Source organism: Amaricoccus sp., from assembly GCF_017993425.1.
Lineage (GTDB): Bacteria > Pseudomonadota > Alphaproteobacteria > Rhodobacterales > Rhodobacteraceae > Amaricoccus.
This window is the reverse complement of record NZ_JAGOMQ010000019.1, coordinates 1-54,978: the sequence shown is the minus strand read 5'-3', so window position 1 is coordinate 54,978 and position 54,978 is coordinate 1. Positions and strand designations below refer to the sequence as shown.

The window sequence follows — 54,978 nt, the reverse complement described above, 5'->3', positions numbered from 1 at the left end:
GGCCGCCGCCGGCCGCGCCGCCGAGCCGGCTGCGCTCCGCCGCTTCGACCTCGCGCTTCCCGGCATCCACTGCGCCGCCTGCATCGACGGGGTGGAGACCACCCTCGCCGCCGAGCCCGGCGTCGCCGCCGCCCGCGTCCATCTCGGGCTGAGGCGCGTCGCCGTCACCGCCGAGGATCTGCCCGGAACCGAGGCCCGCCTGATCGCCGCCCTCGCCCGCCGCGGCTTCCCCGCCCGCTCCCTCGACCCCGCCGCCCTCGACGCCACCCGCATCGACGCCGAGGGCCGCGACCTCCTCGCCCGCATCGGCGTCGCCGGCTTCGCCTCGATGAACGTCATGCTGCTCTCGATCGCCGTCTGGTCCGGAGCCGCCGACTCGACGCGCGACCTGATGCACTGGGTCTCCGCCGCCATCGCCCTCCCGGCGGTCCTCTTCTCCGCCTGGCCGTTCTTCGCCTCCGCGGCCCGCAGCCTCGCCGCCCGGCGCATGGACATGGACGTGCCGATCTCCACCGCCATCCTCATGGCGGCGGCCGTCTCGCTCTGGGAGACCATCCTCGGCGGCCGGCAGGCATTCTTCGAGGCGGCGATCATGCTGACCTTCTTCCTGCTGGTCGGCCGCTACCTCGCCCACCGCACCCGCGCCGCCGCCCGCTCGGCCGCCGCCGAGATCGCCGCGCTCGAGGTGCGCCTCGCCACCCGCATCCGCCCCGACGGCGGCCGCGAGACCGTGCCCGTCGACGCGCTCCGCCCCGGCGACCTGATCGCCGTCCCAGTCGGCGCCCGCGTGCCCGTCGACGGCACGATCGTCGCCGGCCGCTCCGACGTCGACGCCTCGATGCTGACCGGCGAGACCATGCCCGCCGCCGTCGGCCCCGGCGCCGAGGTGCGCGCCGGCATGACCAACCTCGCCGGCCCGATCGAGGTCCGCGCCGACGCGCTCGGCGAGGACACGCTCCTCCGCCGCATCGGCCGCCTCGTCGAGGCCGCCGAGCGCTCGCGCACCCGCTACGCCACGCTCGCCTTCCGCGCCGCCCGCATCTACGGGCCGATGGTCTACGCCCTCGCCATCCTCGCCTTCCTCGTCTGGGGCCTCGGCTCCCACGACTGGCGCCTCGCCGCCAACGTCGCCGCCGCCGTCCTGATCATCACCTGCCCCTGCGGCCTCGGCCTCGCCGTGCCGGCCGTGCTCACCACCGCCTCCGGCCGGCTCTACCGCGAGGGCGTGCTCCTCAAGGACGGGGCCGCCCTCGAGCGCCTCGCCGAGATCGACATGGTGGTCTTCGACAAGACCGGCACGCTCACCACCGGCCGCCCCGTCCTCGTCAACGCCGAGGCGCTCTCCCGCCGCGACCTCGCCCTCGCCGCCGCGCTCGCCGAGGACAGCGCCCACCCCATCGCCCGCGCCGTCGCCTCCGCCGCCGCGGCCGCCTGCCTCGACGTGCCTCGCGCAACCGACGTGACCGAGCAGGCCGGCCTCGGCGCCGCTGGCGTCGTCGACGGCGCGCCGGTCCGGCTCGGCCGCGCCGAATGGATCGGCGCGCCCTCCGGCGGCGCGCACACCGTCGCCTGGCTCCGCGTCGGCGACGCCGCCCCGGTCGCCTTCCTCTTCGCCGACGAGCCGCGCGGCGACGCCGCCGCCGCCGTCGCCGCCTTCCGCGCCGCGGGCCTGCCGATCACGCTGCTCTCCGGCGACGCGCCCGGCCCGGTGGCCGCGCTCGCCGCCGAGGTCGGCATCGCCGACTGGATCGCCGGCGCGACGCCGCAGGAGAAGGTCGCCCATCTCGACGCGCTGCGGGCCGAGGGCCGCCGGGTGCTGATGGTCGGCGACGGCCTCAACGACGCCGCCGCCCTCGCGGCGGCCCACGTCTCCATCTCGCCCGCCTCCGCCGTCGACGCGAGCCGCAGCGCCGCCGACATGATCGTGGTCGGCTCGCGCCTCTCGCCCGTCGCCGAGGCCTGGCGCGTCGCCGTCGCGGCCCGCCGCCGCATCGTCCAGAACATCGTCTTCGCGTTCGCCTACAACGTCATCACCGTCCCCGTCGCCTTCGCCGGGCTGGTGACGCCGCTCTTCGCCGCGCTCGCCATGTCGGGCAGCTCGCTCGCCGTCTGCCTCAACGCCTTCCGCCTCGGCGGAGGCCGGCGGTGAACGTCCTCGTCATCCTGATCCCGGCGTCGCTCCTCCTCGGCGGCGTCGGCCTCGCCGGCTTCCTCTGGCTGCTGCGCAGGAACCAGTACGACGACCCCGAGGGCCAGGCCACCCGCGTCCTCTCCGGCCGCTACGACGACCACCCCGCTCCCGACCCGACCCCCGCCCGCAGCACAGCATCCGACCGCCCCGACACCGGCTCCCGGTGATCGCCCCGGATCAGCCCCGGGATCGGCCGCCGGCGACGTCCTCGGCCTCCATGGCGATGTTGATGTGGCGGCGCTGGCGCCCTTGCCGCGCCGGGCGAGCGTGATCCCGTCCGGCCCGAGGCGCCGGGCCGGGTGGCCGCCGCGGCCGGGGGCGGCGCAGACGGCGAGGATGCAGTCGGTCTCGGCGGCGGTCCAGTCCGTGCCGTTCGGCAGGCACAGGGCGGCCCCTCAGCCGTCCGTCCGCGCCCGGACCGCGGCGACGAAGGCGCGGCCGCGGTGCTCGAAGCTCGCGTACTGGTCGAAGCTGGCGCAGGCCGGGGCGAGCAGCACGACGTCGCCCGGCTCCGCCTCGGCCAGCGCCGCGGCGACGGCGGCGTCGAGCGTGCCGGAGATCTCGTGCGGGGTGTCGCCGAGGGTGGCGGCGAAATCCTCGGCCGCCTCGCCGATCAGGTAGGCCTTGGCCACCCGGTCGAACCACGGCCGCAGGCTCTCGATGCCGCCCTCCTTTGGCCGTCCGCCGGCGATCCAGCGGACGCGCTCGAAGCTGCCGAGCGCCTTCTCGGCCGCGTCGGCGTTGGTGGCCTTGCTGTCGTTGACCACCCGCACGCCGCGCCACTCGGCGACCAGCTCGGAGCGGTGCGCGAGGCCGGGGTAGCTCGCCAGCGCCGCCTCGATCGCCTTCGGCGCCATGCCGAGGTGGCGCGCGGCGGCGTAGGCGGCGCAGGCGTTCTGGTGGTTGTGGGCGCCCGGCAGCCGGGCGATCCCGCGGAGGTCGAAGGCGGCGACCTGGCGGCCGCCGCGCCATTCGGCGAGGAAGCCCTTGCGGGCGACGACGTTCCAGCCCGTCCCCGGCAGCTTGCGGGTCACCGAGACCTGGACGACCGGGTCGCCGGAGCCGCGGTCCTCGCGCATGACGTTGGCGAGGTGGCGGCCCTCGTTCTCGTCGACGCCGATGATCGCCCGCGCCGGGCCGCCCTCGGTGAAGAGCCGGCGCTTCGCCGCGAAGTAGCCGCCGCGGCCGCCGTGGCGGTCGAGGTGGTCGTCGGAGAGGTTGAGGAAGATGGCGACGTCGGGCTGCAGGGCGCGGGCGAGGTCGATCTGGTAGGAGGAGAGCTCCAGCACCACGACCATGCCGTCCCCGGCCGGGTCGAGGTCGAGGACGCCGCGGCCGAAGTTGCCGCCGACCTGCACCGGCCGGCCGGTGGTCTCGATCACGTGGGCGACGAGCGCGGTGGTGGTGGACTTGCCGTTCGAGCCGGTGACGCAGACCACCTGCGGCGTGCGGTCGAAGGCGTCCCAGGCCGGCGTGGCGAAGGAGCGGAAGAAGAGGCCGATGTCGTTGTCGACGGCGACGCCCGCCTCCCAGGCGGCGACGATCGCCGGGTGCGGGGCCGGGTAGAGATGGGCGATCCCCGGCGAGACGGCCAGCACCTTCACGGCGTCGAAGGCTCCCGGGCGGCGCAGGTCGGCGAGGGCGAAGCCCTCGGCCTCGGCCGTCGCGCGGGCCAAGGGGCCGTCGTCCCAGGCGACGACCTCGGCGCCTCCGGCCCGCAGCGCCCGCGCCGTGGGCAGGCCCGAGCGGCCGAGCCCCAGAACCGCGACCTTGTGGCCCTGGTATCCGCGCACAGGTATCATGGAAGCCCTCAGCCGTCCTCGCGCGCAGGTGTCGCAGAGCCTGTTGGCCGGCGCAAGCCGGCCCCTCCGGCGTGCGCCGGCGGGGCGGCGGTTGGTGCCGCGGATCGGCGGGAGGAAAGATGAAGTGCGTTCCTGTCTTGAAAATGCACGTTTGATTTCGGATAGTTTCTGATTTGCGCGCAAACATATTTCGAAATATTTTGAATATGAACGGTGAAAATCATTGCACAGTTATCAGCGCCGCATTTCGCGACGCCGTTCGACTCACTTCGAGGTTCCGCCGTCCCCGCCGCTACCGCTCCGCGTCGAGCCGGGTGACATGCGCATGTCACCCGGCGGGCGCCGTCGTGGGACCAACGTCGCCGCCGGGAAAACGCCGCAGGCGCCCGGAGACGCGGGAGTCGCATTGATCGGTCCCGGTCAGCCCTTGCGGGAGGCCTCCGGGGGCGGGGTGAGCAGGGGGCGGAGGAGGGCCATCGGGTGGGCCCGCAGCGTCAGGCGGAGCGCGGCGTAGTCGGCGATGATCTCCTCGCCGAGGGTGGTCGGCGGCAGGCGGACCGCCCCCTCCGGGCCCTCGCCGTCGAGCCCCTCGAAGAGCGGCAGCGGGGTGCGGGAGCGGATGGCGCGGGCCGCCCACAGCGCCTCGCGCCGGCCGAGGCCGAGGCTCGCGAAGGCGTCCGCCTCGGCCAGCGCGGCAAGGAGCCGCGGCTCGGTCCCGGCGCGGCGCCAGAGCGCCTCGACGTCGGGATAGCCGTTGCCGCGGGCGGCGGCGATCCAGAGCCCGTCCTCCTCGCGCATCGCCTTGATCTGACGGAAGCCGAGCCGCAGCGCCGTCCCGCCCTGGCCGTCGGGCTCGAGCGTGTTGTCCCAGAAGCTGGCGTTGACGCAGACCGGGCGCACCTCCACCCCGTGGGCGCGGGCGTCGCGCACGATCTGGGCCGGGGCGTAGAACCCCATCGGCTGGGCGTTGAGGAGCGCGCAGGCGAAGGCGGCCGGATAGTGGCGCTTGATCCAGGCCGAGGCGTAGACGAGGAGCGCGAAGGAGGCGGCGTGGCTCTCGGGGAAGCCGTAGCTGCCGAAGCCCTCGATCTGCGAGAAGCAGCGCGCGGCGAAGTCGGGGTCGTGGCCGTTGCGGGCCATGCCCTCGAGGAAGCGCTCGCGGAACCGGTAGACCGTGCCGTCGCCCTTGAAGGTGCCGAGCGAGCGCCGCAGCCTGTCGGCCTCGTCGGGGGTGAAGCCGGCGCCGACGATGGCGATCTGCATCGCCTGCTCCTGGAAGAGCGGCACGCCGTAGGTGCGCCTCAACACGTCGTGCAGGGGGCCGTCGGGATAGTCGGGCGCCTCCTCGCCGCGGCGGCGGCGCAGGTAGGGATGCACCATGCCGCCCTGGATCGGGCCGGGCCGGACGATCGCCACCTCGATGACGAGGTCGTAGAAGATCTTCGGCTTCATCCGCGGCAGGAAGGAGAGCTGCGCGCGGCTCTCCACCTGGAAGACCCCGATGGCGTCGGCGCGGCCGAGCATCTCGTAGACCTCCGGGTCGCCCTCCGGCAGGGTGTCGAGGCTGTGCCGCACGCCGTGGTGGTCGGCGATCAACCCCAGCGCCTTGCGGATGCAGGTGAGCATGCCGAGGCCGAGCACGTCGACCTTGAGGATGCCGAGCGTGTCGATGTCGTCCTTGTCCCAGCAGATGACCTGGCGGTTCTCCATCGCCGCGTTCTCGATCGGCACGAGCTCGCCGAGCGGGCCCTCGGTGATGACGAAGCCGCCGACATGCTGGCTGAGGTGGCGGGGAAAGCCGATGATCTCGTCGACGAGCTGCATGGTCAGCGCCAGCCGCGGCTCGTCGGGGTCGAGCCCGAGCTCGACCAGCCGCTCCCGCGGCATTCCCGTGCCGCCCCAGCCCCAGATCTGGCTCGACAGCGCCGCCACGGTGTCGCGGGAGAGCCCCATCGCCGCGCCCACCTCGCGGATCGCCCGCTTGCCGCGGTAGTGGATGACCGTGGCGCAGATCCCGGCGCGGTGGCGGCCGAAATGGTCGTAGACGTACTGGATCACCTCCTCGCGGCGCTCGTGCTCGAAGTCGACGTCGATGTCGGGCGGCTCGTCGCGGGCCTCGGAGACGAAGCGCTCGAACACCATGTTGCCGATCTCGGGCGAGATGGCGGTGATGCCGAGGGCGTAGCAGACGATCGAGTTGGCCGCCGAGCCGCGGCCCTGGCAGAGGATGTCGCGCGAGCGGGCGAAGGCGACGATGTGATGCACGGTCAGGAAGAACGGCGCGTAGTCCTTGCGGGCGATCAGCTCCAGCTCGCGGTCGGCCTGGGCGCGCCAGGCCTGCGGCACGCCGGCGGGGTAGCGCCCGGCGAGCCCCTCGGCGGTCAGGCGGACGAGGCGGGCCTGCGGGTCCTCGCCGTCCCGGATCTCGCGGGGGTATTCGTAGCGCAGCTCGTCGAGGGAGAAGCGGCAGCCCTCGGCGATCTCGCCGGCGCGATGCACCGCCGCCGCGTGCGGCCCGAAGATCGCCAGCATCTCCGCCTCGGAGCGCAGGCGTCGCTCGGCGTTGGCGAGCGCCGCCCGGCCGAGGTCGTCGATGCGCAGGCCGTCGCGGATGCAGGTCAGCACGTCGACCAGCCGCCGGCGGCCGCCGTGATGCATCACCGGCTCGGCGGAGGCGACAAGCGGCAGGCCGAGCTGGCGGGCGAGCCCGGCCAGCCGGTCGAGCCGCGCCGCGTCCTGTCCGTCGTAGCGGGGCGCGGCGACGAGATGGGCGTGGCCATGCGCCCGGGCGAAGCGGCGCGCCAGGGGCAGCCAGGCGCGGAGGTCTCGGCCAAGCGCCGGCGGGTGCAGCAGGAGGTGGAGCGCCTCGAGGTCGGTCAGGTCGGCGAGGTGGAGCAGGCATTGCCCCTTTTTCGCCCGCCGCGCGCCGAGGGTCAGGAGCCGGCAGAGCCGCGCCCAGCCGCTGCGGTCGCGGGCAAGCGCGGTGACCTCGATCCCCTCGGCCAGCGCCAGCCGCGCGCCGGGGACGAGGCGCGGAGGGGCGAGGCCGTCGCGGGCAGCGCCCCGGAGCGCCCGGTGCGCGCGCACCAGCCCGGCGACGGAGTTGCGGTCGGCGATGGCGAGGGCGGATAGGCCGAGCTCGATGGCGCGCTCGGCGTATTCCTGCGGATGGCTGCCGCCGGTGAGGAAGGTGAAGTTCGAGGTGGCGCAGAGCTCGGAGAAGGCCATGGTCGCGGGTCGGTAACGGCTGCGTCATCGCGGCGCCGTTCAGCGGCGCCATGAGGTGCGAATCGTGTTAGGGTACCACCCCGACCGACCGTGGGGGAGGATAAATCGTGAACATCCCGGTTCAGATCGACGACTACGCCCGCCGGCTCTATGCGGCGAGCGGCGACAGGGCCGAATACGAGGCCGCCCAGAAGGCGCGCGACTGCGAGGCCCGGGGCGCTGGGGACGAGGCCGAGCAGTGGCGCAAGGTGCGCGAGAAGATCCGCATCCTGCGCGGCCCCAACGCCAGCTGATCCTCACGGCCCGGGCGCGCGGCGCGCCGCCTCGCCCGGGCCGAAACCCTTGACGCGACTCCCGTGCCGGCGCCGGTCCCGTCGTGACGCGGCCGCCGATTCGTGACAGGCTCCGTAGCGCTCGCGATGACGGAGAGAGTCGCCTTGATCCCCCATCCCGAAGGCCCGTCCCCCCCCCGGGTCCGGCAAGGCTCCGCTAAACCAGAATTCTGTCTTTATTGAATGATATAAACGGCATGACCTCTTCGCACGTGGGCGAATTCCGGACCTCCCTGTCGCGCCGGGCCGCCCTCGCCGCGGCGGCCGCGACCGTGGCGGGCGCGGCCGTGGCCGAGAGCCTGCCCGCTGCGGCGGACCCGACCGCGCCGGCCGGGGGCCGGATCGTCCCGGCGCGGCCGTTGCCGACGCCCACGGACGTCAGCCCGGAGCTGCAGGCGGTGATCGCCCGCCCGCTCGCGCCCGGATGGGACGCGATCCCGGCCGACGCCGCCGGCTGGCGCGCCATGGCCGCCGCCTCGGCCGAGGCCGCCGCGCCGGACATCGCCCGGCTGAAATCGAGCTATGGCCTCGCCGTCGCCGCCGACACGATCGCCGGCGTCCCGGTCTTCCGCATCCGCCCGCCGGCCGTCGCCCCCGCCTGGGCCGGCCGGCTGCTCCTGCACCTGCATGGCGGCGGCTACGTGCTCTTCCCCGGCGAGGCCGGGGCGGGCGAGGCCATGCTGATGGCGGGCCTCGCGGGCGCGGAGGTCGTCTCGGTCGACTACCGCATGGCCCCCGACCATCCCTTCCCCGCCGCGCTCGACGACGCGGCGGCGGTCTGGCGCGCGCTCGCCGGGGAACGCGATCCCCGGACGATGGCGGTCTTCGGATCGTCCGCCGGCGGCGGGCTGACGCTGGCGCTGATGCTGCGGATGAAGGCCGAGGGCGGCCCCCTCCCCGCCGCCATCGCCGCCGGGACGCCCTGGGCCGACCTGACCGGCGCGGGCGACAGCCTCGCCGCCAACGCCTTCGTCGACAACGTGCTCGTCGCCGCCACCGGCTGGGTCGGCGCGGCCGCGCCCCTCTACGCCGGGGGCCGGAGCCTCGCGGATCCGCTGATCTCGCCGCTCTTCGGCGACCTCGTCGGGCTGCCGCCGGCGATCGTCACCAGCGGGACGCGCGACCTCCTGCTCAGCGACGCCGTCCGCGTCCATCGCCGGCTGCGCGCCGCCGGCGTCGACGCGGCGCTGCAGGTCCTCGAGGGCCAGAGCCACGCCCAGTTTCTCGAGCCCTTCGTGCCCGAGACGGCCGAGGCCTTCGCCGAGATCGCCGCCTTCCTCGACGCGCGGCTCGCGGGATGACCCGCCCGCCCCCGCCGCCCGGAAGCTACCGGCGCGAGGGCCCCGGCCTCGAGTTCGACCGGGTCTCGTTCTTCTCGGACGCGGTCTACGCCATCGCCATGACGCTGCTCGTGGTCGAGCTCTCGCCGCCCGAGATCGAGACCGCCGATCCCCGGGCGCTCCTCGCCGCGATCCTCGCGTCCTGGCCGCACATCTTCGGCTTCTTCCTCGGCTTCCTGCTGCTCGGGCGCTACTGGCTCGCGCACCACGACTTCTTCGCCAGCCTGCGCAGCATCGACCGCACGCTCATCTCCATCAACCTGCTCTATCTCGCCTTCGTCGCCTTCATGCCCTACGCGGTGGCGATGATCAGCGAGCACGAGGACAACCCGGTGGGCTTCGTGGTCTTCGCCGTCTGCATGGCGATCATCAGCGGGCTGGAGGTGGCGCTCTACGCCGTGGCGGTGCGGGGCGGGCATACCCGCGTCGGCTTCTCGCCCGAGGCCGTGCGCTTCGGCTACGTCGCCGCGGGAATGCCGGTCGTCGTCATGCTGGCGTCGCTGCCGCTCGCCTTCGTCGATCCGACGCTGGCGCTCCTGTCGTGGCTGGTCACCATCCCGCTCGGCGCCTGGATCCACCGCCGCATTCCGCCGGAGTTCGCCCGTGGCGGCGGCGACGAGACGAATTGACCTCAGGCTGCGGCCTGCTAGCTCATGCGTCAGCGAGACCCCACGGAGGCCCCGAGACATGGCGGCACGAGCCCGAGCCGAAGACACCGAAGCCACTGAGACGACCAAAACGACCAGCGAAGGAGGAGACGCCTTGTCCGAGGAGCTTGCGGCCCTGAAATCCGAGGTGCGCGCGCTGGGCGAGCGGCTGAAGTCGACCGAGGCCGCCGCCGTCGAGCGCGCGAGGAGCCTCGCCGGCGATCTCGGCGCGGAGCTGAAGCGCTACGAGGAGGACATCGCCGCGGAGGCCCGCGCCAACCCGTGGCGGAGCCTCGGCTTCGCGGCGCTCGCGGGGTTCGTCCTCGGCCTGATCCTCCGGCGCTGATGCTCCTCCAGGCGTTGCGCCTCCTGCAGGCGGCGGCGGCCCGCCGCCTGCATCTCTATGGCGACCATGCGCGGCTCCGGGCGACCCATGTCGTCCTGCTCGCCGTGTTCGCGTTGATGACGCTGGTGTTTCTGCTGGCGCTCGCCACGGTCGCGCTGGCGCAGCGCCTCGGCACGCTGCCGGCGCTCGGGATCATGGCCGGCGTCTCCGCCCTCGGGGTCGTCGTCGTCCTGGTCCTCATGCGGGCCGAGGCGCGCCGGCACGCCGCGCGGCTTGCGCGGCAGCAGCAGCAGGACCAGCGCATGGTGCAGGCGGCGCTGCTCAGCGCGGCGCCGATCGCGATCCGCGGGGGCGGAGGGCTCGTCGCGGCCGCGGCCGGGCTGCTGACCGCGGTCACGATGTTCCGCCGGAGCCGCCGCAACCGCCGGCGGCGGCGCGACGAGGACTACGAGCGCGACGACTACGACCCGCCGCCCCGCCGCCGCCGGCCGCGGGACTGAGGCGCTCGCCCCGGCCGGCCGACCCTTCGCGGTGGCGGTTGCGCCGGACCAGTGCGCCCGACCTCGGGGCGAGGCGAGCAGCCGGCGGATGAGGCGGCCGTCAGCCCTTTCCGTCCGGCGGGCCGTCGGCGTCGTCGTCCGCGGCCAGCCGGAAGAGGGCGCCGATCCGCGGGTAGGTCCCGGCGACCGAGCGCGTCATCGTCCGCAGCACCGGCCGGTGGCGGGAGACGTTCGGCCGCTCCTCGCGCAGCACGACATAGAGGCCGGAGGCGATGATGATCGCGGCGCCGATCGCGGTGTGGCGGTCGGGGGTCTCGCCGAAGAACAGCGCCCCGTAGAGCGCCGCCCACAGGATCTGCGAGTATTGCATCGGCGCCACCACCACGGCGCGGCCGCGGCGATAGGCGGCGATGTGGCACATCGCGCCGCAGAACCCCAGCGCCGCGATCGTCGCCATGCCGCCGAGGTGCAGCGCCGGCATCGGCCGGTAGACGAGGGGCATGGCGCAGGCCATGACCAGGAAGTTCGCCATCATCGGGTAGAGGAGCAGCACGGCGCTGCGCTCCTCGCCGCCGATCTTGCGGATGATGACCGCGGCGACGGCGGAGAAGATCGCCGCGGCCAGAGCGGCGAGGTGCCCGGGCGAGAAGGCGGTCGTGCCCGGTTGCAGCACGACGACGACGCCGACGAGCCCCACGGCCACGGCGAGCCCGCGCCGCCAGCCGACGCTCTCGCCGAGGATCGGGATCGCCAGGATGGTGATCAGGAGCGGCGCGGCGAAGATGATCGCATAGGTCTGCGCCATCGGCAGCACCGAGAAGGCGTAGAAGGCGCAGGAGGTGGTGATCATCGCCGAGGCGGTGCGCATCCCGGTCCAGAGCGGCCGCCGCGGCCGCAGGTTCGCCTCCTCGCGGTCGCGCATCAGCATGACGGTGACGATGGGGAAACCGAAGAGCGTCGAGAAGAACACCAGCTGGAACGGCGAGTAGGTCCCGCCGAGCGTCTTCACCACCACGTCGTGGGTCGAGTAGATCGCGAAGGCGGCGAGCGCGAACAGCGCCCCCCGGGTGTTGGCGCTGCGCGGGGCCGCGGGCGCCCTCATCGCGCCACGGTCACAGGCTGGCGTCGAGGGCTGCGAGGATGGCGTCGCCCATCTGGATGGTCGTGGCCGGCGTGCCGCCGCTGTCGCCCATGATGTCGGGGGTGCGCACGCCGTCGGCCAGCACCCTCTCGACCGCCGCCTCGAGGAGGTCCGCCTCGGCGCCGGCGTCGAAGGAGTAGCGGAGCGCCATGGCGAAGGAGAGGATGCAGGCGATCGGGTTGGCCTTCCTCTGGCCGGCGATGTCGGGGGCGGAGCCGTGGACCGGCTCGTACATGGCGCGGCGGCGGCCCGTCTTGGGGTCGGGCGCGCCGAGCGACGCGGAGGGCAGCATCCCGAGCGAGCCGGTCAGCATGGCGGCGACGTCGGAGAGCATGTCGCCGAAGAGGTTGTCGGTGACGATCACGTCGAATTGCTTCGGCGCGCGCACCAGCTGCATGCCGCCGGCGTCGGCGAGCATGTGGCTGAGCTCGACGTCGGCGAAGCGCGCCTTGTGGGTGGCGGTGACGACCTCGTTCCAGAGGACGCCCGACTTCATCACGTTGCGCTTCTCCATGGAGCAGACGCGGTTCTGCCGCACGCGGGCCAGCTCGAAGGCGACGGCGGCGATGCGCTCGATCTCGAAGGTGTCGTAGACCTGCGTGTCGATGGCGCGCTTCTGGCCGTTGCCGAGGTCGGTGATCGTCTTCGGCTCGCCGAAGTAGACGCCCCCGGTCAGCTCGCGCACGATCAGGATGTCGAGACCCTCGACCAGCTCGCGCTTCAGCGAGGAGAAGTCGGCCAGCGCGTCGAAGCACTTGGCCGGGCGGAGGTTCGCGAAGAGCTCCATGTCCTTGCGCAGGCGCAGGAGCCCCGCCTCGGGACGGACGTCGTAGGGCACGCCGTCCCACTTCGGCCCGCCGACGGCGCCGAGCATCACCGCGTCGACCTCGAGCGCGCGCGCCATGGTGGCGTCGGAGATCGCCGCGCCGTGGGCGTCGTAGGCGCAGCCGCCGACGAGGTCCTCCTCGACGTCGAAGCCGAGGCCGCGCCTCTCGCCCATCCAGTCGACGATGCGGCGCACCTCGCGCATCACCTCGGGGCCGATCCCGTCGCCGGGCAGGATGAGAAGGCTGCGGTTGGTCACGGGAGGGTCCTCGCGGTTTTCGACCGCGGCCTAGCCGCGGCGGGCGTCCCGGTCAAGCCGCCCCCGGGCGGGCGCAGGGCGGGCGCGTCGAAAGCGGCTGGTCGGCCGCGGCGGGATATGCGACGGAGCGGCACGACTTCTTTCGGGAGGCGAAGGATGACGAAGGGCGTGATCGCAGGGGCCGCGCTGCTGCTCGTGACGGCGGGACTCGCGCCGGCCCAGACGACGCCGCAGGCGGGAGCCGGGACGGAGACGCAACCCGCCGCCGCCGCGCGTCCGGGCGCCGTGGCGAAGCCGGCCCCCGCGCCGGAGCGGCTCACCCCGGCGGACGCCGTCCCGCAGCTTCCGCCGGCCGCGGCCGCGCCCGGCGCGCCGCTCTTCGCCGGGATCCGCGCTGGCGGCATGGACTGGACGCTGGGCGAGAGCACGCTCGCCGAGGTGGCGCGCGCCTTCGGCGGGAAGCTCGACCAGGGCGGGCCGGAGGGCGCGCCCGCGGCCTGGCTCTGCTTCGCTGGCGCGGCCGGCGGCAGGCCCGCGATCTTCTGGTTCATCGCCGACGGCGCCACCGACGCCCAGCCCCTCACCCGCATCGCCGTCGAGCCGCAGGACGAGCGCGGCGCGGGGACCTGCCCGCCGGCGCCCGCGGCGCTCGACGGCGTCGAGGCCGGCATTCCCGGCCCGGGCGCGCGCCTCGCCGAGCTGCGCGCCTCGCTCGGCGAGGCGAAACCCGGGCCCCGCGGCCACGTCCATTACGCGGTCGGCGTTCCGGACGCGGCCGGCGGCGCGAAGGCGCAGACGGCGATCTACACCGGCGCGGGCGGCCGCGTCGTCGGCCTCGCGCTCGGCCTTTCCGCGGCCAACTGATCCCGGAGATCGTTGCGCGAGCAACCTCGTCCCTTGACAGGCGGGGGGGCGCTCAATACCTAGCGCGCACGTTGGCACTCATCGGCGGCGAGTGCTAACGACACCCGCGCCGCCGACAGGTTTGGAACGCCAGAACCCGAGGAGGGAACTCCATGAACTTCACCCCCCTGCACGACCGCGTGCTCGTCCGCCGCATCGAAGGCGAGGAAAAGACCAAGGGCGGCCTCATCATCCCCGACACCGCCAAGGAGAAGCCGTCCGAGGGCGAGGTCGTCGCCGTCGGCGAGGGCGCGCGCAAGGACTCGGGCGAGCTGATCCCGATGTCGGTCAAGGCGGGCGACCGCATCCTCTTCGGCAAGTGGTCCGGCACCGAGGTCAAGCTCGACGGCGAGGACTACCTGATCATGAAGGAGAGCGACATCCTCGGCACGATCTCCGCCGGCGCCGCCAAGGCCAAGGCCGCCTGATCCGTCCCGCCAGACACCAGATTTCAAGGAGCAACCGGAATGGCTGCCAAGCAGGTAAAGTTCAACACCGACGCCCGGAACCGCATGCTGAAGGGCGTGGACATCCTCGCCGACGCGGTCCGCGTCACCCTCGGGCCGAAGGGCCGCAACGTCGTGATCGACAAGTCGTTCGGCGCGCCGCGGATCACCAAGGACGGCGTCACCGTCGCCAAGGAGATCGAGCTCGAGGACAAGTTCGAGAACATGGGCGCGCAGATGGTGCGCGAGGTCGCCTCGCGGACCAATGACGAGGCCGGCGACGGCACCACCACCGCGACCGTGCTCGCCCAGGCGATCGTCAAGGAAGGCATGAAGTCGGTCGCGGCCGGCATGAACCCGATGGACCTGAAGCGCGGCATCGAGAAGGCCGTCGCGATCGTCGTCGAGGACATCAAGGCGCAGTCCAAGACCGTCTCCGGCTCCGAGGAAGTCGCCCAGGTCGGCACCATCTCCGCCAACGGCGAGGAGGCCATCGGCCGCCAGATCGCCGACGCGATGCAGAAGGTCGGCAACGAGGGCGTCATCACCGTCGAGGAGAACAAGGGCTTCGAGACCGAGACCGAGGTCGTCGAGGGCATGCAGTTCGACCGCGGCTACCTCTCGCCCTACTTCATCACCAACGCCGACAAGATGGTGGCCGACCTCGAGGACGCCGTCATCCTGCTGCACGAGAAGAAGCTCTCGTCGCTGCAGCCGATGGTTCCGCTGCTCGAGGCGGTGATCCAGAGCCAGAAGCCGCTCCTGATCATCGCCGAGGACGTGGACGGCGAGGCGCTCGCGACCCTCGTGGTCAACAAGCTCCGTGGCGGCCTGAAGGTCGCGGCGGTGAAGGCGCCGGGCTTCGGCGACCGCCGCAAGGCCATGCTGCAGGACATCGCGATCCTGACCGGCGGCCAGGTGATCTCCGAGGATCTCGGCATGAAGCTCGAGAACGTCGGGCTCGACATGCTGGGCCGCGCCCGCAAGGTGTCGATCACCAAGGACGAGACCACCATCGTCGACGGCGCCGGCGAGAAGCCGGAGATCGAGGCCCGCATCGGCCAGATCAAGGCGCAGATCGAGGAGACCACCTCGGACTACGACAAGGAGAAGCTGCAGGAGCGGCTCGCGAAGCTCGCCGGCGGCGTTGCGGTGATCCGCGTCGGCGGCGCCTCCGAGATCGAGGTGAAGGAGCGCAAGGACCGCGTCGACGACGCGCTCAACGCGACCCGCGCCGCGGTCCAGGAGGGCGTGGTCGCCGGCGGCGGCGTGGCGCTCGTGCGCGCCGCGAAGAAGCTCGACGGCGTGACCGGCGACAACTCCGACCAGACCGCGGGCATCGCGATCGTGCGCAAGGCCCTGCAGGCCCCGCTGCGCCAGATCGCCGAGAACGCCGGCGTGGACGGCTCGGTCGTGGTCGGCAAGATCATCGAGTCGGCCGATCCGAACTTCGGCTTCAACGCCCAGACCGAGGAATACGGCGACCTGTTCAAGTTCGGCGTGATCGACCCCGCGAAGGTCGTGCGCACCGCGCTGCAGGACGCCGCCTCGGTCGCCGGCCTGCTCATCACCACCGAGGCCATGATCGCCGAGAAGCCGGAGCCGAAGGGCCAGGCCGGCGGCATGGGCGGCGGCATGGGCGGCATGGGCGGCATGGACGGGATGATGTGATCCCGGCCTTCAGGCCATGACGACGGAACGGGGGGCCTCGCGCCCCCCGTTTCCTTTGACCTTCGCGCGTGACGGAGCGCGGCTGCGGCCGCGAGCCTCACGCTCCTGAACGCGAGCCTTGGCGGCCGAGTCCAAGACCTCGTGTCTCCGGGGCGGACGTCTTCGAGAAGACCTCGCCGCACTGCCCCTCCGAGCGACACGAGGATTGCGGGCGGACGTGACGGCGCCTACCTCCCGCCCGAGCGACGCGGAAGGAGAGGATCGTGAGCCGGGCCTTCGTGAAGGAAGACGACGGGGACCGCCCCGAGGCGCTGCCGGAGCTGCCGGTCAGCGCGGCGCCGAACCTGGTGACGGAGCGCGGACTGCGCGGGATCGAGGCGAAGGTCGCCGGGATCGAGGCGGCGCTTGCCGCCGGGCCCGACGAGACCCATCAGGCGCGGCTCCGGCGCGACCTGCGCTACTGGGCGCTCCGCCGCGCCACGGCCCGGCCGACCGCGCCCGATCCCGCCGATCCGGCGGCGCAGTTCGGCAGCGTCGTCACCTATCTCGACCCCGAGGGCGAGCGGCGGACCGTGACGATCGTCGGAGAGGACGAGGCCGACCCCTCCGCCGGCACGATCGCCTACGTCGCCCCGGTGGCGCGGGCGCTGACCGGCGCGCGCCCCGGCGACGTCGTCACCGTGACCCTGCGCGGCCGGCCGGCCGATCTCGAGGTGCTGGCGGTGGAGAACGCCCCGCCGGACTGAGCCCGCCCGCGCCGACGTGACATTCACCACACTGCACGACACCTGTCTGCTCTGCTGGATCCACGGGGCGCGCGCGCGCCGACCGACCGACCGAAGCGGGCTTGCCCGCGAGGCCCGGCGCGACAGGCGAAAGCACGGCTTTCGCCGCGCCGACGGCCGGAGCGCATTGGCGCGGAGGCCGTGGGGGGTCCAGATTTCCACGCACCGCGCAATCCGTCCGTGATCGCCCCGGCGAGCGCGGCAACGCGCTCGCCCCCCGCAGGGGCGATCGCGGACGGATTTGCCACGGGTCAAATCCGTCTGGCGTCGGCGTCGCGGCCAGCCTCGGGCCGGGCTTCCTCTCCATCGTCGCGCAGTGTGGACATTCACCCCCCGTTAACCCACCCTCACGCGAAATCAATGGCTTAGCCAGTGTTCACGCGTGAACACCCCCGCAGCCCGCGCCCTCAGAGGAAGGGGACGAGCGTCGCCGGGATCGCCACGATCGACAGGAGCGTCGAGACCACGACGAGCCCGGCCACCTCGTCGGGGCGGGCGTTGTACTTGTTGGCCAGCATGTAGGAGGTGACCGCCACCGGCGTGGAGACCTGCAGCACCAGCACCCCCAGCGGCAGCTTCGGCAGGCCGAAGGCGAGCCCGACGGCCAGCGGCGCCGCGATGCAGATCGCGAGCTTGGCGAGGCAGAGCCAGAAGGCCCGCCCGAGCGCCCGCGGCTGCAGCCGCGAGATCGCCACCCCGAGCGTGATCAGCATCATCGGGATCGCCATCTGGCCGACGAGGTCGAGCGAGGTCCCGACCACCGGCGGCACGCTCCAGCCCGTCGCGAGGAACACCGCCCCGGCCACCGACCCCCAGACCAGCGGCTCGCGCACCGCGGTCAGCGGGTTGCCGCCGCCCGCCACCACCCACACGCCGAAGGTGAAGGAGACGATCGCCATCACCGCGAAGATCACCACCGCCATGTCGAACCCGGTCTGCCCGAAGGCGAAGAGCGCGATCGGCAGCCCGAGATTGCCGGTGTTGCCGAAGGTGACCGGCGCCCAGAACGTCTGGATGTCGAGCCCGAGCCCGCGCAGCAGTCCCCAGACCACCCCGCCGACGAGCACATAGGTGACGAGCGCCGCCAGCACCGTGTCGCGCAGCAGCGCCGGCTCCACGTGGCTCCGCATCAGCGCCATGAAGACCAGGCAGGGCAGCGACAGCGTCATCGCCAGCCGGCTGACGAACTCGACGTCGTAGCCCCAGCCGAGCCAGCGCACCCAGCCATAGCCGATCGCCGGGATCAGGAACACCGGCGCGACCACCTCCACCACCTGCAGGAGAAGGCTCATCCGCGCCGCGCCCTTGCCCGTTTACCGCACTGCGGCAAAAACTCGGGGGGCTCGATGGACAGGGCGCCCGCCTGCTTGTATGATGGTCGATGGTCAGTCATGCGGGCGCGTGGGACATGGAGACGACGGCGAAGTTCGCCCTGGGTCAGGTGGTGAGGCATCGGGTGCACCCGTTCCGCGGCGTCATATTCGACGTCGACCCGAGCTTCAACAACACCGAGGAATGGTGGGAATCCATCCCCGAGGAGAGCCGTCCGCGCAAGGACCAGCCGTTCTACCACCTGCTGGCCGAGAACGAGACGACCTACTACGTCGCCTACGTCTCCGAGCAGAACCTCGTGAGCGACGATTCGGGCGAGCCGGTCGATCACCCCGAGGTCGCCGAGATGTTCGGCCCCCTCGACGAGGGCGGCCGCCGCTACGCGGTCGAGGGCCACCTGCACTGACGGCGGCGCAGCGCGCCCGCATCCTCGCCTGAGTCCTCTCCCGAGAGCTCACCTGCACCCGGGGCGTCAATACCCCAGCGCGCACCCGTCCTTGCGCGGGTCCGACGCCCCGACCAGCACGCCCAGCGCCTCATCGATGACGATCGCCTGCGCCCCGCCGATCGGGCTCGCGGCGCGCGCCACCCGGTGGCCGCGCGCCTCCAGCGCCGCCGCGACCTCGGGCGCGTAGCCCGCCTCCAGCGTCAGCACGCCGTCGCGGGCGAAGCTCCGCGGCGCGTCGATCGCCGCCTGCGGGTCCATGCCGAAGTCGAGCAGGTTCGACGCCAGCCGCGCGTGCCCCGTCGGCTGGTAGGCCCCGCCCATCACCCCGAAGGGCATGACCAGCCGTCCCTCGCGCCGGAGCATCCCGGGGATGATCGTGTGCATCGGCCGCTTGCCCGGTCCGGCCTCGTTCGGGTGGCCCTCGGCGAGGGTGAACCCGGCGCCGCGGTTCTGGAAATTGATCCCGAACCGCGCCGAGGCGAGACCCGAGCCGAAGCCGTGATAGATCGAGTAGATCAGCGACACCGCCATGCGGTCGCGGTCGACCACCGTCAGGTAGATCGTCTCGCGATGCACCGCCCCGGCGGCGCGCGCCGGGTCCGCCATGGCGCGGCCCGGGTCGATCAGCGCCGCCAGCGCCGCCGCCGTCTCCGGCGCGAGCATCCGGTCGACGCGCATCCCCGGATGCGACGGGTCCGAGATGAAGCGGTCGCGGGCGTCGTAGGCGAGCTTCGTCGCCTCGGCCTCGAGATGCGCCCGCTCGGCGCCGAGCGGGTCGAGCGCGGCGAGGTCGAAATGCCCGAGGATGCCGGCCAGCAGGATCGCCGTCGCGCCCTGGCCGTTAGGCGGGATCTCGACGATCTCGTGGCCGCGATAGGGACCGGCGACCGGCTCGACCCAGTCGCAGCGCGTCGCCGCGAAGTCGTCGAGCGTGTGGGCGCCGCCGAGGGCGCGCAGCGAGGCGACCATGTCCTCGGCGACCTCGCCCTCGTAGAAGCCGGCGCGGCCGTCGCGGGCGATGCGGCGCAGCACCTCCGCCTGCCCGGGAGCGCGGAAGGTCTGCCCGACCCGCGGCACGCGCCCGTCGAGGAGGTAGAACCGCCGCGCGTCCCCGCGCAGGCGCTGGGCCTCGGTCTCCCAGTCGAGGGCGACGCGGGGCGCGACCGGCACGCCCGCCTCGGCGGCGCGGATCGCCGGCGCGAGCGTCGCCTCGCGGCCGATCCGGCCCCATTCCGCCGAGAGGCGCAGGAAGGCGTCGATCGCTCCCGGGACGGTGACGGCCGCGGCCGCGTCCGGGGGCACGACCGCGTGCCCGGCGGCGCGGAGCGCGGCGGCCTCGAGGCCCGCCGGGGCGCGACCCGAGCCGTTCAGCCCGAGGATGCGCTCCTCCCCCGGCGGCTTCAGCAGCACGAAGAGGTCGCCGCCGATCCCGGTCATGTGCGGCTCGGCGATCCCGAGGACGAGGGCGGCGGCGATCGCCGCGTCGACGGCGTTGGCTCCCTCCTGCAGCAGGCGCACCGCGGTCAGCGCCGCCAGCGGGTGCGAGGCGGCGCAGAGGCCGTTCGCGGCGTAGACGAGCGAGCGCCCGGGGGTCTGGAAGTCGCGCAAGGGGATCCGGCTCGTGGTTCGAAACCCCAGTCAACCGGCCGCAGCCGGGCTTGGCAACCATGTTTCGTCTCGCTGCTCCCCGGCCACGCGCCGGCGCTTGCCAAAGCCCGGGGCCGCCGCCATGCTCGGGCCATGGTCCACAGCGCCGAGATCGCCCCGTTCCCGAGCTATCCCGACCGCGTAGCCTTTCACCGCCGCGAGCTCGCGATCATCCTCGACCTCTACGGCCGCTTCGTCGCCGCCGGGCTGTGGCGCGACTACGGCATCGCCATGCTGCGCGAGGCGGCGGTGTTCTCGGTCTTTCGCCACACCGCCGAGCACCCGCTCTACCGCATCGAGAAACGCCCGCGGCTCGCCGGCCGCCAGGGCGAGTACGCCGTCATCGGCATGGACGGAAGCATCCTCCGCCGCGGCGGCGACCTCCGCCAGGTGCTGCGGGTGCTGGAGCGCAAGCTGATCCGCGCGATCTGATATTATTGAGCGCCGATTGGACCGCGCCATGTGCCAGCTCCCGGCTAACGACGAGCAGGTCAGCCGACAGCTCCCGCCGTCGTGCCTCGGTCAGCAGCACATTCCGGCCTGCGATACTGACGACCCCCACGGGCTTCTTGCTTTCCTCGCCGTTGATCGGAGCGGCAAGGGCTGCCGTCCCCAGCGCCGAGGTTTCGTCGACCGACGCGCCCAGCCGCATTCGCGAGCCTCGGCGGGGCAGTCCTCAGTTCGTCAACCCAGGTCGGAGCGGCCGGGCCGAACTCGTCAGGCTGGCCGATCCCTTGCCGATAGATCTTCCTGAGGGCTTCCTCTTCTGAAAGCTGGGATAGCCAGGCCATGCCGGTCGCCGAGCAGGACAGCCGAACCACCGTTCCCGCGTCGGGGTCGTACCTGAGCCCCGACTTCGCGCCTTGGAACTGGCTGACGAACCGAAGTTCGTCCCCCTGGACGAGCGAGAGCCGAACCAGCGCGCCGGCCTTGTGCCAGTTGGCAGCCCGCCCGTCACCGCCGCCCCGATCCTTTCATCCGGCATCGGCAGGTCCCCAAGCCTTTGGCATGCGGCACCCCGCATGGCTCGCGGTGCGGCTACGGGGACCGCCCCGTCGGAACAGAAGGAAAAACCGCGCGAGATGGTTCTGCGCACCTGAAGCATGACCCGGCGAATATGCTTCAGTTTGCTCTGGTTGGTTCCGGTATCGTTCCGCTACGTTCAGTTAAGGCTCTGTTAGCGTCCCTTAACGGTCGGCCTTGATCATTCCAAAATAAGTTCCTGTAGTCGCGCGAATTTTCCAGAACTCACCCGATCCGGTAGTTCGGGCTCTCCCGGGTAATCTGAACGTCGTGGACGTGGCTCTCGCGCAGGCCCGCGCCGGTGATGCGGACGAAGCGGCAGCCGGTGCGCATCGCGGCCACGGCGCCCATGCCGGTGTAGCCCATCGCAGCGCGCAAGCCCCCGACCAGCTGGTGCAGCACGACGCCGACGGGGCCCTTGTAGGGGACCTGGCCCTCGATCCCCTCCGGCACCAGCTTGTCGGCCGAGGCCTCCTTCTGGAAGTAGCGATCCGCCGAGCCGCGCGCCATCGCGCCGAGCGAGCCCATGCCGCGGTAGGACTTGAAGCTGCGGCCCTGGTAGAGGAACACCTCGCCCGGGGCCTCGTCGGTGCCGGCGAGCATCGAGCCGACCATCGCGCAATGCGCGCCCGCGCCGATCGCCTTGGCGAAGTCGCCGGAGAACTTGATGCCGCCGTCGGCGATGATCGTGGCCCCGCTCTCGGCGGCAGCCCCGGCGCAGTCGAGGATCGCGGTCATCTGGGGCACGCCGACGCCCGCGACGACGCGGGTGGTGCAGATCGAGCCCGGGCCGATCCCGACCTTGACCGCGTCCGCGCCGGCGCCGATCAGCGCCCTCGTCGCCTCGGCGGTCGCGACGTTGCCGGCGACGATCTGCACGGCGTTGCTCTCGCGCTTCAGCCGGTCGACCGCGTCGGCGACGCCGCGGGAATGCCCGTGCGCCGTGTCGATCACCACCACGTCGACGCCCGCGTCGATCAGCGCCATCGACCGCTCGAAGCCCGCGTCCCCCACGGTCGAGGCCGCGGCCACCCGCAGCCGGCCGAGCTCGTCCTTGGTGGCGAAGGGGTTCAGCACCGCCTGCTCGATGTCCTTGATGGTCAGGAGCCCGGTCAGCCGCCCGCCGGAATCGGTCACCAGCAGCTTCTCGATCCGCCGCGCCTCCATCAGCCGCTTCGCGTCGCGGAGGTCGGCAGGCTCGCGCAGCATGGCGAGGTTCTCGGCCGTCATCATCGCGCTGACCGGCGTCGCGTCGTCGGTGGCGAAGCGCATGTCGCGGTTGGTGACGATGCCGACCACCACCCCCCGGTCGTCGACCACGGGAAAGCCGGTGATCCGGTAGCGCTCCTGCAGCGCCTTGGCGTCGGCGAGGGTCTGGCCGGGGGTCAGCGTCACCGGCGCGTAGACCACGCCGGAGACGAAGCGCTTCACCCGCCGCACCTCGGCCGCCTGCGCCTCGACGTCGAAGTTGCGGTGGATGACGCCGAGCCCGCCGGCCTGCGCCATGGCGATCGCCATCCGCGCCTCGGTCACCGTGTCCATCGCCGCCGAGACGAGGGGAATGTTGAGGCCGATGGCGGGGGTGAGGAAGGTCCGGGTGTCCGCGGCGGCGGGCAGGACCTCCGAGGGCCCCGGCACCAGCAGCACGTCGTCGAAGGTCAGCGCCTCGCGCAATTCCATGGCGAACTCCCCCGCGCAGCCGGCGACCATGGCGCCCCTATTCCACGCGCCGCCCCAAAAGGGAAGGGCGGGGGTGACCTGGATCAAGGTCCCGTTAGCCGCGTTGGCGGAGACAGAATGGAAGACCGGCGGCGCGCATGGTAAAGCCCTGCGGCCGCCGGGCATCCCGGCACAGAGGTCGTCCGTCATGCGCAGCCCCGCAGGCTTCAAGGGTCCCTACAAGCGGCTGGTCAACCGGACGCGCGACAAGAGCCGCGCCAAGGCCTTCCAGCTCTGGGTCGAATCCGACGTCGACCGCCACATGGCGCGGCTGCTCGCCACCGGCGACGTGCGCCCGCTGCCCGAGCGCGAGGTCCGGCGCATCCGCGACTACGCCCGCGACGTCTTCGGCGACGCCGCCTGGTCGCCGTGGCTGCACTTCTACGCGGTGTGGAACGGCAGCTTCCGCGAGGGATGGGTGCCGGAGGACTATTTCCAGTCCGTGGCGATCCCCTTCCTCAACGGCGCCTACCACAAGATCTGCCAGGCCCGCACCCTGCAGCGCCGGCTGCTCGGCGACGCCTCGATGCCCGACATCGGCTACTTCGTCGGCGGCGAGTGGTTCGACGTCTCCGGCGCCCGCGTCAGCCGCGGCTGCGTCCCCGGGATGTTGTTCGGCGAGGCGGCCAACGAGGTCTGCCTCAAGGCCGAGCACACGATCTGGGGCAGGGGCGTCACCTTCGAGACCCGCGAGAGCTTCGACCTCGACCGCGTCGAGCGCCAGGGCAACTTCGCCGTGCAGCAGGTGATCCGCCAGGCCGAGTGGTTCGACCCGCTGTCGCCCGCCGCGGTGGCGACGATCCGCGTCGCCACCGGCAAGGTGGCGGGCGCGGCGCCGCAGCTCGTCGGGGCCTTCGTCCGCCTCGGATTCGGCGACGCGCGGGCGATCGGCAAGGATTCGGTCGAGGTCCCGATCCTCGACGCGGCAGGCACGCTCGCGCCCTTCGCGGTCGATGACGACTGGCGGCGCATTCCGCGGCATCCGGAGACCGGCCAGGCCTTCGACGGACTGGTCCTGCCCGAGTATCCCCGGATCATCGGGCATTGCCTCGCGCTCCACGACCGCCTGCCGCAGTTCGGCTTCATCGGCTGGGACGCGGTGCTCGACGCGAGCGGCGCGGTGAAGGTGATGGAGTTCAACACCGCCCATCCCGAGACCCGCCTGATCGAGATGGCCCTCGGCCCCTGCTTCGGCGCCTTCGGTCTGGAGCGCTACAAGGAGATGACGCGCAAGGACGTCTGGTCCTGATCCGCGGCGGGGGGCGATCTGCCGACACCGCTTGCTGCGTGGGAAAGAGCGCTCGCCCGAGGCGCTCGCCCCCGGTCCGGTTTCACTGTCCCATCGGCGACAGCGGCTCGACCAGCAGGTCGGCGCCCCGCTGGATCAGCGAGACCCCGGTCTCGAACAGGCCGCGCTGGCGCGACTCGTCGAGGACGTCGATGCCGTTCTCGCGCAGCCCGCGCAGCAGCTCGATCAGCTCCGGCGAGCGGGCGAGCGCGAAATGGCCCATGCCGCCGCCGGCGTTGACGTTGCTGAGGTCGATCACCGTCACGTCGTCGATGCCGAGCTCCTCCGGCGAGGAGATCGAACCCACGCGCGGCGTCCGCTCGGCGCGCACCATCATGGCGAGCATCAGGGCCCGGTCGCGGGTGGAGACCACGACGAAGATCGGCACGCCCCGCGCGATCACCGGCGGGGCCTGGATACGGAACACGTCGATCTCGATGTCGGGCGACAGCAGGAGCACCGCGTTGATGCGCGAGAACACCTCCGGATAGCCGATGCGCGCCATGGTGCGCAGCGTCTCCATCATCAGGAGGCACCCCATCGAGTGCGCGATGAGGTTGATCTCGCGGGCGTTGGTCCGCGCCAGCGCGGCGATGGTCTGCTCGAGCGCGTCACGGGAGTAGAGCACGCTCTCCCGGTCGTAGACGTAGCCCTTCGCCGAGGCCGCCGAGGGCCAGGCGAACTGCACCGGCGCGGCCCGCTTGCCATAGTCGGTGTAGATCTGCGCGTGCCGGTAGAGGCCCTCGGCGAAGTTGGTGTTGTAGCCGTGGACGAAGAGGCTGGCGCGGCCCTCGTATTGCGGGTTCGCCGCCAGCGAGTCGTTGACCGCCCGGATGAACGCGGCCTCGCCCGACAGCCGCCGCGCGCCGAGGGTGACGAAATCGGTCGCGAAGTTCGGCGGCTGCTTCTCGGGGAAGGTGACCGAGCCGAGCGCGTGCTCCGGCGGCACCCAGACGTCGAAGGTCGCGAAGGTGGGCGGCGTGGCGCGGGCCCGGGTGAAGATCGGCTGGCCCTCGACCTCGCGCCGCGAGGTGGCGACGACGATATGGGCGATCGTCCCGTCGAGGCCGGGCGGGGGCGACGCCATGGTGATGGCGCCGCGCGGCGCGCAACCGGCGGCGAGGCCGGCGGCGGCCGCGAGCGAGGCGAAGCGTCGGCGTGTCAGCAGCGTCATCGGGCGGGCCCCTCCCCGGGTCGTCGGGAGCGAGTCTTAGGCCGGACCGGCGCGGCGCGCCAGCGGGGCCGGCGCGCCCGCGCGGCGCACTGGCGGTCCGGCGCCGGCCGTGCTAGCGGGCGCGCCATGACAGCCGCCCCCCCGGACTTCACCGCCGCCGTCCGCGCCGCCGAGGCCGAGCTCCGATCGATCTTCGACCCGACGCCGCTGCAGCGGAACGACTACCTCAGCGCCCGCCACGGCGCCGAGATCTGGCTGAAGCGCGAGGATCTGAGCCCGGTTCGCTCCTACAAGATCCGCGGCGCCGCCAACGCGATGCGCAAGGCGCTGGCCGCCGACCCGACGCGGCGGCGATTCGTCTGCGCCTCCGCCGGCAACCACGCCCAGGGCATGGCCTTCGCCTGCCGCCACTACGGGACCGAGGGCGTCGTCTTCATGCCGGTGACAACGCCGCAGCAGAAGATCGACAAGACCCGGCAGTTCGGCGGCGGCCAGGTCGAGATCCGCCTCGTCGGCGACTACTTCGACGCGACGCTGGCCTCGGCGCAGGCCTATTGCGCCGAGGCGGGCGCGACCTTCCTGCCGCCGTTCGATTCGGCCGACGTCATCGAGGGCCAGGCCACCTGCGCGCTCGAGATCCTCGACCAGCTGCCCGAGGGGACGACGCCCGACCTCCTCGTCCTGCCGGTCGGCGGCGGCGGCCTCGCCGCCGGCATGGTGCGCGCCTTCTCCGCGCTCTCGCCCGCCACCGGCTTCCGCTTCGTCGAGCCGGCCGGCGGCCCGAGCCTGCGCGCCGCGCTCGAGGCCGGCGAGGTGGTGACGCTGCCGAAGGTCGACAATTTCGTCGACGGCGCCGCGGTGGCGCGCATCGGCGACCTGACCTTCGCCGAGCTCCGCCGCTTCGCGCCCGAGGACGTGCTGATCGCTCCGGAGGACCGCATCTGCGGCACCATGGTCGACCTCCTCAACGTCGAGGGCATCGTGCTGGAGCCCGCCGGCGCCCTCGCCATCGACGCCCTCCGCGACCTCGACCTCACCGGCCGGACCGTCGTCGCCGTCGTCTCCGGCGGCAACTTCGACTTCGAGCGCCTGCCCGACGTCAAGGAGCGCGCCCTGCGCTGGGAGGGCCGCAAGAAGTACTACATCCTCCGCCTGCCGCAGCGCCCCGGCGCGCTGCGCGAGTTCCTGAACACCCTCGGCCCCCACGACGACATCAGCCGCTTCGAGTACCTCAAGAAGTCCGCCCGCAACTTCGGCTCCGTCCTCCTCGGCATCGAGAGCCACGGCCGCGCCGATTTCGACGGGCTGGAGGCGCGCATGAGCGCCGCCGGGTTCTCCTTCCAGGACATCACCGAGGACACCGTGATCACCAGCCTGATCATCTGACCCCCGACTCGACACATCGCGCCGGGAGATTTGCGTTGCGAAACACCGCCGGCCCGGGGCAATCTCCGGCCCACGCGGGGAGAGGCTTCACATGATCTGCGTGTTCATCCAGCTCCGCTGCCGGCCGGGGCGGACCTACGAGGCGGCGGACGCCATCTACGACCGCGAGTTCGCCTCGGAGCTCTATTCCACCTCGGGCGACTGGGACCTGATCATGAAGGTCTACATCCCCGACGGCGAGGACGTCGGCCGCTTCGTCAACGAGCGGCTGCGCGACATCCCCCATGTTGAGCGGAGCCTGACGACGATGACCTTCAAGGCGTTCTGAGTCATGTCCGGGCAGATCGTCGACTGGGACGACGCCTACGCCAACACGCCGCACATCCCCGACGGCGAGGCCTGGCCCGAGCGCTGGCGGCAGGCCGCCGCCGCCTTCCGCGCCGACCTCGCCGCCGACCGCCGCCGCGAGGGCCTGCCCTACGGCCGCGACCCGCGCGAGACGGTGGACATCTTCATGCCGGAGGGGCCGGCCGCCGGCGTCGTCGTCTTCGTCCACGGCGGCTACTGGCTGCGCTTCGATCGCAGCTCCTTCTCGCACCTCGCCGCCGGCCCGCTCGCCCGCGGCTGGGTCGTCGCCATGCCGAGCTACCCGCTCGCCCCCGCCGCGCGCATCTCGACCATCACCGCCGCGATCGGCGAGGCGGTCACCCAGATCGCCGCGGCGATCCAGGGCCGGATCGTCCTCGTCGGCCATTCTGCCGGCGGCCACCTCGTCACCCGCCAGGCCTGCGAGGGCAGCGCGCTGCCCGAGCGGGTCGCCGCCCGCGTCGACCGCGTCGTCTCGATCAGCGGCCTGCACGACCTCCGCCCGCTCCTGCGCCTCGCCATGAACGCCGACCTCCGCCTCGACCCCGGCGAGGCCGCGGCCGAGAGCCCCGCGCTCCTCTATCCGCGCGCCGGGACGCGCGCCCATGTCTGGGTCGGCGACGCCGAGCGCCCGGAGTTCATCCGCCAGTCGACGCTGCTCGCCAACATCTGGACCGGGCTCCGCGCCGAGATGGAGCAGACGATCGACCCCGGCCGCCACCACTTCGACGTCATCGAGGCGCTGACCGACCCGGACTCCGACCTCGTCGCCGCGGTTCTCGCCTGAAGGAGCGCCCATGCGCACGGAGACGCGGGTTGCGGTGATCGGCGGCGGCGTCGTCGGCTGCTCGGTGCTCTTCCACCTCGCCCGCGCCGGCTGGACGGACGTCACCCTGATCGAGCGCTCCGAGCTGACCTCCGGCTCGTCCTGGCACGCCGCCGGCGGCTTCCACACCCTCAACGGCGACCCGAACGTCGCCAAGCTCCAGGCCTACACGGTTGGCCTCTACCGCGAGCTCGAGGCGCTGTCCGGCCAGAGCTGCGGCCTGCACCTGACCGGCGGCGTGATGATGGCCGACAGCCCCGAGCGCATGGATTTCCTGCGCCTCGCCCACGCCAAGGGCCGCTGCCTCGGCATGGAGACCGAGATCATCACGCCCTCCGAAGCGGCGGCGATGTTCCCGCTGATGGACCCCTCGCACTTCGTCGGCGCGCTCTGGGACCCGGTCGAGGGCCATCTCGACCCCTCCGGCACCACCCACGCCTACGCCAAGGCGGCCCAGAAGCTCGGCGCGACCATCCTCCTGCGCAACCGCGTCGTCGAGCTGACGCAGGACCCCGACGGCATGTGGAACGTCGTCACGGAGCACGGCACGATCCGCGCCGAGCACGTCGTCAACGCCGGCGGCCTCTGGGCACGCGAGGTCGGCCGCATGGTCGGGCTGGAGCTGCCGCTCCTCGCCATGGAGCACATGTATCTGCTCACCGAGCCCATGCCCGAGGTCGCCGCCTACAACCGCGCGACGGGGCGCGAGTTGGTCGGCGTCATCGACTTCAAGGGCGAGATCTACACCCGGCAGGAACGCGACGGCATCCTGCTCGGAACCTACGAGAAGGCGGCGAAGCCGTGGTCGCCGCTGGCGACGCCATGGGACTTCGGCCACGAGCTGCTGCAGCCCGACCTCGACCGCATCGCGCCCTCGCTGGAGGTCGGCTTCCGCCACTTCCCCGCCATCGAGAACGCCGGCATCAAGCAGGTGATCAACGGCCCCTTCACCTTCGCCCCCGACGGCAACCCGCTGGTCGGCCCGGTGCAGGGCCTCACCAACTTCTGGTGCGCCTGCGCGGTGATGGCGGGGTTCAGCCAGGGCGGCGGCGTCGGCCTCGCTCTCGCGAACTGGATGACGACCGGCGACCCCGGCCACGACGTCTTCGGCATGGACGTCGCCCGCTTCGGCGACTGGACGACGCTGCGCTATGTCAACGCCAAGGTGCGCGAGAACTACTCCCGCCGCTTCTCGATCCGCTTCCCCAACGAGGAGCTTGTCGCCGCCCGCCCCGCGCAGACGACGCCGCTCTACGACATCATGACCCGCGACCGGGGCGCGGTTATGGGCGTCACCTGGGGCCTCGAGGTCCCGCTCTGGTTCGCGCCCGCGGGCGTCGAGCCGCGCGATGCGCTCTCCTTCCACCGCTCGAACGACTTCGAGCACGTGGGCAACGAGGTCCGCGCCGTCCGCGGCGGCGTCGGCGTCACCGAGATCGCCAACTTCGCCAAATACGCCGTGACCGGCCCGGGCGCCGAGGACTGGCTGAACGGGCTCCTCACCAACGTCATGCCCCGCGTGGGCCGCATCGTCCTCGCGCCCATGCTGAACGAGGCCGGCAAGCTGATCGGCGACTTCACCATCGCCCGCGCCGCCCCCGACCGCTTCTACGTCTGGGGCTCCTCGGCCGCGCAGATCCACCACATGCGCTGGTTCGAGCGCCACCTGCCAGCCGACGGCTCGGTCCGCGTCGAGCGCCTCGGACAGAAGCTCGTCGGGCTGATGATCGCCGGACCGCTCTCGCGCGACCTGCTCGCCGCGCTGGTCGACGCCGACGTCTCCGGCGCCGCCTTCCGCTTCATGGACCACCGCGCCATGGACGTCGCCGGCTGCCCTGCCCTCGTCAACCGGCTCTCCTACACCGGCGAGCTCGGCTATGAGATCTGGGTCGAGCCCTGCTACCTGCGCACGCTCTACCTCGCCATCCTCGACGCCGGCCGGCCGCACGGCCTCATCGATTTCGGGATGCGCGCGCTGCTCTCCATGCGGCTGGAGAAGGGCTTCCCGACCTGGTTCGCCGAGCTGCGCCCGATCTACGGCCCCTTCGAGGGCGGGATGGAGCGGTTCGTGAACCTCGACAAGTCCGCCTTCATCGGCCGCGAGGCCGCCGCCCGCGAGGCCGCCGAGGGCCCGCGCCTGCGCCGCGTCACCCTCGTCATCGACGCCGCCGACGCCGACGTGATGGGCGACGAGCCGATCTGGGCCCGCACCGGCCGCGACTTCAGCGCGGTCGCCGCCCCGCATGGCACCGGCCCCGACCGCTTCGACGCCGCCGGCGCCGCCGTTTCCCACCCCGACGGCCGCCGCGACGGCGCCTGGCGCGTCGCCGGCTGGGTCACCTCCGGCGGCTACGGCCACGAGGTCGGCCTGTCGCTCGCCCAGGGTTATCTGCCGGCCGAGCTCTCGATCGAGGCCGGCGACGGCATGTTCGAGGTCGAGATCCTCGGCGTCCGCCGCCCCGCCCACATCGCGCTCGCGCCCCCTTGGGACCCCGAGGGCCTGCGGATGCGGAGCTGACCGGCGGCGCTCCTGCCTGCCTTGCAGAGCAAAAATGTTCGGCCTGAGCCCGGCGCCTTGAAGTCGCTCGGAATGACGCCACTATCCGCCATTGGATGGCGAGGCGACGGAGTCGCACGGGGATTGCCCTTGGGTGCTGCTCGCGTGTCTTGGCGCACGTCGCCGGGGCGAATGCCAGATCCGGCGCGAAAATCAACCCCCTGCGCGGCGAAGCGAGCATCGGCGGCCTCGGCCGTGGCTCAGCCGCCGTCGCGCCGGCTCGCCCCCCCGGCCGCGGCCAGCAGGGCGCGCAGCCGCAGGCCGAGCGCCATCGCCCGGTAGCGCAGGCTCCACGGCCGCAGCCGGCAGGCGCGCCCGATGGCCGCGCGGGCGGCGTCGAGGTCGCCCGCGCGGCGCTGCCCGCCGGCGATGGCGTAGTGGAGCCAGGCATGGGCGGCCGGATGGCGCTCCAGCAGCGCCGCATGGGCCTCGGTCAGGCGGATCTGGCTCGGCAGCCAGCGGCCGCGGTCGGCGCTGATGCTGTTCGGCGAGAGCCACTGCAACACCAGCGGCTCGTCCACGAAGGCGATCGGCCCCCGGGCCGCGAGCCGCAGCGCGCAGTCGCGGTCGATCATGACGCGGAGCCCGGGGTCGAAGCCGCCGACCTCGCGCAGAAGGTCGCGGCGCGCGACGAAGGTCTGCGTCGAGATCAGGCTCCGGCGCAGGAGCGGCGCGACCAGGTCGCCCTCGAGCACGGCCGGCCGCGGCCGCGCCAGCCACGGCAGCCGCCGGCGCAGCAACATCGCCAGCCGATCCTGCTCGTAGAGGTCCGCGTCGTCGCCGGGGAAATAGCGCGGCCGCAACCGCCCCGCCCCCGGCGCGCCGAGGATCGCCATCCCGCAATAGGCCCCGACATAGCCGGCGTCCGGCGCGAGCAGCCGCGCCATCTGCTTCTCGAGCTTCAGCGGCAGCCACTCGTCGTCGCTGTCCTGGAACGCGACCCATTGGCCGCGGGCCTCCGCGATCCCGAGATTGCGCGCGGCCCCCGCGCCGAGATTCGCATCCGAGCGGATCACCCGGGTCCGGGCGTCCGCAACCCGCCGCGCCGCCTCGAAGGTGTCGTCGGCCGAACCGTCGTCGACGACGATCAGCTCGAGGTCGCGCCAGGTCTGGCGCAGCACGCTCCCCATCGCCGCCCCGACCGTCTTCGCGCGATCGAAGGCCGGCAGCACGACGCTGACGAGCGGCGCCTCCCCCGTCACGGTCATTGCGCTTCCCCGAACCGCCGCGGCGCCATTCTGCACCCGCGGAGCCGGCGTCTGCAACTCGTACGACCGCCCCGTGATCGCCTCGCGTTGGAGCGTCGCCCTGGGGGCGCGCCCCCATGACGCGCCGTCGAGCCCGCCGAGCCCAGCTCAGCTCGGTGCGCCCGGCGCCTCCTCGCGATCGGCGGCGGGGCGCCGCATTGCCCGACATCACCCCCTCGGCGGAGAGCGCGCGCAGCACGAGCGTCCGCAGCATCGACGTCCGGTCGGGCGCGTCGCCTCGGGCGATCAGGACGTCGATGGCGGCAAGCTCGGCCGAGGTGAGGCCGAGGCTCTCAGCGGGCGCCGCCGCGGCATGACGGTCTCGTCGCGGCCCTTGATCTCCCCGTAGGTCTTCCGGAGGACAAGGGCGGGATCCTGGCGACAGCCCGCGAAGAACTCCTCGAAGGCCCGGGCGACGCGCGCCGGCGTCTCGGTCAGGCCGTCGCGCTCGGAATCGTCGCCCGTCCAGTGAATGATCGTCCGGAACGCCGCTTCCGCCTCGGCCCGTTCCGGCCGGCGGCGTTCGAACGGGATCGGCGTCCCCCCTTGGTCCAGCATGCGTGCGCTCGCAGTCATCGGCAGCCTCCGGTAGTGGCGCGCCGGCGACGGCGCCTCGCGCATTGGATGCAGAAGATGTGGGGCAGGTTCCCGGTTGCGGGTGGATTGACGGCAGCGAGGAACGAACGAGCCCGACGACGGACGCAGCACCCGGGGAACCTTTTGCCGGCCGCTCCATCCAACTTCCCGACGCCGCGCCAAAGGGCGTCGCCGAACCTGGAGCTGCCGCCATGATCCGCCTGACCTCGCTCGCCGTCGCCGTCCTCGCCGCCGGGGCGATCCCGGCCCTCGCCCACGATGCCGGGGCGTTCGCCAAGGCCCCGCCCGCCCCGCCTTTCCAGGAAGTGAGCAAGCTCGTGAAGCTGCCCGAGTTCCTGCCCGGTCTCGGCCAGCTCTACGTCGATCCGGCCACCCTGCCGGCCGGGCCGTTCCTCGCCTACGATCACGATGGCGCACTGGTCAGCACCATCTTCATGATCCCGGTCGCCGATCTCAACCCGGACAAGAGCTTCGACGACCTGGCCGCGCCCGGCGGCGACGTCGACCATGTCGACGTCTACTTCAACGCCGGCCATCCGGGGGTCGAGGCGCCGCACGCCCACATCGTGCTCTGGCACGTGCCGGCTGCCGACGAGGCGCGGGTCGCGCAATGATCCTCACCCGGCGCAGCCTTCTCAGGCTCGGCGGCGCCGCGCTGCTGCTGGCGCCGCCGGTCCGGGCCGCCGCCGTGACCCACGTCATCCGGATGCGCGGCGACGCGACCGGCGCCCACGTCGGCTTCGATCCGGTCGGGCTCCGCATCCTCCCGGGCGAGGTCGTGCGTTGGGTCAACGGCGACGCCGGCAACGCCCATACCGCGACCGCCTATCATCCGGCGAACTTCGGCCGGCCGCGGCGCATCCCGGCGGCGGCGACGCCGTGGGATTCGGACTATCTGTTGCCGGACGAGGACTTCGCGGTCACCCTGACCGCCGAAGGGGTCTACGACTACTACTGCGTGCCGCACGAGCACGCCGGCATGGTCGGCCGGATCGTCGTCGGCAACCCCGACGCCGATGCCTGGATGCAGGATCCGGGGCGCCGCCGGCGATCTGCCGGAGGTGGCGCTGAACGGCTTTCCGCCGGTGGCGGAGATCCTGGGAAAGGGCCTCGTCCGGCGGGCCTGACCGCTGGCGTATCCCGAGGAGGACCGATGCATCTCGTTGCCAGAAGCCCCCTCGACCACGCCGCGCTCGACGACGCGGCGCTGGTCGATCTCGCCCGCCACCGCGACGAGGCTGCGGTGCGCACCCTGGTGAGCCGCCACAACCGGCGGCTGTTCCGGGTGGCGCGCGGCGTGCTCCGCGACGACGCCGAGGCCGAGGACGTGGTGCAGGACACCTACGTCCGCGCCTTCACGCATCTCGACGGGTTCCGCGGCCAGGCGTCGCTCGCCACGTGGCTGACCCGCATCGCCCTGAACGAGGCGCTCGGCCGGCTGCGCCGGCGCCGGCCGCACGCCGATCTCGCCGCACTCGATGCCGCGCTCGCCGATGGAGGAGGCCCGATCGTGTTCCCGATGTCGCCAGCGCCGGCCGGCCCCGAAAGCGAGGTCGGCCGCGCCCAGGTTCGCCAGTTGCTCGAACGTGCCGTGGACGCGCTGCCGGAAGGCTTCCGGCTGGTCTTCGTGCTGCGCGAGATCGAGGGGTTGAGCACCGAGGAGACCGCGGCCCTGCTGGCCATCCGCCCCGAGACCGTAAAGACGCGGCTGCACCGGGCGCGCCGGCTGCTCCGGCTCTCGATCGAGCGGATGCTGTCGGCCGGCTTCGACGCGATCTTTCCGTTCGATGGCGCCCGTTGCGTCCACATGGCGGACCGGGTCGTCGCGAGCCTGCGCGAACGGCGGGCCGGACAGGACAACGGATGACGCGCGGATCACCCCAGGCCTGTGCAGAATCCGGGTGCAGGCCGGGCGACCTCCGCTACGATGAGGCCCAGGCGCGGGGCGTGCTGCATGAAGTCGCAGGCAACGACGCCAGCGCGGGTGTCGCGCCCGGCGCGGAATAGCCGCACGCACGAGCGGTCTGCGTGCAAGCTCAAGATCGGTATCCGCACGCAACCCGGAGATCAGCAGAACATGACGCCTCCCGCCACACTGACGCCCGGGGACATCGAGCGCTTCGGGCCGGATCCTCGATCGACCTTCGCCGCCAACCTCGCGGCGGTCGAGGAGCGGATCGCCCGGGCCTGCGCGCGGGCGGGGCGCGATCGCGCCTCCGTCCGGCTGCTGCCGATCACCAAGACCGTGCCGGCCCACGTCCTGCGCCACGCCTTCGCGGCCGGCATCCGCGATTTCGGCGAGAACAAGATCCAGGAGGCGAGCGGGAAGCGCGAGGCGCTCGCCGACCTCGCCATCGCGTGGTGCATCGTCGGCCATCTCCAGACCAACAAGGTCAAGTACCTCACCCGCTTCGCCGCCGAGTTCCAAGCCCTCGACAGTTTACGGCTTGCCAGTCTCCTGAACGACCGACTGGACCGCGAGGAGCGCGTCCTCGACGTCTGGGTGCAGGTCAACACCTCCGGCGAGGAGAGCAAGTTCGGGCTGCCCCCGGATGCGCTCCTGCCGTTCGTCGACACGCTCGGGCAGTTCCCGCGCCTGCGCCCGCGCGGACTGATGACGCTGGCGCTGTTCAGCGCCGACATGGCGAAGGTGCGGCCCTGCTTCACGCTCCTGCGCCGCCTGCGCGACGAGGCCGTCACGCGCCACCCCGGCCTGACGGGGCTGTCGATGGGCATGACCGGCGACTTCGAGGAGGCGATCGAGGAGGGCGCGACCGTCGTGCGCGTCGGCCAGGCCATCTTCGGCCGGCGCCCCACGTCCGACGCGTACTATTGGCCGGGGTTCGCCCCGAGTTGACCGCGGGCCGAACCCGCGACGTTGCGGCACGAACGCTCCGCGTGACCACCCGGCGCGACCTATCCGCCCAGATGGCGCTTGCGATCTGAACGCTCGCAGTCGTTCCGCAGGTATCGCCGCGCGTCGACCGGCTCTATGCCGACGGCGTCTCAGCCTTGTTGGCGCAGCGATCGGCACGTCGATGATCACAAGGAGGGAGTCTCCGTTGTCGGGAGCACACGTTCGGTCTGCCCGCGCATCTTCGACGCCGACGCCCTGCCGGCAGCGGTCTTCACCGTCTCGGGGCCTGCAATGGGCGATGCCTATGCCTGGACGATCCGTGACGCGAGGAAGCGGAGATCGCAACTGGGGCATCCACTCGGGAGGATCCGCTCGACAGCTTCGGGCAGCCGTGCTGCCGGTGAGCCCCATCGGTCGCGTCTCGCTCGTCGCCAGCGCCGGCGGCGAGAGCTCCGCCCCGGTCGGCCGAGCTCGATCAGTCCGGCAGCGATCCGAGGTAGCGGGCGACGTCGGCGACGACGGCGGAGTGGTCTGGGAGGGCGGCGGTAGGGGCCATGTTGGGGAGCTGGTGGGCGATGCCCTTGTGGCAGTCGATGCAGGTCCTCTCGCCGGTGAACAGGAAGCGCTGGTGGGTCTCGGCGGCGCGCTGGCTCTGGCGGGTGATGTCCATCGAGTCGGCCGAGTGGCAGTTGCGGCATTCGAGCGAGTCGTTGGCCTTCAGCCGCGCCCACTCGTTCTGGGCGAGGGCGAGGCGGTGCTCGAGGAATTTCTCCCGCGTGTTGATCGTGCCGAAGATCTTGCCCCAGACCTCCTTCGACGCCTGCATCTTGCGGGCGATCTTCGAGGTCCAGCGGTGCGGCACGTGGCAGTCCGGGCAGGTCGCGCGCACGCCGGAGCGGTTGGTGTAGTGGATGGTCAGCTTCAGCTCCTGGAAGACGTTGTCGTGCATCTCGTGGCAGGAGGTGCAGAAGGTCTCGGTGTTGGTCGCCTCGAGCGCGGTGTTGAAGCCGCCCCAGAACACCACGCCCATGATGAAGCCGCCGAGCGTCAGGAAGCCGAGGCTGTAGTGGACGCTCGGCCGGCGGATGATCTCCCAGGTCCGCCTGATCCAGCCCCAGATCCGGCCCATCACGGCGTCCCCGAGGTCGGGCTCAGGTGGATGACGGTGTCCATGTCCTCGAAGGTGTTGGCGATCGGCGGCTCCACGTCCATCTGGGGCACGTGGCATTGGGTGCAGAAGAAGCGCCGGGGCGTCACCGCCGCCAGCACCTGCCCCTCGCGGTTGGTGAAATGGGTGATCGAGACCATCGGCGCCTGGCTGACCGCGACCGCGGTGCGGCTGTGGCAGGTCAGGCATTTGTTGACGTTGAGGTCGATCTGGTAGTTGTCGATCTGGTGCGGAATGACCGGCGGCTGCTCGGGCCAGTTGCGCACCTGGCGGATGTCGGAGTTGACGACCGACGGGATCGGCGGCGGCGTGGCGTTCCGGTCCAGGGGCGTGCTCCCGCGCAGGGTGACGAGCCCGTCCTGGGCGAGCGCGGCGGTGGCGGCGACGGCGAGCGCAGCGAGGAGCAGGGTGCGCATGGTCACACCGCCTCGATCCTGACGGCGCATTTCTTGAAGTCCGTCTGCTTGGAGATGGGACAGGTGGCGTCGAGCGTCACCCGGTTGATCAGTTGCCGCGCGTCGAACCACGGCACGAAGATCAGCCCGCGGGGCGGCAAGTTGCGGCCGCGGGTCTCGACGCGGGTCTCCATCTCGCCGCGGCGCGAGACGATGCGGATCGCCGAGCCGCGGCGGAGGTTCAGCTCGGCGGCGTCGTCGGGGTGCATGTAGCAGAGCGCGTCCGGCACGGCGCGGTAGAGCTCGGGCACCCGCTGGGTCATCGAGCCCGAATGCCAATGCTCGAGGACGCGGCCGGTCGCGAGCCAGAAGGGGAATTCGTCGTTCGGGCTCTCGGCCGGCGGCTCGTAGGGCAGCGCGAAGATCACCGCGCGGCCGTCCTTCTGGCCGTAGAAGTTGAATTGCTTCTCGCCCTCGGCATAGGGGTCGGTGTCGCGGTTGAAGCGCCAGCGGGTCTCCTTGCCGTCGACGACCGGCCAGCGCAGGCCGCGGACCGTGTGATAGGTGTCGAACGGCGCGAGGTCGTGGCCGTGGCCGCGGCCGAAGGTGGCGTATTCCTCGAAGAGCCCCTTCTGGATGTAGAAGCCGAAGGCGTCGGACTCGAGGTTCATCCACTCCTTGTCGGCGTCGCCGCGCTCGAAGGCGTCGACCTGGCCGTTGGCGAAGAGCACGTCGAAGAGCGTCTTGCCGGCGTAGTCCGGCGTGATCAGCTCGGCCGGCCACACCTCCTCGACGGTGAAGCGCTTCGAGAACTCGACAAGCTGCCAGAGGTCGGACCTCGCCTCGCCCGGCGCCGTCACCATCTGCCGCCAGAACTGGGTGCGGCGCTCGGCGTTGCCGTAGCCGCCCTCCTTCTCGACCCACATCGCGGTCGGCAGGATCAGGTCGGCGGCCTCGCAGGTCGTCGTCGGATAGACGTCCGAGACCACGATGAAGTTGTCGGGGTTGCGGTAGCCCGGCAGCCCCTCCTCCATCATGTTGGCCGCGGCCTGCATGTTGTTGTTCACCTGCACCCAGTAGACGTTGATCTTGCCGTCCTTCAGGTCGCGGTTCTGCTGGACCGCATGGCTGCCGATCCAGTCGGGGACCGTGCCGGGCGGCAGCCGCCAGATCTCCTCGGCGTGGGCGCGGTGCTCGGGGTTCGCCACCTGCAGGTCGGCCGGCAGGCGGTGCGCGAAGGTGCCGACCTCGCGCGCCGTGCCGCAGGCCGAGGGCTGGCCGGTCAGCGAGAAGGGCGAGTTGCCCGGGGTCGCGATCTTGCCGGTCAGGAGGTGCAGGTTGTAGCAGAGGTTGTTCGCCCAGGTGCCGCGGGTGTGCTGGTTGAAGCCCATCGTCCAGGTCGACATGACCTTGACGTCCGGCGCGGCGTAGATCTCGGCCAGCGCCTCCAGCCGGTTCTTCTCGACCCCGGAGAGCTTCGCGACGCTGTCGAGCGTGTAGGTCGAGACGAACTTCGCGTAAGCGTCGAAGTCGATCGGCTGGGCGTCGTTGGCGTCCTTGGCGTGCTCGGCCTGCATCTCCAGCGGATTGTCGGGCCGGAGGCCATAGCCGATGTTCTGGTTGCCCTGCTTGAAGTTGACCGACTGGGAGACGAAGGCCTCGTTGACCCTGCCGGTCGTGATGATGTGGTTCGCGATATAGTTCATGATCGCGAGGTCGGTCTGCGGCTTGAAGACGATCGGAATGTCGGCGAGGTCGAAGCAGCGGTTGCGGAAGGTCGACATCGCCACGACCTTGACATGCGGATAGCTGAAGCGCCGGTCGGTGATGCGCGTCCACAGGATCGGGTGCATCTCCGCCATGTTCGCGCCCCAGAGCACGAAGGCGTCGGCATGCTCGATGTCGTCGTAGCAGCCCATCGGCTCGTCGATGCCGAAGGTGCGCATGAAGCCGGTGACGGCGGAGGCCATGCAGTGCCGCGCGTTCGGGTCGATGTTGTTCGACCGGAAGCCGGCCTTCATCAGCTTGACGGCGGCGTAGCCTTCCCAGATCGTCCACTGGCCGGAGCCGAACATGCCGATCGCCTTCGGGCCCTTGGCCTTGAGCGTCGCCTTCCACTTCTCGGCCATGATGTCGAAGGCCTGGTCCCAGGAGATCGGGGTGAACTCGCCGTCCTTGGCGAACTCCCCGTCGCGCATCCGCAGCAGCGGCTGGGTCAGCCGGTCCTGGCCGTACATGATCTTGGAGAGGAAGTAGCCCTTCACGCAGTTCAGCCCGCGGTTCACCTCGGCCTCGGCGTCGCCGTGGGTGGCGACGACGCGGCCGTTCTTGGTCGCGACCATGACCGAGCAGCCGGTGCCGCAGAAGCGGCAGGGCGCCTTCTCCCAGCGCAGGCCGGTCAGGGCGGCGTCGGTGGTGAGGTTCTGCGCCAGCGCGGGCGCCGGCAGGCCCGCCGCGACCGCGGCCGCCGCGACCGCCTGCGCCTTGATGACGTCGCGTCGCGTGATCCCGGTCATGGCAGGCTCCTTCGGGTAAGGCGTTCAGGCGTCCGTGTGGTGGAAGACGAGCGCGACGCTGACGACGCCGGCCATGCGCTGCATGGCGTTCATCGCGGCGACGATCTCGTCCTCGTCGCGGGTCTCGAGGGCGACGACGATCTTGCCGGTGGCGGGGTCGCTCAGCGCCACCTCGGCGACCGGAAGCCGGGCGATCCGGGCGGCGACGCCGGCGACGCGGTCGGGGCGGGCGCGGACGACGAGGCTGGAGATATGGCCGACGCTGTCCTCGGGCAGGCCGAGGAGGCTGCGGCGGGAGACGGCGGGGCTGGCGTTCGCTGGCATGTCGGGCGCCCTCAGCCGGTCGGCGGACCGAGGACGAGCTGCGACATCCAGACGGCGAAGCCGTAGCCGCCGACGATCGCGACGCTCAGCACCGGGAACAGGACGACGGCGAGCAGCAGGAAGGCGCGCCGCTCCTCCGATTTGGTGGCTGGCTGGATCGCGGTTGCGTCCCTTGGCATCGCCATCGCCTCGTCGCCCGGAGAGCGCGGTCGCCACACGCCGCCGATGGGCGGCGATCACGACCGCGGCACTGGAGAAGTGTAAGCTCCGGCTAAACCTTCATTCAAGATGAATCTTAACCCGGCGCCAGACGATGCGACTCGACAAGCAGACCGACTACGCGCTCCGCGTCCTGATGCACCTCGCCGCCGGCACAGACCGGCTGAGCGTCATCGACGCCATTGCGGCGCGCTACCGGATCTCGAAGGCGCATGTCGCGCACGTGGTGCGCCTGCTCGGCCGCGCCGGCTTCGTCGAGACGATGCGCGGGCGCCTCGCGCCGGGCGGCGCCTCGATCCGTGTGGGCGACGTGGTGCGCGAGATGGAGAACGACCTCGGCGCGGTCGAGCGCCTGCGGCTGGACGGGGGTCGGTCCTCGACGCGGCGACGGCGGCGTTCCTCGCGGCGCTCGACGATCGGGGACCTCGTGGCGGGAAACGTCCCGCTGAGGCGGGCGCTTGCGTGACTCAGAGGTGGGGGTTGGGCGGCTGATGCGGGCAAGGCGACCACGCAGGAGGTGACCTGCGCGGTCTGCGGGGCTATCCGTTCAGTCGAACGTCCGAGCCGGGGGGCGCGGCGCGTCCGACGCCCCGCCGCCGGCGAGAAATGCATAGGGAGGCCTCGCATGTCGCTCGTCACGGCCAAAGCCGCGCCCGGGGGCGCCGACCCTGCCGCCCTGTTGCGCGGGATGTTCGACGCCGCCGTCGCCGCGGCGCTGCCTGCGGGCATCGTGGCGGCCGCCCTGCCGGAGCGGCCGGGGGGGCGCACGATCGTGCTCGGCGCCGGCAAGGCCTCGGCGGCGATGGCGGCGGCGGTCGAGGCCGCGTGGGAGGGCCCGCTCGAAGGGCTCGTCGTCACCCGCTACGGCCATGCCGTGCCCTGCGACCGGATCGAGATCGTCGAGGCGGCGCATCCCGTTCCCGACGAGGCCGGCCGGGCGGCGGCGGCGCGGATGCTGGAGATCGCCCGGGGCGCGGGGCCTGACGACCTGGTGCTGTGCCTGATCTCGGGGGGCGGCTCGGCGCTGATGGCGTTGCCGGCCGAGGGCATCCCCTTCGCCGACAAGCAGGCGGTGAACGCGGCGCTGCTCCGGAGCGGCGCCGACATCGCCGAGATGAACACCGTCCGCCGGCATCTCTCGGCGGTGAAGGGCGGCCGGCTCGCCGCCGCCGCCCATCCGGCGCGGGTCGTCAGCCTCGTCATCTCCGACGTCCCCGGCGACGACCCGGCCGCCATCGCCTCGGGGCCGACGGTCCCGGACCCCTCGACCTTCGCCGAGGCCAAGGCGATCCTCGCCCGCTACGGGATCGACGCGCCGGCCTCGGTCAAGGCGCGCCTCACTGCCGCCGCCGACGAGACGCCGAAGCCGGGCGACCCGCGTCTGGCGGGCGCGGAGCTGCGCATGATCGCCACCCCGCAGATGTCGCTGGAGGCCGCCGCCGCGGTCGCCCGGGCCGCCGGCGTCACGCCGCTGATCCTCGGCGACGCGCTGGAGGGCGAGGCGGCGGAGGTCGGCACGCTGATGGCCGGGATCGCCCGCAGCGCCGCCGCCCACGGCCATCCGGCCCCCGCGCCCTGCGTGCTGCTGTCGGGCGGCGAGACCACGGTGACGGTGCGCGGCCCGGGCCGGGGCGGGCGCAACGTCGAGTTCCTGCTCGGCCTCGCCGTCGCGCTGAACGGCGCGCCCGGCGTGTGGGCGCTGGCGGGCGACACCGACGGCATCGACGGCGGCGGCCCGGCGGCGGGCGCCCTCGTCACCCCCGACACGCTCGCCCGCGCCCGGGCCCTCGGCCTCGACCCGCGGGCGATGCTGGCGGCGAACGACGCGCATCCGCTGTTCGAGGCGCTCGGCGACGCGGTGGTCACCGGCCCGACCCTGACCAACGTCAACGACTTCCGCGCGATCCTCGTCACGGAGGGAGCCTGAGCCCGCCTCGGGCCCGGCGCGGGGCGGGTCAGTTGTCGTTGACGTCGTGGCGGACGATCTTCGTCTCGCTCTTGCGCACGCCGAAGAGGCGGCGGAGGAGGGCCCAGCCGGCGAGGGAGAGCACGGCGAAGGCGAGGAGCTGGAGCGAGACGGAGCCGGTCACCAGCGCGGCGAGCGGGCCGCCGGCGAGGACCCAGAGCGACATGCCGGCGGCGCCGACGGCGAAGCCGAGGAACACCCAGCCCGGCGCGAGCGCCTCGGCGCCGGCGAGGATCGCGGCGACGACGGCCCAGAACCACCACGTGCCGAGCATCAGCGGCCGCCCTTGAGCATGGCGAAGGCGTCGCGGAAGGCATCGACGGCGTCGGCGGGCAGGAGCACGACGCGGCCGCCCTGCCCCTTGCCCATCTCGGAGAGCGCCTCGACCTGCTTCAGCGCGATCTGGAACTGCGCGGCCTCGAGGCCGTTCGCGGCGATCGCGCCGGCGATGACCCCGGTCGCATAGGCCTCGGCGTCGGCGGTGACGCGGCGGGCCTTGGCCGCCTGCTCCGCGGCGTAGAGGTCGGCGTCGGCGGCGAGCTCCACCGAGCGCTTGCGGCCCTCGGCCTCGGTCACCTGGGCGCGGCGGGCGCGCTCGGCGTTGAGCTGCTGGAGCATGGCGGCGCGGGTGGCGGCGTCGAGGTTGACGTCGAGGATCTCGACCCGCGTCACCTCGATGCCCCAGTCGTCGACGATGTTGGTGAGCGAGTCGCGGATCTTGGCGATCAGCACGGCGCGGTTCGACTGGACCTGGTCGAGCTCCATCTGGCCGATCTCGGCGCGGACGATGCCGGCGACGGTGGTGGCGATGGCGGCGTCGACGTCACGGATGCGGTAGACGGTCTTTTCCGGCTCGATGATGCGGTAGAAGACGCTGGTCTCCACCTGGACGAGGGCGTTGTCCGAGGTGATCGCGTCCTGGCTCGCGGTGGGGAGCTGGCGCTCGAGGATCGAGATCCGGTGCGCCACGCGGTCGAGGAAGGGCACGATGAAGTTGAGCCCCGGCCCGAGCACGGCGCGCAGGCGGCCGAAGCGCTCGACCACGAACTTCTCCGACTGCGGCACGACGCGGACCGCGAGGAAGAGGCAGAGGAGGACGAGCAGCGCCAGCGCGAGCGCCACGGCGTTGCCGCCCAGGAAGTCCTCGATCCGCATCCCTGCCTCCTCCTCGCCGCCGGCGCGCGCCGGCGGATATGCGCAGTATAGGCGCGGCGCGCCGGCCGGCCAACGCCGCGCGCGGCCCGGCGCCGGCGTGGAGGGTGTTCACGCGTGAAAACTATCTAAGCCATTGATTTTGCGTGAGCGGGTTTTTGTGGGGCCGCGGATGCCCACACTGCACGGCGGTGGCGGATGTCGCCCGTTCGCACCTGCCCGGGCTCGTCCGGCAGCGTCGCGGGCGATTGGACAGGAGGACGCCCGGCGCTTGCAGCGTGACGGATATCAGAGGATGAAGTCGTCGGCGGCGAGCGCGCCGGGCGCGCCGATCTGGATCTGCATGTCGGGAACGCGGTCGCCGTCGAGGTCGATGGCGAGGACGCTCGCGCTCTGCCGGATCTCGCCGGCGTGCCCGGTGAAGGCGGCCGCGCCGATGAAGGCGAAGGCGTCGTCGCCGGCGGTGGCGGGGACCGCGTCGATGCGCGAGAGGTCGATGTGGTCGACGCCCGGCTGTAAGTCGGTGATCACCGTGCGGTTGCCCGCGCCGGACGGGCTCTCGGCGGCGGCGTTGAAGACGAAGGTGTCGGCGCCCGCGCCGCCGGTCAGCCGGTCGCCGCCAAGGCCGCCGATCAGGATGTCGGCGCCGGCGGCGCCGTTCAGGCGGTCCGCCCCGTCGTTGCCCCAGAGCCGGTCGGCGCCGGCGCCGCCGTTCAGCACGTCGTCGCCTGCCCCGCCCTGCAGGCGGTCGTCGCCGCCGCCGCCGAAGAGCGTGTCCGCGCCGGCGTCGCCGTAGAGCTTGTCGGAGCCGCCGTCGCCGCGGAGCTCGTCCGCGCCGTCGGAGCCGTAGACCTCGTCGGCGCCGGCGCCGGCGAGGATGCGGTCGGCGAAGAGCGTGCCGAGGACGTAGTCGGCCGCCGTGGTGCCGGAGATGTCGGGGATGGCCGCGTCGGTCGTCTCGCCGAACCAGACGTGGAAGACCCGGCCCTTGTAGATGCCGGCGCCCTCGGAGGTGTCGACGCCGATGCCGATGGCCTTGAGGTCGATCCCGGCCCAGACGCCGGTCTGGGCGATGATGGCGTTGTGCGAGGCGGAGGCCTTCCAGCCCTCGAGCGCGAGGTCGGTGGTGGCGAAGCCCGCCGCGCTGATCTCGTAGCCCGCGGACGTGTAGCCGGAGTTCACCCGCTGCGGCGCCGTCCACATCACCGAGGGGTCGCGGTTGTCGGCGTAGTAGGGGGCGTCGCTCCAGCTGTGCAGGCTGGTTCCCGCGGGCAGCGCGAGGCTGGCGGCCCAGATGTTCTCGCGGGTGTCGGCGACGTGGCGCCCCGCGGTGGTGGTCAGGCCGCGCGACAGCGGGATCGCGGCGAGCCCGAGGCTGGCGCGATAGGCCATGATGGAATGGTAGAGGGACAGCTCCTGAAGCGTCAGGCCGTCCTGCGACGTCGGCTGGGTTACGTCCACGGTCATGGGCGGTGCGTTCTTCAAAGGAATACTGGGTTAATGTTCGCGATACGCCCCTGATCCCCCTGCGGCAATGCCGATGCTTCGTTAAGGTTAACGCGTGAGCGCGTTGCCGGCGGCGATGCTCCGGAGGGTGGCCGGGTCGGCCGGCGGCGCGCCCGATCGCCTCGCCCGGGAACGGGCGGAGCGGCGCGCCTTTCCTTGCCGATGTCGCCTTGCGAGGTCGGACGCGACCAGGGGCATGGCGACAACGCGACGGGGAGCCGTGGCGTTCGGCCTTGCGCGAGGGGCGCCGGTCAGCCGGCGCGGCGGCGGACCGCCTCGCCGAGCGACAGGAAGAGCGGGCGCGACACCGGGTCGGTGGCGGCGCGCCATTCCGGGTGCCACTGCACGGCGATGGCGAAGCCGGGGGCGCCCTCGATGTGGATCGCCTCCGGGGTCTCGTCGGGGGCCCAGCCCTCGATCACCACGCGGTCGCCCTTGTCGCGGATGCCCTGGCCGTGGAGCGAGTTCACCATGACCTCGGTGGCGCCGAGGATGCGGGCGAAGGCGCCGTCCGGGGTCAGGCGCACCGCGTGGCGGTGCTCGAACTTCTCCTCCAGCGTGCCGTTCGGCGGCATGCGGTGGTTCATCCGGCCGGGGATCTCGCGGATCTCCGGGTGGAGGGTGCCGCCGAAGGCGACGTTGAACTCCTGGAAGCCGCGGCAGATGCCGAAGATCGGCACGCCGGAGGCGACGCAGGCGCGGATGAGCGGCAGGGTCACGGCGTCGCGGTCGGGGTCGAAGGCGCCGTGCTTCTCGGTCGGCTCCTCGCCCCAGTGCGAGGGGTGGACGTTCGGCCGGCCGCCGGTGAAGACGAAGCCGTCGCAGGCCTCCATCAGGTCGGCGATGGCGCCGACCCTGGGCAGCGAGGGCACGATGAGCGGGATCGCCCCGGTCAGGTCGGCCACCGCCTCGACATTGGAAACGCCGACGGCCTGCACGGCGTATTCGTCGTTGATGAGGTGGGCGTTCCCGATGATGCCGATGACGGGCTTGGCCATGATCCGCGAGCGTGGAGGCGTGTTCGCCGGTCAGGATACGTCCGCCGCGGCGGGGCGTCGAGACCCCTGCCGCGCCGCAGCAGATCACAAGCCGGCCATTCGCCGCGACGCGGGCGTCGAGGCCGCCCGGGCGGAGCGGGTCGGCGACGCCCCCGCGTCGCGCGGACGGCGCCGTCGTCCTGACCCGGCGGAAGCCGTGGCGACCGGGGCGCGGATCGGCGGCTTTCCGGCGGCCGGGGCGCCTCGGCGGCGCGCCGCTGGCCCGGTCGGCGGGGCAGGATCCCCGCGCGCGAGCGGGTTGACGACTTCCGCCCGCAAGCTATGCGTTGCGGCGCAGCGAGAGGAGCGAGCGAGATGCGCGTCGACGCCGAGGCCCCGACGATCCGGCTCGCGGAGTATCGCCCGCCGGCCTTCCTGGTGGACGAGGTGGAGCTGACCTTCCGGCTCGACCCGGCGGCGACCCGGGTGCGCGCCACGGTGGCGATGCGGCCCAACCCGGCGCGCGCCGGCGAGGGGCCGCAGGACCTGCGGCTCGACGGGCGGAGCCTGCGGCTGGTGGGCGCGGCGATCGACGGGGCGCCGCTGCCGCAGAACGCCGCGGCCATCGACGCGGAGGGGCTGGTGGTCCCGGCGGCGCTGGTGCCGGAGGGGCCGTTCACCTGGAGCTGCGAGACGGAGATCGCGCCGGGCGCGAACACGGCGCTGGAGGGGCTCTACATGTCGAACGGCATGTACTGCACCCAGTGCGAGGCGCAGGGGTTCCGCAAGATCACCTTCTGGCCGGACCGGCCGGACGTGATGACGCGGTTCCGGGTGCGGATCGAGGATCCCGCCGGGACGGCGCCGGCGCTCTTGTCGAACGGCAACCTGATCGCCGCCGGCGACGGCTGGGCGGAGTGGGAGGATCCGTTCCCGAAGCCCTCCTATCTGTTCGCGCTGGTGGCGGGCGATTTGCGGGCGGTGGAGGATCGGTTCGTCACCCGCTCGGGGCGCGAGGTCCTGTTGCAGATCTGGGTGCGGCCGGGGGACGAGCCGCGCTGCGCCTATGCGATGGACGCGCTGAAGCGGTCGATGAGGTGGGACGAGGAGGTATACGGGCGGGAATACGACCTCGACCGGTTCATGATCGTCGCGGTCGACGACTTCAACATGGGGGCGATGGAGAACAAGGGGCTCAACGTCTTCAACTCGCGCTACGTGCTGGCGAGCCCGGAGACGGCGACGGACACGGATTATGCGGCGATCGAGCGGATCATCGCGCACGAGTATTTCCACAACTGGACGGGCAACCGGATCACCTGCCGCGACTGGTTCCAGCTGAGCCTGAAGGAGGGGCTGACGGTCTTTCGGGACCAGCAGTTCGCCGGGGACATGCGCTCGCGGGCGGTGAAGCGGATCGAGGACGTCATCCGGCTGCGGGGCGCGCAGTTCCGCGAGGACGCGGGTCCGCTGGCGCATCCGGTGCGGCCGGAGGAATACGTCGAGATCAACAACTTCTATACGGCGACCGTCTACGAGAAGGGCGCCGAGGTCGTGGGGATGCTGCGCGCCCTGGTCGGGGCGGAGACCTATGCCCGGGCGCTCGACCGCTATTTCGAGCGGCATGACGGGCAGGCGGTCACCATCGAGGACTGGCTGCGCGTCTTCGAGGACGCCTCGGGGCGCGACCTGTCGCAGTTCCTGCGCTGGTATCGGCAGGCGGGCACGCCGCGGCTCTCGGCGACGGAGCGCTGGGAGGACGGGCGCTACACGCTGCGGCTGGCGCAGGCGACGCCGCCGACGCCGGGGCAGGCGGAGAAGCGGCCGGTGCCGATTCCGGTGGCCTACGGGCTGATCGGGGCGGACGGGACGGAGCTGGCGGCGGGGCTGATCGTGCTCGACACGGCCGAGGCGGAGCAGGCCTGGGACCTGCCGGAGCGGCCCACCCCCTCGCTGCTGCGCGGCTTCTCGGCGCCGGTGATCCTCGAGCGGGAGACCACGGCGGCGGAGCGGGCGCGGCTGATCGCCCACGACGCGGACCCGTTCAACCGGTGGGAGGCGGGGCGGGCCTATGCGCTGGCGCTGCTGGCGCGGGCGGCGGCCGAGCCGGGGGCGGCCCCGGACGCGGAGTTCCTCGCCGCCATGGCGCGGCTCGCCGACGACGCCACGCTCGACCCGGCCTACAAGGCGCTGGCGCTGGGGCTGCCGTCGCAGGAGGACGTGATCGCCCATGTCGCGGCCGCGGGCGCGGCGCCGGATCCGCTTGCCGTCCACGCGGCGCGGCGGGGGCTGGAGGCGGCGCTCGGGGCGGCGCTGGGGGAGCGACTCGAGGCGCTCTATGCCGGCAACGCCACGCCGGGGCCGTATTCGCCGGACGCCGCGGCCGCGGGGCGGCGGGCGCTGCGGGCGCGGGCGCTGGGGCTGATCGTGGCGCGCGACGGCGACCCCGGGCCGGCGGCGGCGCAGCTCGAAGCGGCCGACAACATGACCGAGACGATGAGCGCGCTGTCGCTCCTCGTCCTGCACGGGGCGGCGGAGGACGCGCTGGCCGCGTTCGAGGCGCGCTGGCGCGGCGACGGGCTGGTGATCGACAAGTGGTTCACGGCGCAGGCGATGCTGACGCCGCCCGGGCGGGCCGTGGAGGCGGTGACGGCGCTGGCGGCGCGGCCCGACTTCGACTGGCGCAACCCCAACCGGTTCCGCGCGTTGGTCGGCGCCTTCGCCGCCGGGAACCCGGCGGGGTTCCATCGCGCCGACGGCGCCGGCTACCGCTTCTTCGCGGACTGGCTCGCCCGGCTCGACCCGGTCAATCCGCAGACGACGGCGCGGACGGCCGTGGCGTTCGGGACGTGGCGGATGTTCGACGCCGGGCGGCGGGCGGCGATGCGGGGCGAGCTGGAGCGGCTGGCGGCCGTGCCGGGGCTGTCGCGCGACACCGGCGAGATCGTCGCGCGGCTGCTGCGCGAGGAAGGTTGAGCGGAGAGGCCGGTCATGCGACTGTTGCGCATGCGCGCTAGAGACGCCGAGATGCAGGCCATCGTCGACCAGCTGATCGAGGAGCGCGCGCCGTGGCTCCGCAAGGGCGACCTGGCGGCCCGGCTGGCCCGGCCGTTCCTGCATGGGCTGCTGAAATACGACAAGACCATCCGGGTCGGCGAGACGCTGAAGCCGATGCCGGGGCCGGACATCCTCGCCTCGCTCGCCGACATGATCGCGCATCACGTCGAGGTGACGGGGCTGGAACGGTTGCCGGCGTCGGGGCCGGGGATCGTGGTGTCGAACCACCCCACGGGCATCGCCGACGGGGTGGTGCTCTACGGAGCGCTGGCGGCGCGGCGGCCGGATCTGTTCATCTTCGCCAACGCCGACGCGATGCGGGTGCTGCCGCAGCTCGGGGAGGTGCTGGCGCCGGTGGAGTGGCGGCCCGAGAAGCGCACCCACAAGCAGAACCGCGAGACGCTCGCCTATGCCCATGCCGCCTTCGAGCAGGGGCGGCTGGCGGTGATCTTCCCGTCCGGGCGGCTCGCCAAGCGGCGGTGGCTGTCGCTGCACGAGCGGCCGTGGATGGCCTCGGCGGCGATGCTGGCGCGGAAATACAACCTGCCGGTGACGCCGCTGCATATCACGGCCCGCAACTCGGCGATGTTCTACCTGTTCGACCGCATCCACCCGACGCTGCGCGACATCACGCTGTTCCACGAGGTGCTGAACAAGCGCCACCAGCCCTATCGCATCACCATCGGCGAGCCGATCGACCCGGCGACGCTTCCCTCCGGCTCGGCGGAGGCGACGGAGCTCTTGAAGGCGCGGACGCTGGAGCTCGGCGGGGTGAAGCCGCAGACGGTGCTGACGGCGCCGCGCTACTCCAAGCCGACGGGCCGCCTGCGGCCGGCGCGGACGCTGGTGTGAAGCGTCCCATAGTGGGACACGTATCAACCGGTTGATTTTATTGAAATTTCAGGAAGGAGCTGATTGCGGGCTCCTCGCCGCGCCGTGGCGGCGCGGAAGGCGGGGCCTTGCGGCGCCCTTGTGGTCGGCGGGGCGGCGGGCGTAGGGCGGGGGCATGGAGGAGACCGACCCCCGCGCGCGCAAGAGCTACCATCACGGCAACCTGCGCGAGGCGCTGGCGGAGGCCGCGCTGAAGCTCGTCGAGGAGAAGGGGCCGCTCGGCTTCACCATGGCCGAGGCGGCGCGGCTCGCAGGGGTCAGCCCGGCGGCGCCCTATCGCCACTTCCGGGGCCGCGAGGAGCTGATCGAGGAGATTGCGCGGCAGGGCTTCGAGATCTTCGCGGACCGGCTGGAGCGGGTGGTGGACGACCCGCTTCTGTCGGCGCTGACGGCGTTCTCGATGGCGGGGCAGGTCTATATCGACTTCGCCCGCGCCCATCCCGGCCATTATGCGGCGATGTTCGAGAGCGGCATCGGCCTCGCCGGCGACCCGGGCCTCGCCCGCGCGTCGGATCGGGCGATGGCGGTGCTGGTGCGGCTGGCGGAGCGGCTGATGGCGCACCTGCCGGCGGCGCGGCGGCCGCCGGCGCGCATGGTGGCGAACCATGTCTGGGCGCTGAGCCACGGGGTGGTGGAGCTTTTCGCCCGCGGGGCGCCGGGATCGCGGGCGCCGTATTCGGCGGAGGAGATGCTGGAATCGGGGACGGGGATTTACTTGCGTGGGCTGGGGATCGTGCCGCAGTGAGGGGTTGATGCCGGCTCGATGTGGTGCGTTCGCCTGATAAGGCAAAGTTGATTCACGACCTTTGGTGAGAAGTTGATTTTGCGCGCAAATATATTTCGAAATATTTTGAATATAAACGGTGAAAATCATTGCATCGTTATCAGCGCCGCATTTCGCGGCGCCGTGTGACTCACTTTGGGGTTCCGCCGTCGCCGCGCCCACCGCTCCGCGTCGAACCGGGCGACATGCGCATGTCGCCCGGCGGGCGCCGTCGTGGGACGGACCTTGCCGCCGGGGAGAGCCGCAGACGACTGGGAGCACCCTCAAAATTCCCCGAGGCGCCTCTTGACGGAATCGGGAGCGTTGGGCATCTATGTAAATGTGATTTACATTCACATCGAAGGGAGCGCCTGATGCACACCGCCGACGCCGATTGGTCCCAGTCGCCGGGGAGCTGGATGCGGCCGGTCACCTCCGGGCTAGAGCGGTCGCGCGACTGGCTCGACGCCCGTGGCCGACCCGCCTGGCTCGTCGCCATGGTCCTCGGCTTCATCCTGTTCTGGCCGATCGGCCTCGCCATCCTCGCCTTCATGATCTGGAGCAAGCGCATGTCCTGCAACGGCTGGGGCCGTCGCGCCCATAACCGCCACGCCTTCCGCGCCGCCGCGGCGCCGACCGGCAACGCCGCGTTCGACGCCTATCGCGCCGAGACGCTGAAGCGGCTGGAGGAGGAGCGCGAGGCGTTCACCTCGTTCCTCGACCAGCTGCGGCAGGCGAAGGACAAGGCCGAGTTCGACCAGTTCATGGCCTCGCGCCGCGAGACGACGGCGCCCGAGGCCGCCTGACCCGCGCTCCGGCGTCACGACGCGCTCCCTGCGGGGGGCGCGTTTTTTTGTGCCAGGAGGCTCAGCGGCCGAAGGTCATGCCGGCCAGCACCCCGTCGCGCCGCGCGAAGTGGTGACGGAGCGCCGCGGCGACGTGGAGGGCGAGGAGCGCGGCGAGCGCCACGGCCGCGCAGAGGTGGACCGTCCCGGCGGCGCGCTCGACGCCGGCGTCGCCGGGGACCCAGGGATCGGGGAGGGCGAGGAGGCCGAAGACCGTGTTGTCGATCCCGAGCATGTCCTGGATCGGCGAGGCCGAGACAGCGACCCAGCCGGAGACCGGCAGGACGAGCAGCAGGGCATAGAGGCCGGCATGGCTGGCCCGCGCCGCCCGCGCCTCCCAGCGGGGGCCGGGGATCGGCGGCCGGCCGGGGGCGGAGAGCCGCCAGGCGATGCGCGCGAGGACGAGCGCGAGGATCACCGCGCCCCAGCTCTTGTGCAGCTGCGTGAGCGTGAAGCGGGCGGCGAGGTCGGGGGTGAAGGCGGCCATCCGGAGCCCGAGGCCGAGCTGGAAGAAGATGAGCCCGGCCAGCGTCCAGTGCAGCGCGCGCGTCACCCAGCCCCAGCCCGCAGGTCCGTCGCGGGCCGGGATCCGGGTCACTCGGAGCTCATCGCGAGGTGGATGCGCAGGCCGATCTCGGGCGCGACGTCCGGCAGGCCGCCGGTCGAGCCGAACTGGGTGCGGTCGACGCTGCCGGTGATGTCGAAGCCGGCGACGAAGCGGTCGGGATCGTCGGGCGCGGGCCCGTATTGCGTGACGGTCGCCTTGAGCGAGACGGGCCTCGTCACCCCGCGCAGGGTAAGCCTGCCGTCGACGTCGGCGGTGCTCCTGGAGGTGAGCTTCAGCCGGTCGAGCTCGAACACCACGTCCGGCCAGCGCGCGGAGCCGAGGAAGTCGGGGCCCTTGACCACGGCGCTGACCGGGGGAAGGCCGGTCTCGACCGAGCCGGAGGCGACGACGATGCGCGCCCGGGCGGTCTCGGGGCGCTTCTCGTCGAAGTCGATGGTCCCGGAGAGGTCCGGGAAGCGCATCTCGACCGCGCTGCCGCGCCAGGAGACGTCGACCGCGACCCGGGTCTCGGGATCGAGCCGCCAGGGGCTCGCCGCGGCGATGGCGGGAAGCAGGGCGAGGATGAGGGCCGGGAGCAGGCGCATCGGTTTTCCTCCGGGCGGAAGGCTAGCACGGCCCCGGCGGCAAGGCGGGGCCGGAGGACAACGCGCACAAGAAAGTGTCCGTTCCACCGGCCCCCGGAACGGATTGTTGCGTTCGATTGACGGAGGCCGGCGCGGCCCCTACGGTCTGCGCAACCGCACAACCGATTCCGCAACGCAGCAGACGCAAGGGCTGCCAGCACAGGATCCGCCCCGATGAGCGAACCCGCCCGCGCCACGTCCCCGCAGACGGTGGTCCTCGACGCGCTGATGACGCTCGCCGCCGAGGCCGGGCAGGCGGCGGAGGCGCTGCTCGCGCTCGCCCGGGCGCGGGTGGCGGCGCGGGTCTCGGCCGGCGGGCGGGTCTCGATGAAGGCGCTGGAGGCGGACCAGAGCGCGGCCCATGCGCTCGCGTGGATCGCCACCTATGTCGACGCGCTGCGCGAGATGCGGGCCTGGGCGGGGCGGCTGGAGGCGGAGGGGCGGCTCGGCGAGCTGGAGCGGCTGCTGTTGCAGATCGGCTTCGGCGAGTACCTCGCGCAGCTCGCCGGCGGCATTCCGATGTCGCAGGGCGAGATCGCCCGGCCGCGGGACGCGGGGCTGACGGCGGCGGATCTGGCGCCGTTCCATGCCGCGTCGGCGGCGCTGGTCGAGGGCGGCAACACCGACGCGGCGCGGGCGCGGCTCGTCGAGCTGATGCTGGCGCAGGCGGGGGGCGCGACCTTCGGCGCGACCGGGCTCGACACGGATTTCGAGATGATCCGCGACCAGTTCCGCCGCTTCGCCGACGAGAAGGTGGTGCCCCATGCGCATGAGTGGCACCTGAAGGACGAGCTGATCCCGCTCGCGATCCTCGAGGAGATGGGCGAGCTCGGGGTGTTCGGGCTGACGATCCCGGAGGAATACGGCGGCTCGGGCCTGCCGAAGACGGCGATGTGCGTGGTCTCGGAGGAGCTGTCGCGGGGCTATATCGGGGTGGGCTCGCTCGGCACGCGCTCGGAGATCGCCGCGGAGCTGATCCTCGGCGGCGGCACCGAGGCGCAGAAGGCGGAGTGGCTGCCCAAGATCGCCAGCGCCGAGGTGCTGCCGACGGCGGTGTTCACCGAGCCGAACACCGGCTCGGACCTCGGCTCGCTTCGCACCCGCGCGGTGCGCGAGGGCGACGCCTGGGTGGTGACCGGGAACAAGACCTGGATCACCCATGCGGCGCGGGCGGACGTGATGACGCTGCTGGTGCGGACCGATCCGGCGACGAGCGACTATTCCGGCCTGTCGATGCTGATCGCGCCGAAGACCCGGGGGACGGAGGCGGAGGCCTTTCCGACGCCGGGGATGACGGGCGGCGAGATCGAGGTGCTCGGCTATCGCGGCATGAAGGAGTACGAGCTCGGCTTCGACGGGTTCCGGGTGCCGGCGGGGAACCTGCTCGGCGGGGTCGAGGGGCAGGGCTTCAAGCAGCTGATGCAGACCTTCGAGTCGGCGCGGATCCAGACGGCGGCGCGGGCGATCGGGGTGGCGCAGTGCGCGCTGGAGCTGGGGCTGCGCTACGCGCAGGAGCGCAAGCAGTTCGGCAAGCCGCTGATCGCCTTCCCGCGGGTCTACGGCAAGATCGCCATGATGGCGGTGGAGATCATGATCGCGCGGCAGCTCAGTTACTTCGCCGCGCGGGAGAAGGACGAGGGGCGGCGCTGCGACCTCGAGGCGGGGATGGCGAAGCTGCTCGCCGCGCGGATCGCCTGGGCGAACGCGGACAACGCGCTACAGATCCACGGCGGCAACGGCTTTGCGCTGGAGTACCAGATCAGCCGGGTGCTGTGCGACGCGCGGATCCTGTCGATCTTCGAGGGCGCGGCGGAGATCCAGGCACAGGTGATCGCGCGGCGCCTGCTGGAGTCGCGGAATTGAGGCGGGCGCTGGCGCTGGCGCTCGTCGTCGCGGCCTGCGCGCCGATGGCGCCGGACGAGCCCGCGGGCGGGCCGGCGGGGTGGATCCTGCCGGGATCGGAGTGGCGGCTCGTCGAGCTGAACGGCAAGCCCTATCCGGCCCGGCTGACGGCGACGCTGACCGAGGACGGGCGAATCGTCGGGCAGGGCCCGTGCAACCGGTTCACCGCCGGCTACGAGGGACGCTGGCCGGACCTGACCTTCCAGCCGATGGCGACCACCCGGATGGCCTGCCCGGACCTCGAGGCGGAGACCGCGGCCTTCGCCGCGCTGGCGGCGGTCACCCATGGCGACAACGGGCCGGAGGGGCTGATCCTGACCGGTCCCGGGGACGTGCGGCTGCGCTTCGAGCCGGCCGTGTAGGGCGGTCGCCGGCGCAACCGGCGTTGATTTCGCTGGCGTAACCGCCCCCCGGGGCAAGCGCGCGCGGGGCGCGGCCATCGCGCCCTCGCGCGATCAGAGCGCCGGAGGGCGGCGGGCCGGACGGGCGGCGCGCGGCGGAATGGCCTCGCGGGCGTGGGAAACGCGGATATGCCGCGATCATGTGACGGCCGTTGCGCTTGATCCGCGTCGGGCCTGTGCGCACATTGGCGACAGGGAGCGGCAACGGAAAAAGCGTGACCCGGGAGGATCGAAAGCAGGAGCACCGGCTGCGCCGGCAGTTCCGTGCGGTGGGGCGGCTCGCCCCCGGCGCGGACGGGGTGACCGAGTCGCTGCTGCACCGGCGGATGCGGCTGCTCCGCGCGCCCCTCGGGGTGCTGCTCGTGCTCGGCGGGGTGTTCTCGTTCCTGCCGGTGCTCGGGATCTGGATGCTGCCGCTCGGGCTGCTGCTCCTCGCCGTCGACTTCCCCTTCCTGCGCCCGCGCGTCTCCGCCGCGGTGATCCGCAGCCGCCGCCGCGCCAGCCTGTGGCGGCGCTGGCTGTGGAGCCGCAGCAACAGCGGCTAGGCGCCGCCCGCGCCCTGCGCAACGGCCTTGCGTCGGGGCCCGGACGGCCTCGGACGACGCCTGTCGCGAAAGCCTCCGTCCCGGAACGCCGGGCGGTCGAGCACAAGCCGGACCCGCGTTGGCCGGCCGGCGGCTCCCGAAACCCGTCGCCTGATACCATTTCCGGCTGATCAGATCGGGATGGCGCGCTTGGGCCACCAGTGGAAGCCGGTCTGTCCGCGGATGAGGTCTGGATCGTTGGCGAGCTTGACGCATCGGGTGGCGACGACGGCGTCGA

Annotated in this window: 50 protein-coding genes and 2 pseudogenes (1 of these 52 only partly in view); 30 read left to right on the top strand and 22 right to left on the bottom strand. The window is 72.4% G+C overall.

What is annotated here, in order from left to right; genetic code table 11:
* Both KBB57_RS10825 and ccoS read left to right on the top strand, forming a co-directional pair.
* A protein-coding gene (locus KBB57_RS10825) for a heavy metal translocating P-type ATPase (protein ID WP_290749777.1) crosses the window boundary here: on the top strand, positions 1-2,149 show its 3' portion. The gene continues 71 nt to the left of window position 1, outside the view; 2,149 of the gene's 2,220 nt are visible here — the last part of the coding sequence; the start codon falls outside the window, past its left edge; the stop codon is at positions 2,147-2,149.
* Positions 2,146-2,301, top strand: a pseudogene (gene ccoS, locus KBB57_RS10820) (cbb3-type cytochrome oxidase assembly protein CcoS); the annotation flags it as partial. The gene KBB57_RS10825 and the pseudogene ccoS, both read left to right, overlap by 4 nt.
* A gap of 94 nt (positions 2,302-2,395) precedes the next feature.
* Here the strand turns inward: ccoS and KBB57_RS10815 are convergent.
* From KBB57_RS10815 to KBB57_RS10805, 3 genes and pseudogenes are all read right to left on the bottom strand, one after another.
* Positions 2,396-2,577, bottom strand: a pseudogene (locus KBB57_RS10815) (5-deoxy-glucuronate isomerase); the annotation flags it as partial.
* A 9-nt stretch (positions 2,578-2,586) separates the two neighbouring features.
* Positions 2,587-3,993 (bottom strand): UDP-N-acetylmuramoyl-L-alanine--D-glutamate ligase, encoded by a 1,407-nt coding sequence (murD, locus tag KBB57_RS10810; protein ID WP_290749774.1) that lies wholly within the window; start codon positions 3,991-3,993, stop codon positions 2,587-2,589.
* Between the two features lie 420 nt (positions 3,994-4,413).
* Positions 4,414-7,221 carry an error-prone DNA polymerase gene (locus tag KBB57_RS10805; protein WP_290749771.1) on the bottom strand — a complete coding sequence of 936 codons (2,808 nt, stop codon included), beginning with the start codon at positions 7,219-7,221 and terminating at the stop codon, positions 4,414-4,416.
* Positions 7,222-7,328: 107 nt separating this feature from the next.
* Here KBB57_RS10805 and KBB57_RS10800 point away from each other — a divergent pair, with 107 nt between their 5' ends.
* The 5 genes from KBB57_RS10800 (at position 7,329) to KBB57_RS10780 (ending at position 10,386) form a co-directional block, all read left to right on the top strand.
* A complete protein-coding gene (locus KBB57_RS10800) occupies positions 7,329-7,514 on the top strand; it encodes a hypothetical protein (RefSeq protein WP_290749768.1) in 186 nt (61 codons plus the stop codon).
* A gap of 236 nt (positions 7,515-7,750) precedes the next feature.
* Entirely contained in the window at positions 7,751-8,854 is a 1,104-nt protein-coding gene (locus KBB57_RS10795) for an alpha/beta hydrolase (RefSeq protein WP_290749765.1), read from the top strand.
* Entirely contained in the window at positions 8,851-9,522 is a 672-nt protein-coding gene (locus tag KBB57_RS10790) for a TMEM175 family protein (protein WP_290749763.1), read from the top strand. The genes KBB57_RS10795 and KBB57_RS10790 overlap by 4 nt, the downstream gene beginning before the upstream one ends.
* Before the next feature lie 133 nt (positions 9,523-9,655).
* Entirely contained in the window at positions 9,656-9,886 is a 231-nt protein-coding gene (locus tag KBB57_RS10785; RefSeq protein ID WP_290749760.1) for a hypothetical protein, read from the top strand.
* Positions 9,886-10,386 carry a hypothetical protein gene (locus KBB57_RS10780; protein WP_290749758.1) on the top strand — a complete coding sequence of 167 codons (501 nt, stop codon included), beginning with the start codon at positions 9,886-9,888 and terminating at the stop codon, positions 10,384-10,386. The genes KBB57_RS10785 and KBB57_RS10780 overlap by 1 nt, the downstream gene beginning before the upstream one ends.
* A gap of 100 nt (positions 10,387-10,486) precedes the next feature.
* Here the strand turns inward: KBB57_RS10780 and KBB57_RS10775 are convergent, their stop codons facing one another.
* Together KBB57_RS10775 and leuB are read right to left on the bottom strand one after the other, a co-directional pair.
* Positions 10,487-11,488 (bottom strand): DMT family transporter, encoded by a 1,002-nt coding sequence (locus tag KBB57_RS10775; protein WP_290749755.1) that lies wholly within the window; start codon positions 11,486-11,488, stop codon positions 10,487-10,489.
* Between the two features lie 10 nt (positions 11,489-11,498).
* The gene (gene leuB, locus KBB57_RS10770) at positions 11,499-12,611 is read right to left on the bottom strand and encodes a 3-isopropylmalate dehydrogenase (protein WP_290749752.1); all 1,113 of its coding nucleotides are present in this window, start codon (positions 12,609-12,611) and stop codon (positions 11,499-11,501) included.
* Positions 12,612-12,767: 156 nt separating this feature from the next.
* Between leuB and KBB57_RS10765 the strand changes: the two genes are divergently transcribed.
* From KBB57_RS10765 to KBB57_RS10750, 4 genes are all read left to right on the top strand, one after another.
* Complete coding sequence (locus tag KBB57_RS10765; protein WP_290749749.1) at positions 12,768-13,475, top strand: hypothetical protein; 708 nt, start codon at positions 12,768-12,770, stop codon at positions 13,473-13,475.
* Between the two features lie 152 nt (positions 13,476-13,627).
* A complete protein-coding gene (gene groES / locus KBB57_RS10760) occupies positions 13,628-13,942 on the top strand; it encodes a co-chaperone GroES (protein WP_290749746.1) in 315 nt (104 codons plus the stop codon).
* A gap of 39 nt (positions 13,943-13,981) precedes the next feature.
* Positions 13,982-15,631, top strand: coding sequence for a chaperonin GroEL (gene groL, locus KBB57_RS10755; protein WP_290749743.1), 1,650 nt, complete (start codon positions 13,982-13,984; stop codon positions 15,629-15,631).
* 263 nt (positions 15,632-15,894) lie between these two features.
* Complete coding sequence (locus tag KBB57_RS10750; protein WP_290749740.1) at positions 15,895-16,377, top strand: GreA/GreB family elongation factor; 483 nt, start codon at positions 15,895-15,897, stop codon at positions 16,375-16,377.
* Between the two features lie 446 nt (positions 16,378-16,823).
* Here KBB57_RS10750 and KBB57_RS10745 read toward each other — a convergent pair whose 3' ends face one another.
* Positions 16,824-17,708, bottom strand: coding sequence for an AEC family transporter (locus KBB57_RS10745; protein ID WP_290749737.1), 885 nt, complete (start codon positions 17,706-17,708; stop codon positions 16,824-16,826).
* 89 nt (positions 17,709-17,797) lie between these two features.
* Between KBB57_RS10745 and hspQ the strand changes: the two genes are divergently transcribed.
* The gene (gene hspQ / locus KBB57_RS10740; RefSeq protein ID WP_290749734.1) at positions 17,798-18,154 is read left to right on the top strand and encodes a heat shock protein HspQ; all 357 of its coding nucleotides are present in this window, start codon (positions 17,798-17,800) and stop codon (positions 18,152-18,154) included.
* 66 nt (positions 18,155-18,220) lie between these two features.
* Here hspQ and KBB57_RS10735 read toward each other — a convergent pair whose 3' ends face one another.
* Positions 18,221-19,804 (bottom strand): gamma-glutamyltransferase family protein, encoded by a 1,584-nt coding sequence (locus KBB57_RS10735; protein ID WP_290749731.1) that lies wholly within the window; start codon positions 19,802-19,804, stop codon positions 18,221-18,223.
* 132 nt (positions 19,805-19,936) lie between these two features.
* On the opposite strand from KBB57_RS10735, the gene KBB57_RS10730 reads away from it, so the two are divergent.
* Positions 19,937-20,275 carry a DUF2794 domain-containing protein gene (locus KBB57_RS10730; protein ID WP_290749728.1) on the top strand — a complete coding sequence of 113 codons (339 nt, stop codon included), beginning with the start codon at positions 19,937-19,939 and terminating at the stop codon, positions 20,273-20,275.
* An 816-nt stretch (positions 20,276-21,091) separates the two neighbouring features.
* Here the strand turns inward: KBB57_RS10730 and guaB are convergent.
* Positions 21,092-22,546: an IMP dehydrogenase gene (guaB, locus tag KBB57_RS10725; protein WP_290749850.1), complete on the bottom strand. Its 1,455-nt coding sequence runs from the start codon at positions 22,544-22,546 to the stop codon at positions 21,092-21,094.
* A 187-nt stretch (positions 22,547-22,733) separates the two neighbouring features.
* On the opposite strand from guaB, the gene KBB57_RS10720 reads away from it, so the two are divergent.
* Positions 22,734-23,834, top strand: coding sequence for a sugar-transfer associated ATP-grasp domain-containing protein (locus tag KBB57_RS10720; protein ID WP_290749725.1), 1,101 nt, complete (start codon positions 22,734-22,736; stop codon positions 23,832-23,834).
* An 82-nt stretch (positions 23,835-23,916) separates the two neighbouring features.
* Here KBB57_RS10720 and KBB57_RS10715 read toward each other — a convergent pair whose 3' ends face one another.
* Positions 23,917-25,047, bottom strand: a complete 1,131-nt coding sequence (locus tag KBB57_RS10715) for an alpha/beta hydrolase (RefSeq protein ID WP_290749722.1) — start codon at positions 25,045-25,047, stop codon at positions 23,917-23,919.
* 126 nt (positions 25,048-25,173) lie between these two features.
* Between KBB57_RS10715 and ilvA the strand changes: the two genes are divergently transcribed.
* From ilvA to KBB57_RS10695, 4 genes are all read left to right on the top strand, one after another.
* Positions 25,174-26,433 carry a threonine ammonia-lyase IlvA gene (gene ilvA / locus KBB57_RS10710; protein WP_290749719.1) on the top strand — a complete coding sequence of 420 codons (1,260 nt, stop codon included), beginning with the start codon at positions 25,174-25,176 and terminating at the stop codon, positions 26,431-26,433.
* Between the two features lie 91 nt (positions 26,434-26,524).
* Entirely contained in the window at positions 26,525-26,761 is a 237-nt protein-coding gene (locus tag KBB57_RS10705) for an Lrp/AsnC ligand binding domain-containing protein (RefSeq protein WP_290749716.1), read from the top strand.
* A 3-nt stretch (positions 26,762-26,764) separates the two neighbouring features.
* On the top strand, positions 26,765-27,586 hold the full coding sequence (locus KBB57_RS10700; protein WP_290749713.1) for an alpha/beta hydrolase: 822 nt from the start codon (positions 26,765-26,767) through the stop codon (positions 27,584-27,586).
* A 10-nt stretch (positions 27,587-27,596) separates the two neighbouring features.
* On the top strand, positions 27,597-30,143 hold the full coding sequence (locus KBB57_RS10695; RefSeq protein WP_290749710.1) for an FAD-dependent oxidoreductase: 2,547 nt from the start codon (positions 27,597-27,599) through the stop codon (positions 30,141-30,143).
* A 239-nt stretch (positions 30,144-30,382) separates the two neighbouring features.
* Here the strand turns inward: KBB57_RS10695 and KBB57_RS10690 are convergent, their stop codons facing one another.
* Entirely contained in the window at positions 30,383-31,390 is a 1,008-nt protein-coding gene (locus KBB57_RS10690) for a glycosyltransferase family 2 protein (protein ID WP_290749706.1), read from the bottom strand.
* A gap of 285 nt (positions 31,391-31,675) precedes the next feature.
* Positions 31,676-32,005, bottom strand: coding sequence for a GTP cyclohydrolase I (locus KBB57_RS10685; protein ID WP_290749703.1), 330 nt, complete (start codon positions 32,003-32,005; stop codon positions 31,676-31,678).
* A 212-nt stretch (positions 32,006-32,217) separates the two neighbouring features.
* On the opposite strand from KBB57_RS10685, the gene KBB57_RS10680 reads away from it, so the two are divergent.
* The 3 genes from KBB57_RS10680 (at position 32,218) to KBB57_RS10670 (ending at position 34,883) form a co-directional block, all read left to right on the top strand.
* Complete coding sequence (locus tag KBB57_RS10680) at positions 32,218-32,640, top strand: DUF5602 domain-containing protein (RefSeq protein ID WP_290749700.1); 423 nt, start codon at positions 32,218-32,220, stop codon at positions 32,638-32,640.
* On the top strand, positions 32,637-33,893 hold the full coding sequence (locus KBB57_RS10675) for an RNA polymerase sigma factor (RefSeq protein ID WP_290749697.1): 1,257 nt from the start codon (positions 32,637-32,639) through the stop codon (positions 33,891-33,893). Before KBB57_RS10680 ends, KBB57_RS10675 begins: the two co-directional genes overlap by 4 nt.
* Positions 33,894-34,103: 210 nt before the next feature.
* Positions 34,104-34,883, top strand: coding sequence for a YggS family pyridoxal phosphate-dependent enzyme (locus KBB57_RS10670; RefSeq protein ID WP_290749694.1), 780 nt, complete (start codon positions 34,104-34,106; stop codon positions 34,881-34,883).
* A 475-nt stretch (positions 34,884-35,358) separates the two neighbouring features.
* Here KBB57_RS10670 and KBB57_RS10665 read toward each other — a convergent pair whose 3' ends face one another.
* Genes KBB57_RS10665 through napE form a run of 5 tightly spaced genes read right to left on the bottom strand, consistent with a single transcriptional unit; the run spans position 35,359 to position 39,465 of the window.
* The gene (locus KBB57_RS10665; RefSeq protein WP_290749691.1) at positions 35,359-36,012 is read right to left on the bottom strand and encodes a cytochrome c3 family protein; all 654 of its coding nucleotides are present in this window, start codon (positions 36,010-36,012) and stop codon (positions 35,359-35,361) included.
* Entirely contained in the window at positions 36,012-36,467 is a 456-nt protein-coding gene (locus KBB57_RS10660) for a nitrate reductase cytochrome c-type subunit (protein WP_290749846.1), read from the bottom strand. Before KBB57_RS10660 ends, KBB57_RS10665 begins: the two co-directional genes overlap by 1 nt.
* Positions 36,468-36,469: 2 nt before the next feature.
* Positions 36,470-38,962, bottom strand: a complete 2,493-nt coding sequence (gene napA, locus KBB57_RS10655) for a nitrate reductase catalytic subunit NapA (protein WP_290749689.1) — start codon at positions 38,960-38,962, stop codon at positions 36,470-36,472.
* Positions 38,963-38,986: 24 nt separating this feature from the next.
* Positions 38,987-39,286 (bottom strand): chaperone NapD, encoded by a 300-nt coding sequence (locus KBB57_RS10650; RefSeq protein ID WP_290749686.1) that lies wholly within the window; start codon positions 39,284-39,286, stop codon positions 38,987-38,989.
* 11 nt (positions 39,287-39,297) lie between these two features.
* Positions 39,298-39,465, bottom strand: coding sequence for a periplasmic nitrate reductase, NapE protein (gene napE / locus KBB57_RS10645; RefSeq protein ID WP_290749683.1), 168 nt, complete (start codon positions 39,463-39,465; stop codon positions 39,298-39,300).
* Positions 39,466-39,599: 134 nt separating this feature from the next.
* Between napE and KBB57_RS10640 the strand changes: the two genes are divergently transcribed.
* Positions 39,600-39,971, top strand: a complete 372-nt coding sequence (locus KBB57_RS10640; protein ID WP_290749680.1) for an Rrf2 family transcriptional regulator — start codon at positions 39,600-39,602, stop codon at positions 39,969-39,971.
* Between the two features lie 159 nt (positions 39,972-40,130).
* Entirely contained in the window at positions 40,131-41,432 is a 1,302-nt protein-coding gene (locus tag KBB57_RS10635) for a glycerate kinase (RefSeq protein WP_290749678.1), read from the top strand.
* Positions 41,433-41,460: 28 nt separating this feature from the next.
* Here the strand turns inward: KBB57_RS10635 and KBB57_RS10630 are convergent, their stop codons facing one another.
* From KBB57_RS10630 to KBB57_RS10615, 4 genes are all read right to left on the bottom strand, one after another.
* Positions 41,461-41,745 carry a hypothetical protein gene (locus KBB57_RS10630; RefSeq protein WP_290749676.1) on the bottom strand — a complete coding sequence of 95 codons (285 nt, stop codon included), beginning with the start codon at positions 41,743-41,745 and terminating at the stop codon, positions 41,461-41,463.
* On the bottom strand, positions 41,745-42,626 hold the full coding sequence (locus KBB57_RS10625; RefSeq protein ID WP_290749673.1) for an SPFH domain-containing protein: 882 nt from the start codon (positions 42,624-42,626) through the stop codon (positions 41,745-41,747). Before KBB57_RS10625 ends, KBB57_RS10630 begins: the two co-directional genes overlap by 1 nt.
* 285 nt (positions 42,627-42,911) lie before the next feature.
* Entirely contained in the window at positions 42,912-44,090 is a 1,179-nt protein-coding gene (locus KBB57_RS10620) for a calcium-binding protein (RefSeq protein ID WP_290749670.1), read from the bottom strand.
* Positions 44,091-44,380: 290 nt separating this feature from the next.
* Positions 44,381-45,127, bottom strand: a complete 747-nt coding sequence (locus tag KBB57_RS10615; RefSeq protein WP_290749667.1) for a gamma-glutamyl-gamma-aminobutyrate hydrolase family protein — start codon at positions 45,125-45,127, stop codon at positions 44,381-44,383.
* Between the two features lie 354 nt (positions 45,128-45,481).
* Between KBB57_RS10615 and pepN the strand changes: the two genes are divergently transcribed.
* From pepN to KBB57_RS10595, 4 genes are all read left to right on the top strand, one after another.
* Entirely contained in the window at positions 45,482-48,082 is a 2,601-nt protein-coding gene (pepN, locus tag KBB57_RS10610; RefSeq protein WP_290749664.1) for an aminopeptidase N, read from the top strand.
* Positions 48,083-48,097: 15 nt separating this feature from the next.
* Positions 48,098-49,015, top strand: coding sequence for a 1-acyl-sn-glycerol-3-phosphate acyltransferase (locus tag KBB57_RS10605; RefSeq protein WP_290749660.1), 918 nt, complete (start codon positions 48,098-48,100; stop codon positions 49,013-49,015).
* A 154-nt stretch (positions 49,016-49,169) separates the two neighbouring features.
* The gene (locus KBB57_RS10600; protein WP_290749657.1) at positions 49,170-49,799 is read left to right on the top strand and encodes a TetR/AcrR family transcriptional regulator; all 630 of its coding nucleotides are present in this window, start codon (positions 49,170-49,172) and stop codon (positions 49,797-49,799) included.
* A gap of 437 nt (positions 49,800-50,236) precedes the next feature.
* Positions 50,237-50,623, top strand: coding sequence for a DUF2852 domain-containing protein (locus KBB57_RS10595; RefSeq protein ID WP_290749845.1), 387 nt, complete (start codon positions 50,237-50,239; stop codon positions 50,621-50,623).
* A 61-nt stretch (positions 50,624-50,684) separates the two neighbouring features.
* Here the strand turns inward: KBB57_RS10595 and KBB57_RS10590 are convergent, their stop codons facing one another.
* On the bottom strand, positions 50,685-51,260 hold the full coding sequence (locus KBB57_RS10590) for a cytochrome b/b6 domain-containing protein (protein ID WP_290749654.1): 576 nt from the start codon (positions 51,258-51,260) through the stop codon (positions 50,685-50,687).
* Positions 51,257-51,814, bottom strand: coding sequence for a YceI family protein (locus KBB57_RS10585; RefSeq protein WP_290749651.1), 558 nt, complete (start codon positions 51,812-51,814; stop codon positions 51,257-51,259). The genes KBB57_RS10590 and KBB57_RS10585 overlap by 4 nt, the downstream gene beginning before the upstream one ends.
* 213 nt (positions 51,815-52,027) lie before the next feature.
* On the opposite strand from KBB57_RS10585, the gene KBB57_RS10580 reads away from it, so the two are divergent.
* From KBB57_RS10580 to KBB57_RS10570, 3 genes are all read left to right on the top strand, one after another.
* Complete coding sequence (locus KBB57_RS10580; protein ID WP_290749648.1) at positions 52,028-53,716, top strand: acyl-CoA dehydrogenase family protein; 1,689 nt, start codon at positions 52,028-52,030, stop codon at positions 53,714-53,716.
* Positions 53,713-54,117, top strand: coding sequence for an META domain-containing protein (locus KBB57_RS10575; protein WP_290749645.1), 405 nt, complete (start codon positions 53,713-53,715; stop codon positions 54,115-54,117). Before KBB57_RS10580 ends, KBB57_RS10575 begins: the two co-directional genes overlap by 4 nt.
* Positions 54,118-54,371: 254 nt before the next feature.
* A complete protein-coding gene (locus KBB57_RS10570; protein ID WP_290749642.1) occupies positions 54,372-54,701 on the top strand; it encodes a tryptophan synthase subunit beta in 330 nt (109 codons plus the stop codon).
* Positions 54,702-54,978: the final 277 nt, after the last annotated feature.

Excerpts from the sequence above, each read along its gene's own strand:
- ilvA (WP_290749719.1), top strand. The coding sequence starts at position 25,174 with ATGACAGCCGCCCCCCCGGACTTCACCGCCGCCGTCCGCGCCGCCGAG.
- KBB57_RS10675 (WP_290749697.1), top strand. The coding sequence starts at position 32,637 with ATGATCCTCACCCGGCGCAGCCTTCTCAGGCTCGGCGGCGCCGCGCTG.
- KBB57_RS10700 (WP_290749713.1), top strand. The coding sequence starts at position 26,765 with ATGTCCGGGCAGATCGTCGACTGGGACGACGCCTACGCCAACACGCCG.
- KBB57_RS10640 (WP_290749680.1), top strand. The coding sequence starts at position 39,600 with ATGCGACTCGACAAGCAGACCGACTACGCGCTCCGCGTCCTGATGCAC.
- napE (WP_290749683.1), bottom strand. The coding sequence starts at position 39,465 with ATGCCAAGGGACGCAACCGCGATCCAGCCAGCCACCAAATCGGAGGAG.
- KBB57_RS10695 (WP_290749710.1), top strand. The coding sequence starts at position 27,597 with ATGCGCACGGAGACGCGGGTTGCGGTGATCGGCGGCGGCGTCGTCGGC.
- KBB57_RS10795 (WP_290749765.1), top strand. The coding sequence starts at position 7,751 with ATGACCTCTTCGCACGTGGGCGAATTCCGGACCTCCCTGTCGCGCCGG.
- KBB57_RS10625 (WP_290749673.1), bottom strand. The coding sequence starts at position 42,626 with ATGCGGATCGAGGACTTCCTGGGCGGCAACGCCGTGGCGCTCGCGCTG.
- KBB57_RS10630 (WP_290749676.1), bottom strand. The coding sequence starts at position 41,745 with ATGCTCGGCACGTGGTGGTTCTGGGCCGTCGTCGCCGCGATCCTCGCC.
- KBB57_RS10705 (WP_290749716.1), top strand. The coding sequence starts at position 26,525 with ATGATCTGCGTGTTCATCCAGCTCCGCTGCCGGCCGGGGCGGACCTAC.
- KBB57_RS10615 (WP_290749667.1), bottom strand. The coding sequence starts at position 45,127 with ATGGCCAAGCCCGTCATCGGCATCATCGGGAACGCCCACCTCATCAAC.
- KBB57_RS10730 (WP_290749728.1), top strand. The coding sequence starts at position 19,937 with ATGGTCCACAGCGCCGAGATCGCCCCGTTCCCGAGCTATCCCGACCGC.
- KBB57_RS10635 (WP_290749678.1), top strand. The coding sequence starts at position 40,131 with ATGTCGCTCGTCACGGCCAAAGCCGCGCCCGGGGGCGCCGACCCTGCC.
- murD (WP_290749774.1), bottom strand. The coding sequence starts at position 3,993 with ATGATACCTGTGCGCGGATACCAGGGCCACAAGGTCGCGGTTCTGGGG.
- pepN (WP_290749664.1), top strand. The coding sequence starts at position 45,482 with ATGCGCGTCGACGCCGAGGCCCCGACGATCCGGCTCGCGGAGTATCGC.
- KBB57_RS10670 (WP_290749694.1), top strand. The coding sequence starts at position 34,104 with ATGACGCCTCCCGCCACACTGACGCCCGGGGACATCGAGCGCTTCGGG.
- KBB57_RS10685 (WP_290749703.1), bottom strand. The coding sequence starts at position 32,005 with ATGACTGCGAGCGCACGCATGCTGGACCAAGGGGGGACGCCGATCCCG.
- groES (WP_290749746.1), top strand. The coding sequence starts at position 13,628 with ATGAACTTCACCCCCCTGCACGACCGCGTGCTCGTCCGCCGCATCGAA.
- KBB57_RS10620 (WP_290749670.1), bottom strand. The coding sequence starts at position 44,090 with ATGACCGTGGACGTAACCCAGCCGACGTCGCAGGACGGCCTGACGCTT.
- napA (WP_290749689.1), bottom strand. The coding sequence starts at position 38,962 with ATGACCGGGATCACGCGACGCGACGTCATCAAGGCGCAGGCGGTCGCG.
- KBB57_RS10665 (WP_290749691.1), bottom strand. The coding sequence starts at position 36,012 with ATGGGCCGGATCTGGGGCTGGATCAGGCGGACCTGGGAGATCATCCGC.
- KBB57_RS10775 (WP_290749755.1), bottom strand. The coding sequence starts at position 11,488 with ATGAGGGCGCCCGCGGCCCCGCGCAGCGCCAACACCCGGGGGGCGCTG.
- KBB57_RS10790 (WP_290749763.1), top strand. The coding sequence starts at position 8,851 with ATGACCCGCCCGCCCCCGCCGCCCGGAAGCTACCGGCGCGAGGGCCCC.
- KBB57_RS10680 (WP_290749700.1), top strand. The coding sequence starts at position 32,218 with ATGATCCGCCTGACCTCGCTCGCCGTCGCCGTCCTCGCCGCCGGGGCG.
- KBB57_RS10580 (WP_290749648.1), top strand. The coding sequence starts at position 52,028 with ATGAGCGAACCCGCCCGCGCCACGTCCCCGCAGACGGTGGTCCTCGAC.
- KBB57_RS10720 (WP_290749725.1), top strand. The coding sequence starts at position 22,734 with ATGCGCAGCCCCGCAGGCTTCAAGGGTCCCTACAAGCGGCTGGTCAAC.
- KBB57_RS10595 (WP_290749845.1), top strand. The coding sequence starts at position 50,237 with ATGCGGCCGGTCACCTCCGGGCTAGAGCGGTCGCGCGACTGGCTCGAC.
- KBB57_RS10600 (WP_290749657.1), top strand. The coding sequence starts at position 49,170 with ATGGAGGAGACCGACCCCCGCGCGCGCAAGAGCTACCATCACGGCAAC.
- groL (WP_290749743.1), top strand. The coding sequence starts at position 13,982 with ATGGCTGCCAAGCAGGTAAAGTTCAACACCGACGCCCGGAACCGCATG.
- KBB57_RS10660 (WP_290749846.1), bottom strand. The coding sequence starts at position 36,467 with ATGCGCACCCTGCTCCTCGCTGCGCTCGCCGTCGCCGCCACCGCCGCG.
- KBB57_RS10745 (WP_290749737.1), bottom strand. The coding sequence starts at position 17,708 with ATGAGCCTTCTCCTGCAGGTGGTGGAGGTGGTCGCGCCGGTGTTCCTG.
- KBB57_RS10805 (WP_290749771.1), bottom strand. The coding sequence starts at position 7,221 with ATGGCCTTCTCCGAGCTCTGCGCCACCTCGAACTTCACCTTCCTCACC.
- KBB57_RS10690 (WP_290749706.1), bottom strand. The coding sequence starts at position 31,390 with ATGACCGTGACGGGGGAGGCGCCGCTCGTCAGCGTCGTGCTGCCGGCC.
- KBB57_RS10585 (WP_290749651.1), bottom strand. The coding sequence starts at position 51,814 with ATGCGCCTGCTCCCGGCCCTCATCCTCGCCCTGCTTCCCGCCATCGCC.
- hspQ (WP_290749734.1), top strand. The coding sequence starts at position 17,798 with ATGGTCAGTCATGCGGGCGCGTGGGACATGGAGACGACGGCGAAGTTC.
- KBB57_RS10715 (WP_290749722.1), bottom strand. The coding sequence starts at position 25,047 with ATGACGCTGCTGACACGCCGACGCTTCGCCTCGCTCGCGGCCGCCGCC.
- KBB57_RS10650 (WP_290749686.1), bottom strand. The coding sequence starts at position 39,286 with ATGCCAGCGAACGCCAGCCCCGCCGTCTCCCGCCGCAGCCTCCTCGGC.
- guaB (WP_290749850.1), bottom strand. The coding sequence starts at position 22,546 with ATGGAATTGCGCGAGGCGCTGACCTTCGACGACGTGCTGCTGGTGCCG.
- KBB57_RS10780 (WP_290749758.1), top strand. The coding sequence starts at position 9,886 with ATGCTCCTCCAGGCGTTGCGCCTCCTGCAGGCGGCGGCGGCCCGCCGC.
- KBB57_RS10605 (WP_290749660.1), top strand. The coding sequence starts at position 48,098 with ATGCGACTGTTGCGCATGCGCGCTAGAGACGCCGAGATGCAGGCCATC.
- KBB57_RS10765 (WP_290749749.1), top strand. The coding sequence starts at position 12,768 with ATGACGAAGGGCGTGATCGCAGGGGCCGCGCTGCTGCTCGTGACGGCG.